The organism is Alterotamlana spongicola, assembly GCF_035818475.1.
Classification (GTDB): Bacteria; Bacteroidota; Bacteroidia; order Flavobacteriales; family Flavobacteriaceae; genus Cognatitamlana.
This window is the reverse complement of record NZ_JAYMGV010000003.1, coordinates 173014-230684: the sequence shown is the minus strand read 5'-3', so window position 1 is coordinate 230684 and position 57671 is coordinate 173014. Positions and strand designations below refer to the sequence as shown.

At 34.3% G+C, this 57671-nt stretch carries 50 protein-coding genes and 1 pseudogene (2 of these 51 only partly in view); 28 read left to right on the top strand and 23 right to left on the bottom strand.

The window, feature by feature from the left end; translation table 11 throughout:
* The 5 genes from VOI54_RS15175 to VOI54_RS15155 all read left to right on the top strand — a co-directional run.
* Window positions 1-71: the 3' end of an acyl-CoA thioesterase gene (locus VOI54_RS15175; RefSeq protein WP_326283882.1), read on the top strand. It extends 472 nt beyond the left edge of the window; only the last 71 of its 543 coding nucleotides appear in the window; its start codon lies off the left edge, out of view; the stop codon is at window positions 69-71.
* 192 nt (window positions 72-263) lie between these two features.
* Window positions 264-659: an OB-fold protein gene (locus VOI54_RS15170; RefSeq protein WP_326283880.1), complete on the top strand. Its 396-nt coding sequence runs from the start codon at window positions 264-266 to the stop codon at window positions 657-659.
* A 9-nt stretch (window positions 660-668) separates the two neighbouring features.
* Window positions 669-1517 (top strand): DUF5777 family beta-barrel protein, encoded by an 849-nt coding sequence (locus tag VOI54_RS15165; protein ID WP_326283878.1) that lies wholly within the window; start codon window positions 669-671, stop codon window positions 1515-1517.
* Between the two features lie 28 nt (window positions 1518-1545).
* Entirely contained in the window at window positions 1546-1905 is a 360-nt protein-coding gene (locus VOI54_RS15160) for a hypothetical protein (RefSeq protein WP_326283876.1), read from the top strand.
* Window positions 1883-2443 (top strand): YceI family protein, encoded by a 561-nt coding sequence (locus VOI54_RS15155; RefSeq protein ID WP_326283874.1) that lies wholly within the window; start codon window positions 1883-1885, stop codon window positions 2441-2443. Before VOI54_RS15160 ends, VOI54_RS15155 begins: the two co-directional genes overlap by 23 nt.
* 45 nt (window positions 2444-2488) lie before the next feature.
* Here VOI54_RS15155 and carB read toward each other — a convergent pair whose 3' ends face one another.
* Both carB and rpmH read right to left on the bottom strand, forming a co-directional pair.
* Window positions 2489-5344 carry a carbamoyl-phosphate synthase large subunit gene (carB, locus tag VOI54_RS15150; protein WP_326283872.1) on the bottom strand — a complete coding sequence of 952 codons (2856 nt, stop codon included), beginning with the start codon at window positions 5342-5344 and terminating at the stop codon, window positions 2489-2491.
* Window positions 5345-5458: 114 nt separating this feature from the next.
* Complete coding sequence (gene rpmH, locus VOI54_RS15145) at window positions 5459-5620, bottom strand: 50S ribosomal protein L34 (protein ID WP_027878648.1); 162 nt, start codon at window positions 5618-5620, stop codon at window positions 5459-5461.
* A 299-nt stretch (window positions 5621-5919) separates the two neighbouring features.
* On the opposite strand from rpmH, the gene VOI54_RS15140 reads away from it, so the two are divergent.
* The gene (locus tag VOI54_RS15140; protein ID WP_326283864.1) at window positions 5920-6495 is read left to right on the top strand and encodes a DUF2892 domain-containing protein; all 576 of its coding nucleotides are present in this window, start codon (window positions 5920-5922) and stop codon (window positions 6493-6495) included.
* A gap of 42 nt (window positions 6496-6537) precedes the next feature.
* On the opposite strand, the gene VOI54_RS15135 is transcribed toward VOI54_RS15140, so the two are convergent.
* Both VOI54_RS15135 and VOI54_RS15130 read right to left on the bottom strand, forming a co-directional pair.
* Entirely contained in the window at window positions 6538-7458 is a 921-nt protein-coding gene (locus VOI54_RS15135) for a lytic transglycosylase domain-containing protein (RefSeq protein ID WP_326283862.1), read from the bottom strand.
* 37 nt (window positions 7459-7495) lie between these two features.
* A complete protein-coding gene (locus VOI54_RS15130) occupies window positions 7496-8161 on the bottom strand; it encodes an alpha/beta hydrolase family protein (protein ID WP_326283860.1) in 666 nt (221 codons plus the stop codon).
* 113 nt (window positions 8162-8274) lie between these two features.
* Between VOI54_RS15130 and VOI54_RS15125 the strand changes: the two genes are divergently transcribed.
* Window positions 8275-8571: an N-acetyltransferase gene (locus VOI54_RS15125; protein WP_326283858.1), complete on the top strand. Its 297-nt coding sequence runs from the start codon at window positions 8275-8277 to the stop codon at window positions 8569-8571.
* Window positions 8572-8633: 62 nt separating this feature from the next.
* Here the strand turns inward: VOI54_RS15125 and VOI54_RS15120 are convergent, their stop codons facing one another.
* Window positions 8634-9152, bottom strand: coding sequence for a hypothetical protein (locus VOI54_RS15120; protein WP_326283856.1), 519 nt, complete (start codon window positions 9150-9152; stop codon window positions 8634-8636).
* A 108-nt stretch (window positions 9153-9260) separates the two neighbouring features.
* The gene (gene mtaB, locus VOI54_RS15115) at window positions 9261-10586 is read right to left on the bottom strand and encodes a tRNA (N(6)-L-threonylcarbamoyladenosine(37)-C(2))-methylthiotransferase MtaB (RefSeq protein ID WP_326283855.1); all 1326 of its coding nucleotides are present in this window, start codon (window positions 10584-10586) and stop codon (window positions 9261-9263) included.
* A gap of 85 nt (window positions 10587-10671) precedes the next feature.
* Here mtaB and VOI54_RS15110 point away from each other — a divergent pair, with 85 nt between their 5' ends.
* Window positions 10672-12291, top strand: coding sequence for an ABC transporter substrate-binding protein (locus tag VOI54_RS15110; RefSeq protein ID WP_326283853.1), 1620 nt, complete (start codon window positions 10672-10674; stop codon window positions 12289-12291).
* Here the strand turns inward: VOI54_RS15110 and VOI54_RS15105 are convergent.
* From VOI54_RS15105 to VOI54_RS15090, 4 genes are all read right to left on the bottom strand, one after another.
* Window positions 12278-12997: a lysoplasmalogenase family protein gene (locus tag VOI54_RS15105; protein WP_326283851.1), complete on the bottom strand. Its 720-nt coding sequence runs from the start codon at window positions 12995-12997 to the stop codon at window positions 12278-12280. The genes VOI54_RS15110 and VOI54_RS15105 overlap by 14 nt on opposite strands.
* 241 nt (window positions 12998-13238) lie before the next feature.
* Window positions 13239-14414 carry a GlmU family protein gene (locus tag VOI54_RS15100; RefSeq protein WP_326283850.1) on the bottom strand — a complete coding sequence of 392 codons (1176 nt, stop codon included), beginning with the start codon at window positions 14412-14414 and terminating at the stop codon, window positions 13239-13241.
* Between the two features lie 112 nt (window positions 14415-14526).
* On the bottom strand, window positions 14527-14778 hold the full coding sequence (locus tag VOI54_RS15095; protein WP_326283848.1) for a type B 50S ribosomal protein L31: 252 nt from the start codon (window positions 14776-14778) through the stop codon (window positions 14527-14529).
* A 227-nt stretch (window positions 14779-15005) separates the two neighbouring features.
* Window positions 15006-15167 carry a hypothetical protein gene (locus tag VOI54_RS15090; RefSeq protein WP_326283846.1) on the bottom strand — a complete coding sequence of 54 codons (162 nt, stop codon included), beginning with the start codon at window positions 15165-15167 and terminating at the stop codon, window positions 15006-15008.
* A 175-nt stretch (window positions 15168-15342) separates the two neighbouring features.
* Between VOI54_RS15090 and VOI54_RS15085 the strand changes: the two genes are divergently transcribed.
* The 7 genes from VOI54_RS15085 to VOI54_RS15055 all read left to right on the top strand — a co-directional run bounded on the left by VOI54_RS15085 (window position 15343) and on the right by VOI54_RS15055 (window position 22398).
* Entirely contained in the window at window positions 15343-15876 is a 534-nt protein-coding gene (locus tag VOI54_RS15085; RefSeq protein WP_326283844.1) for a DUF4199 domain-containing protein, read from the top strand.
* Window positions 15877-15914: 38 nt separating this feature from the next.
* The gene (locus tag VOI54_RS15080; protein ID WP_326283842.1) at window positions 15915-16865 is read left to right on the top strand and encodes a glycosyltransferase family 2 protein; all 951 of its coding nucleotides are present in this window, start codon (window positions 15915-15917) and stop codon (window positions 16863-16865) included.
* Between the two features lie 113 nt (window positions 16866-16978).
* Complete coding sequence (locus tag VOI54_RS15075; protein WP_326283840.1) at window positions 16979-18709, top strand: phospho-sugar mutase; 1731 nt, start codon at window positions 16979-16981, stop codon at window positions 18707-18709.
* Window positions 18709-20544 carry an ABC transporter ATP-binding protein gene (locus tag VOI54_RS15070; protein ID WP_326283838.1) on the top strand — a complete coding sequence of 612 codons (1836 nt, stop codon included), beginning with the start codon at window positions 18709-18711 and terminating at the stop codon, window positions 20542-20544. The genes VOI54_RS15075 and VOI54_RS15070 overlap by 1 nt, the downstream gene beginning before the upstream one ends.
* Before the next feature lie 292 nt (window positions 20545-20836).
* Entirely contained in the window at window positions 20837-21379 is a 543-nt protein-coding gene (locus tag VOI54_RS15065) for an RNA polymerase sigma factor (protein ID WP_326283836.1), read from the top strand.
* A 47-nt stretch (window positions 21380-21426) separates the two neighbouring features.
* Window positions 21427-21930 carry a hypothetical protein gene (locus VOI54_RS15060; protein ID WP_326283834.1) on the top strand — a complete coding sequence of 168 codons (504 nt, stop codon included), beginning with the start codon at window positions 21427-21429 and terminating at the stop codon, window positions 21928-21930.
* 12 nt (window positions 21931-21942) lie between these two features.
* Window positions 21943-22398, top strand: a complete 456-nt coding sequence (locus tag VOI54_RS15055; protein ID WP_326283832.1) for a hypothetical protein — start codon at window positions 21943-21945, stop codon at window positions 22396-22398.
* Window positions 22399-22409: 11 nt separating this feature from the next.
* Here VOI54_RS15055 and VOI54_RS15050 read toward each other — a convergent pair whose 3' ends face one another.
* From VOI54_RS15050 to VOI54_RS15015, 8 genes are all read right to left on the bottom strand, one after another.
* Window positions 22410-23453 (bottom strand): WD40/YVTN/BNR-like repeat-containing protein, encoded by a 1044-nt coding sequence (locus VOI54_RS15050; RefSeq protein ID WP_326283830.1) that lies wholly within the window; start codon window positions 23451-23453, stop codon window positions 22410-22412.
* 75 nt (window positions 23454-23528) lie between these two features.
* On the bottom strand, window positions 23529-24251 hold the full coding sequence (locus VOI54_RS15045; protein WP_326283828.1) for an SCO family protein: 723 nt from the start codon (window positions 24249-24251) through the stop codon (window positions 23529-23531).
* Window positions 24238-24804, bottom strand: coding sequence for a toxin-antitoxin system YwqK family antitoxin (locus VOI54_RS15040; RefSeq protein ID WP_326283826.1), 567 nt, complete (start codon window positions 24802-24804; stop codon window positions 24238-24240). The genes VOI54_RS15045 and VOI54_RS15040 overlap by 14 nt, the downstream gene beginning before the upstream one ends.
* Window positions 24804-25592 (bottom strand): YHYH protein, encoded by a 789-nt coding sequence (locus tag VOI54_RS15035; RefSeq protein ID WP_326283824.1) that lies wholly within the window; start codon window positions 25590-25592, stop codon window positions 24804-24806. Before VOI54_RS15035 ends, VOI54_RS15040 begins: the two co-directional genes overlap by 1 nt.
* Before the next feature lie 303 nt (window positions 25593-25895).
* Window positions 25896-26831, bottom strand: coding sequence for a YHYH protein (locus VOI54_RS15030; RefSeq protein ID WP_326283822.1), 936 nt, complete (start codon window positions 26829-26831; stop codon window positions 25896-25898).
* A gap of 146 nt (window positions 26832-26977) precedes the next feature.
* A complete protein-coding gene (locus VOI54_RS15025; protein WP_326283820.1) occupies window positions 26978-27508 on the bottom strand; it encodes a Spy/CpxP family protein refolding chaperone in 531 nt (176 codons plus the stop codon).
* 2 nt (window positions 27509-27510) lie between these two features.
* The gene (locus VOI54_RS15020; protein WP_326283818.1) at window positions 27511-27819 is read right to left on the bottom strand and encodes a hypothetical protein; all 309 of its coding nucleotides are present in this window, start codon (window positions 27817-27819) and stop codon (window positions 27511-27513) included.
* Window positions 27820-27942: 123 nt separating this feature from the next.
* Window positions 27943-28527 (bottom strand): RNA polymerase sigma factor, encoded by a 585-nt coding sequence (locus VOI54_RS15015; protein WP_326283816.1) that lies wholly within the window; start codon window positions 28525-28527, stop codon window positions 27943-27945.
* Window positions 28528-28850: 323 nt separating this feature from the next.
* Between VOI54_RS15015 and VOI54_RS15010 the strand changes: the two genes are divergently transcribed.
* From VOI54_RS15010 to VOI54_RS14995, 4 genes are all read left to right on the top strand, one after another.
* A complete protein-coding gene (locus VOI54_RS15010; protein ID WP_326283814.1) occupies window positions 28851-30065 on the top strand; it encodes an RsmB/NOP family class I SAM-dependent RNA methyltransferase in 1215 nt (404 codons plus the stop codon).
* Window positions 30066-30218: 153 nt separating this feature from the next.
* A complete protein-coding gene (locus VOI54_RS15005) occupies window positions 30219-30761 on the top strand; it encodes a dihydrofolate reductase family protein (protein WP_326283812.1) in 543 nt (180 codons plus the stop codon).
* Window positions 30762-30772: 11 nt separating this feature from the next.
* Window positions 30773-31633, top strand: a complete 861-nt coding sequence (locus tag VOI54_RS15000; protein WP_326283810.1) for a fructosamine kinase family protein — start codon at window positions 30773-30775, stop codon at window positions 31631-31633.
* Between the two features lie 95 nt (window positions 31634-31728).
* Complete coding sequence (locus VOI54_RS14995; protein WP_326283808.1) at window positions 31729-32568, top strand: alpha/beta fold hydrolase; 840 nt, start codon at window positions 31729-31731, stop codon at window positions 32566-32568.
* A 90-nt stretch (window positions 32569-32658) separates the two neighbouring features.
* On the opposite strand, the pseudogene VOI54_RS18010 reads toward VOI54_RS14995, so the two are convergent.
* Window positions 32659-32880 (bottom strand): annotated as a pseudogene (locus VOI54_RS18010) (hypothetical protein); the annotation flags it as partial.
* A 171-nt stretch (window positions 32881-33051) separates the two neighbouring features.
* Here VOI54_RS18010 and VOI54_RS14990 point away from each other — a divergent pair.
* The 3 genes from VOI54_RS14990 to purL all read left to right on the top strand — a co-directional run bounded on the left by VOI54_RS14990 (window position 33052) and on the right by purL (window position 40174).
* The gene (locus VOI54_RS14990; RefSeq protein WP_326283806.1) at window positions 33052-33765 is read left to right on the top strand and encodes a hypothetical protein; all 714 of its coding nucleotides are present in this window, start codon (window positions 33052-33054) and stop codon (window positions 33763-33765) included.
* Between the two features lie 502 nt (window positions 33766-34267).
* Entirely contained in the window at window positions 34268-36115 is a 1848-nt protein-coding gene (locus VOI54_RS14985) for a hypothetical protein (RefSeq protein ID WP_326283804.1), read from the top strand.
* Between the two features lie 252 nt (window positions 36116-36367).
* On the top strand, window positions 36368-40174 hold the full coding sequence (purL, locus tag VOI54_RS14980; RefSeq protein ID WP_326283802.1) for a phosphoribosylformylglycinamidine synthase: 3807 nt from the start codon (window positions 36368-36370) through the stop codon (window positions 40172-40174).
* Window positions 40175-40420: 246 nt separating this feature from the next.
* Here purL and VOI54_RS14975 read toward each other — a convergent pair whose 3' ends face one another.
* The 3 genes from VOI54_RS14975 to pflB all read right to left on the bottom strand — a co-directional run bounded on the left by VOI54_RS14975 (window position 40421) and on the right by pflB (window position 44802).
* Window positions 40421-41677 carry an L-lactate MFS transporter gene (locus VOI54_RS14975; protein WP_326283800.1) on the bottom strand — a complete coding sequence of 419 codons (1257 nt, stop codon included), beginning with the start codon at window positions 41675-41677 and terminating at the stop codon, window positions 40421-40423.
* 74 nt (window positions 41678-41751) lie between these two features.
* Window positions 41752-42480 (bottom strand): pyruvate formate-lyase-activating protein, encoded by a 729-nt coding sequence (gene pflA, locus VOI54_RS14970; protein WP_326283798.1) that lies wholly within the window; start codon window positions 42478-42480, stop codon window positions 41752-41754.
* A 96-nt stretch (window positions 42481-42576) separates the two neighbouring features.
* Complete coding sequence (gene pflB / locus VOI54_RS14965) at window positions 42577-44802, bottom strand: formate C-acetyltransferase (protein WP_326283796.1); 2226 nt, start codon at window positions 44800-44802, stop codon at window positions 42577-42579.
* Between the two features lie 555 nt (window positions 44803-45357).
* On the opposite strand from pflB, the gene VOI54_RS14960 reads away from it, so the two are divergent.
* The 6 genes from VOI54_RS14960 to VOI54_RS14935 all read left to right on the top strand — a co-directional run bounded on the left by VOI54_RS14960 (window position 45358) and on the right by VOI54_RS14935 (window position 54648).
* Entirely contained in the window at window positions 45358-47130 is a 1773-nt protein-coding gene (locus tag VOI54_RS14960) for an AMP-dependent synthetase/ligase (protein WP_326283794.1), read from the top strand.
* A gap of 118 nt (window positions 47131-47248) precedes the next feature.
* Complete coding sequence (locus VOI54_RS14955) at window positions 47249-47692, top strand: MarR family winged helix-turn-helix transcriptional regulator (RefSeq protein ID WP_326283792.1); 444 nt, start codon at window positions 47249-47251, stop codon at window positions 47690-47692.
* 11 nt (window positions 47693-47703) lie between these two features.
* Window positions 47704-50112 carry a 3-hydroxyacyl-CoA dehydrogenase/enoyl-CoA hydratase family protein gene (locus VOI54_RS14950; protein ID WP_326283790.1) on the top strand — a complete coding sequence of 803 codons (2409 nt, stop codon included), beginning with the start codon at window positions 47704-47706 and terminating at the stop codon, window positions 50110-50112.
* Between the two features lie 94 nt (window positions 50113-50206).
* The gene (locus tag VOI54_RS14945; protein ID WP_326283788.1) at window positions 50207-51397 is read left to right on the top strand and encodes an acetyl-CoA C-acyltransferase; all 1191 of its coding nucleotides are present in this window, start codon (window positions 50207-50209) and stop codon (window positions 51395-51397) included.
* 16 nt (window positions 51398-51413) lie between these two features.
* Window positions 51414-53216, top strand: coding sequence for an acyl-CoA dehydrogenase FadE (locus VOI54_RS14940; RefSeq protein WP_326283786.1), 1803 nt, complete (start codon window positions 51414-51416; stop codon window positions 53214-53216).
* 100 nt (window positions 53217-53316) lie between these two features.
* Window positions 53317-54648: a M28 family peptidase gene (locus VOI54_RS14935; protein ID WP_326283784.1), complete on the top strand. Its 1332-nt coding sequence runs from the start codon at window positions 53317-53319 to the stop codon at window positions 54646-54648.
* Window positions 54649-54772: 124 nt separating this feature from the next.
* On the opposite strand, the gene VOI54_RS14930 is transcribed toward VOI54_RS14935, so the two are convergent.
* Window positions 54773-57671 carry the 3' end of a PKD domain-containing protein gene (locus tag VOI54_RS14930; RefSeq protein ID WP_326283782.1) on the bottom strand. It continues 3818 nt past the right edge of the window, so the window shows 2899 of its 6717 coding nt (coding positions 3819-6717); the start codon falls outside the window, past its right edge; its stop codon occupies window positions 54773-54775.

Genomic DNA, 57671 nt, shown 5'->3' with positions numbered 1-57671 from the left:
CAGAATTTAAAATCGAAGAACATATGGAAATACTAAAAAAACAAAACGCAAAGATTGAACTTACAAAATAAAAGTAAGCGTCTTTTCACTTTAAAACGTAAAAGGCTTAAGTCAAAAATGACACTAAGTCTTTTTTTTATTTTAAAACTATCATGTTTACGTAATTCCGGTATATTAAATGTAAGATATTTTGTTTTATACTGTAAGGTTTAAAATATTAATACGACCATAAAGAACATATTTTATCAAGCACCCTATTACAAATGGCAAGAAATAAGAATAAATTATGGCTAATTATTCTTATCACCCTGATATTACTTACTATTGTTGGGATTATGTATATATATCAGGAGCACAGGGATATAAAAACAGAATCTCCCGTATTTGTTTTAACTTCAGGCGTTTTAATACAACAATTTTCAAGCAATACCTCAGAATCTGAAAAAAAATACTTAGATAAAGTTATAGAGGTTTCCGGTATAATATCCCACATTGACGGAAATAGTCTTACATTAAATGACAAATTATTTTGCTTACTTCAAAACCCTGTTCCTAATATAATCATTAACACTTCCACAAAGGTTAAAGGCAGATGCATTGGATATGATGATTTATTACAAGAGGTCAAACTAGATCAGTGTATAATCATAAATAATTAAACATATAATATGAAACCAACATATATTTTTATTTTTTTATTTCCATTATTTCTCTTTTCTCAAGAGGATTTATTAAATGAAATTAATTCTGACTCATTGCCTGACAGCAAGGTCGGTGCTGCTTTTAAGGGTTTAAAGATTGTAAATTTTGAATCTACTAAACTCGTTGCCAAAAAAGAATTCACGTTTATAGTCTCCCATAGGTTTGGTAGCTTAAAAAACGGAATTGATACCTTTTTTGGATTAGATGATGCCGTTACAAGATTAAACTTTGTTTATGGAATTGGAAATGGAATTAATATAGGTGTTTCCAGAAGCTCATTTCAAAAAATATACGAAGCCTCACTAAAATACCGTATAATAAATCAGGAAAAACATGTTTCTCCGTTTACAATTGTTGGTTTTAATTCCATTTTAATCAATACAGCACTGGATAAGGCAAGTTACCCACTTCTTGAATTTAAACATCGCTTGGGGTATACTGCTCAATTATTAGTATCCAGAAAAATAAGCACTAAGCTTTCCTTAGAACTTGCGCCAACATTATTTCATGACAATTTTGTAATTATAAACGAACAAGACAACACGCAATTTGCACTTGGTATTGGAGGACGCTATAAACTTACTAAACGTTGGTCTGTAAATGCTGATTACGGACTGCATGTTAATAGGGCAAGTAACTCGCCTTTTAAAAACCCGCTTTCAATAGGCATAGATTTGGAAACCGGCGGGCATGTATTTCAAATGCATTTTACCAATGCAGAAGGTATGAACACCAATTCCTTTTTAGGCCAGGCTTCAGGCAGTTGGGATAATGGAGATATTTTCTTCGGTTTTAATCTGAGCAGACGATTTTAAATGATTCAATTAAACTAAACATAAAGCTATGAAAACTAAACATTTATTTTACCTGATTGGAATTTCGATATTCCTTTTTAGCTGTTCGAGCAGTAGTCCTGATGATGTTACACCTCCTGACCCCGATCCGGATCCAACGGATAAAGTTACTTATGATGATGATATTAGTAGTATTATGAGTAACAATTGTACAAGATGCCATGGTAATCCCCCTTCACAAGGTGCTCCATTTTCATTAACAACGTTTACCGGAGTAAGTAGCAGAGTGGATAGAATTATTGCACGGGTAAATAGTTCTTCAAACCCTATGCCTCCGGACGGTCAAATTGAACTGGAATTGCGACAAAAAATCGAACAATGGAAAGATGATGGATTACTCGAAAATTAATGTGCTTTTTATAATCCTTTTATTTTGGGGCTTTAACCTTACATCCCAAAATAAATACTTAACAAAAACCGGTCATGTTTCATTTGAAGCATCAGTACCCTCATTTGAAGAGGTTAAGGCTGCAAATAAATCTGCAACTGCTATTATAAATACAGACAATGGTCAATTTGCAGCTTTAGTTTTTGTTAAAGGATTTCATTTTAAAAATGCACTGATGGAAGAACATTTTAATGAAAATTATGCCGAGTCTGATTCTTATCCCAAAGCAACATTTAAAGGTAATATCACTTCATTTTCTTTAAATAAGCTACATACAGTATCCGAATTTAAAATGGATGGTGAACTAAACTTTCATGGGAAAACAAAACCATTGAAAGATTTATTAATAAAAATAGAAAAAAGTAACGACACCATCTCTTTATCAGGAGAATTCAAAGTATTAGCATCTGATTTTGATATCAAAATACCAAAAATTGTAAGTAATAAAATTGCTCAGGATATTAACGTTTCATTTAACTTTACTTTGATAAAAAAATAAAAAAAGCCGCTTAAAAGCGGCTTTTAAAATCTCATTAAAATAATTTTATTTACTTAAATACATTTTTCGTCTGGAATATAAGTCATAAAAGGCATCATCCTTTAAACTATCTATAAACAAGATACTCTCTCCAGTACTTTTCATTTCCGGACCTAAACGCTTGTCTACATTAGGAAACTTATTAAAAGAGAATACAGGTTGTTTTATGGCATAACCATCTAATTGAGGTTTAAAATCAAAATCTGTTACCTTCTTTTCTCTCAACATGACTTTAGTTGCATAATTTACGTAAGGCTCTTTATATGCTTTAGCAATAAAAGGTACCGTTCTGGAAGCTCTTGGATTAGCTTCAATAATGTATACCGTATCATCTTTAATGGCAAACTGAATATTTATTAATCCCACAGTATTCAATGCTCTAGCTATGGTATGTGTATGATCTATAATTTGTTGCATCACCAAGTCTCCTAAATTAAAGGCCGGTAAAGTAGCATTGGAATCTCCGGAATGAACACCACATGGTTCTATATGTTCCATAATACCTATGATATACACATTTCCATCAGCATCACAAATAGCATCAGCTTCTGCTTCTATGGCGCCATCTAAATAATGGTCTAATAAGAGTTTATTATTAGGGATTTTTCTTAGCAGATCCACAACATGTTCCACTAATTCTTCTTTATTAATAACAATTTTCATTCCCTGCCCACCTAAAACATAAGATGGTCTAACCAATATTGGGAAGTTTAATTCATCTGCTAATTCCAAGGCTTCATCAGCATTTTCAGCAACTCCAAAGTCTGGATAAGGAATGTTATTTTCTTTTAATAACTTAGAAAAACTACCTCTATCTTCAGCTAAATCTAAAGACTCAAAGCTGGTTCCTATAATTTTAATTCCGTATTTAGTTAGCTTTTCTGCTAATTTCAATGCGGTCTGTCCACCTAATTGTACAATAACACCTTCAGGCTTTTCATGGCGGATAATGTCATAGATATGTTCCCAGAAAACAGGTTCAAAATATAATTTATCAGCAGTATCAAAATCTGTAGAAACTGTTTCAGGGTTACAGTTAATCATAATGGTCTCATAACCACATTCAGCAGCGGCTAAAACACCATGAACACAACAGTAATCAAACTCAATACCCTGCCCTATTCTATTTGGTCCGGAACCAAGTACAACTATTTTCTTTTTATCACTTACAATACTTTCATTATGGGTATATGTTTCACCATTAGCTTTCTCAACTACATTTTCAAAAGTAGAATAATAGTAAGGTGTTTTAGCTGTAAACTCTGCAGCACAGGTATCAACTAATTTAAATACACGTTGAATATTAAATTCATCCCTTTTATTATACACCTGACTCTCCAAACAACCCAACATATGGGCTATCTGACGATCTCCATACCCTTTTTGTTTTGCTTCAAGAAGTAAATCTTTATCTAAAGTTTCAATGGTATAGTTTGAGATTTCTTTTTCAAGGTGAAACAATTCTTCATATTGCTTTAAATACCACATATCAATTTTTGTGATATCATAAATCTGACTCAATGGAATACCCATGGCAATAGCGTCATAAATTACAAAGACTCTATCCCAACTTGCATGCGTCAATTTTTCAATAATCTGATTATAATCCCTATAACCTTTACCGTCAGCTCCTAAACCATTACGCTTAATTTCTAAAGATTGTGTTGCTTTATGCAAAGCTTCCTGGAAAGAACGTCCTATTCCCATAACCTCACCAACAGCTTTCATTTGTAACCCTAGCGTTCTGTCTGAGCCTTCAAACTTGTCAAAATTCCAACGTGGAATTTTAACAATAACATAATCTAAAGTTGGCTCAAATAAAGCTGAGGTAGATTTAGTTATCTGGTTATCTAGTTCATCAAGAGTATAGCCAATGGCAAGCTTAGTTGCTATTTTAGCAATTGGATACCCTGTTGCTTTACTTGCCAATGCCGAAGAGCGTGATACACGTGGGTTAATTTCTATAGCTATGATGTCTTCCTTTTCATCAGGGCTTACAGCAAACTGCACATTACAACCACCTTCAAAATCACCTATACTTCGCATCATTTTAATAGCCATATCACGCATCTTTTGATAGGTCCTATCACTTAATGTCATAGCAGGCGCAACAGTTATAGAGTCTCCTGTATGAATCCCCATAGGATCCATATTCTCTATAGAACAAATTATAACAACGTTATCATTTTTATCGCGAAGTAGTTCTAGCTCATACTCTTTCCACCCCATCATCGCCTTATCAATCATAACCTCATGAATAGGTGATATTTCTAATCCGCGACGTAGTAATTTATCAAAGTCCTCTTCTTCATAAACAATGGCTGCACCGGCTCCTCCTAAAGTAAAAGAAGAACGAATACATAATGGAAAACCAAACTCTTGAGCAATCTCTTTTCCTTTTAAAAACGATGTCGCTGTTGCCTGTGGAGCCATAGCTACTCCTATCTTCCCCATTAATTCTCTAAACTGTTCTCTATCTTCTGTTATATTGATTGCATTAATGTCAACGCCTATCAATTCAACCCCAAAATCCTTCCAAATACCTTTTTCATCAGCCTCAATACATAAATTTAAAGCTGTCTGCCCTCCCATTGTAGGTAATACGGCATCAATTTGAGGATGTTCTTTTAAAATTTCAATAATGGATTTTGTATTCAATGGTAACAAATAAACATGATCTGCCATAGAAGGATCTGTCATAATAGTTGCCGGATTAGAATTGATTAAAATAGTTTCAATTCCATCTTCCCTCAATGACCTTAGAGATTGAGAACCGGAATAATCAAATTCACATGCTTGCCCTATTATAATAGGACCTGATCCAATAATTAAAATAGACTTTAGTTTTTCGTTTTTCGGCATCTTCTTATTGTTATATATTGTATTTTTATTTGTTACAAAAATAGTAATCAGTAGATATAAAAAAAGGCGTTACACTTAAGTAACACCTTTATATTATCAACAAATTGTTAATCATTATTTTTTATGTCTAGTTTCAGATGATACAGACAATTTTTTTCTTCCTTTTGCTCTTCTACGAGCTAGTACCTTTCTACCATTAGCAGAAGCCATTCTTTCTCTGAAACCGTGCTTGTTTCTTCTCTTTCTTTTAGAAGGCTGAAATGTTCTTTTACTCATTGTCTTATATCTTTAAATCTGAAATTGTAATTTTTAATGCAATTGGCTTTCTTAAAAACCGAGGGCAAATATACGAAGCCTTTAGAACTTTGCAAATCATTTTTTAAAAAATATTTTAATTATTTTTTTTAGCCTACAAAAATACCTCAGACCTTTATTTATTTAGGGTAGCACTTTATTTTTGTTAAATCCACGTACACTTTTTTTCATAAAAATTTAGTTTCTTTGCAGTCTTAAAACAACTAAAGTGTTCATTCTGTACTGAAATAGCATCACTTTTTTATTCGAAATTAAGCATCATGTTCAACAAAACAATAAAACTAATCATCGCTGCAGGCATTATTGCTTATGCTGTTTATCAATTTATTGAAGGTTATATAGGTAATGGTATTATGTTTACTTTATTATCATTAATCTTTATATTCCTTTATTTTAAAAATGAATTTATCCTTTTAGCATTCTTAAGATTGCGTAAACAAGATTTTAATGGTGCTAAAAAATGGTTAGATAAGATTAAAAACCCCGAATCTGCACTAGTAAAAAAGCAGCAAGGGTATTACAACTATTTGCACGGTATTATGGTATCTCAAAGTAATATGAATGAAGCAGAGAAATATTTCAAGAAAGCTATTGCTTTAGGATTGTCTATGGACCATGATTTAGCCATGGCAAAACTGAACTTGGCGGGGATAGCTTTTTCTAAACGAAGAAAGCAAGAAGCTCAAAAACTACTTACAGAAGCCACTAAACTTGACAAGCAGGGCATGTTGACAGATCAAATAAAAATGATGAAACAAAACATGAAGCGCGCCCAAATGCCTAACCAACATTATGGAACTGGGGGATCAATAAGAGCTCAGAAAAGAAGAGGATAAACTGGCTGATTATTATATTACGATCTCCTTTGATTATTATTATTATCTATAATATCCTTCTTTAGGAATTTCAATGTGATATAACTTTCTGGATTTATTATTAAGATGTGGTTCGCGTAACCAAGGGTTATGTAATTTAAGTATTTTGTAATTAATACCGAATTTTTGCGCAAACTTTGAAAAGTCTGCTACCGCAGTATCTACCTCAACTTTAAATGTTGGAACCTTATTGTATAAATCTTTATCTCTAAAATTAAATCCATATTTATTGGGGTTTGAAAGAATCTCTTTTAGAGCAACAATTCTAAATACATATCTACCAGTTTCTTCACCTAGCAATAAATCATAATACCCTGAGACTTTTTGTTCTTTCAAACGTCTTGAAACACCTGCATTTCCTGCATTATATGCCGCTGCTGCAAGTGTCCATGAGCCTAATTGTTTTTTAGACTTTAAAAGATACTTACAGGCTACTTCTGTTGCTTTTTCAAGATTATAGCGCTCATCAACGTTTTTGTTAACTTCTAACCCGCTTTCTTTTCCGGTAGATGGCATAATTTGCCATACGCCTCTGGCTCCTGCCGGAGAAACTGCATTGGTTAACCCACTTTCAATTACCGCTAAATACTTAAAGTCATCAGGTATGCCATGCTTTGCTAATATCGGTTCTATTACCGGAAAGTACTTCTTTGCACGTTTAAACATTAACAACCCATTAGACTGCCAATAAGTATTAACCAACAATTCCCTGTCCATACGCTCATGAATGTCAGGATTCTTTAGAGGCATTGCTTCTCCTGCAAAATTTAAATTGTCTGGTATTTGAAGCGCATAAACATTATAATCATTTATAAGCTTAGTTTCAAAATTTTCATCGGTTGGAGCGTCTTGAAGGGCATAAATAAATAACGCGCATAAACTTAATAATCCCACAAACGCCAGTGATTTCTGTATTATCTTCATCTTTAATAAGTTTGATCTAAAGGTAAAAATTTTTCACTTAATCTGCTAAGATTATACCAGGTAAATTGGTATTAAACCATTTATATTTATTAATAATCATGATATGCGATCCATTTGGAATAATTATACAATTTGAGATATTCTTAATTGGAAAAACGGAATCATTATCTCCATGGATATGAACAATTTTTGGATGAGGTAATTTCTGGTTCCAACAAACCATCTCTTTAATTGCCCAGCTTAAATATTTACTATTATTTACGGACAGATATTTTTTATAGAGTTCAATGCGTTTAGTCATTTGTTTACCAAATGCATATTTTTCAAGAATATCAATTTTACTTGCCAGAGGTGTCGGTACTATTTTATATGCGCTTGTAGACTTAGCCAATAACATTCGTTTTGGCATTTCATGCATACTTTTTATGCTAGATACTATAATTAGCTTTCTAACCTTAATATACTTACTCATCTCCTGTACTAAAACCCCGCCAAAGGACACCCCTAACAATACAACATTTTCATATTTGACATGCTTTGACATTCTAATAGCATAAGCACTTAATGACTCATTTTCTAAAGGAACTATCCATTCTAAAAAATGGGCTTTAAATTGATCTTTAGGTAATTTGATATACTCAAATATTTTAGGGCTTGCAGCCATTCCGGGCATGAAATAAACATGTATTAATTCCTGATCCATAAGGCATTAACATTAAATTTACTTTTAGTTAACGATTATTTTTTGTACTTTTGCACAAAGTTAGAGAAATAGTGTTCACTATTTTATATTCCTAAGAAATAAAACAATACAAGATGGTTGAAGCTGCAGAATTAATTGACAATGATTTTTTACGTCAATATGAAATTAAGATTGACGATCAATTGGCAAAAATTGAATACTCACTACAAGAGCGAAAGATTTTTTTAACCAAATTAGTTATTCCGGAAAGCATCAATGATGAAGATTTTAAAAAAGATTTTTTATCTCTTGTTTTTGAACAAATTGAAGAACGTAATTTAAGTGTTGTACCTACCAGCCCCGAAATTGCTAAATTTGTTCGCAGCAATAGAAAATACAAACGTATGCTTCCTGTAGGTGTAAGAATTTAAATTAAATAAACAATAAAAAAACTGAAGCGAAAGCTTCAGTTTTTTTATTGTTTATTTTTTAGCTATTGTTTTACATAAACCAAAGTTAAATCCTTAGTCTCAATAATCTGGGTTAAATCTGAATTATATATTTCTAGGCTCTTTTCAAAAACAATAGAAATTTGGTTTCCTTCAATAAGCGCATCAATTTCTCCTATTTCAACATGATTTCCATTGACTTTATATGAAGTTGCCAAACTAATAATACCTTCTGTATCACAAGTTACATCAAAGCTATATGTATTTGTTTCTTCGTCTAATAAAGCTATTTCTATATCCGGACTAAAGGTCGTATTCAAAGATACAATTCCATTAGGTTCAAAAAGCAACGTTTCATTTTTAGTACAGTCAATTTCGTTTAAAAGGTTAGTATGCACTACCCCATCATTATTCATATCAAAACCGCCAACAATATTCCACGCACTTAACTTCCATACACCTTGTATATTAGAGTCGTTTTCATTTTGCACATCATCAGAAGAACAACTGGCTACACAAACCAGTATGAGCGCAATACCTAAGTTTAAGATTAATTTATTCATATTGGGGCATGACTATTAATACTCCAAATGTATAAAGGCCATTTACGTTCACATAAAAAAAAAGCCAAATGGGTAAAAATCAGGGTGTACTGTAGAAAAAAATTAAAACTAGCCTGAAAAAACCTCTAAAAATTCAAACCTTACTAAACCATCATCATCAATTTCTGTAAGCTCCACTTGATGCAGTGTGTTCACCAACTCAGGGTTCCAGGGGGTTTTTACTTTTACATAATTTTCAGTGAAACCATGGATATAACCTTCTTTATTTTCGCTTTCAAATAACACTGTTCTGGTCGTTTTTAGTTGACTTTCGTAAAACGCGCGACGCTTTTTAACAGACAAGCCCCTAAGCATTTTACTACGTTTGCTTCTTACATTATTTGGCACAACACCTTTCATTTGAACAGCTTCAGTATTATCTCGTTCAGAATAAGTAAATACGTGTAAATATGAAATATCTAAGTTTGTCAAAAAGTTATAGGTTTCTAAAAAATGTGCATCTGTCTCTCCTGGAAAGCCAACAATAACATCAACGCCAATACAAGCATGCGGCATCACTTCCTTTATTTTTGAAACCCTGTCAACATACAATTCCCGCATATAACGACGCTTCATTTTTTTAAGGATTTCATTACTCCCAGACTGTAGTGGTATATGAAAATGGGGGACAAATGCTCTTGAATTTGAAACTAAATCAATGGTTTCATTTTTTAATAAATTGGGTTCAATTGAAGAGATACGTAAACGTTCAATACCATCTACTTTATCTAATTGGGTAACTAAATCTAAAAAGGTATGCTCATGCTTTTTATTACCAAATTCCCCTTTTCCATAATCCCCAATATTAACTCCGGTCAATACAATTTCTTTAATATTTTGTTTTGAAATCTCTTGAGCATTTTTCAAAACATTGGCCATTGTATCACTACGAGAAATACCTCTGGCCAAAGGAATTGTACAATACGTACATTTATAATCACAGCCATCCTGTACTTTTAAAAAAGCACGTGTTCTATCACCAATGGAATAGGAACCTACATAAAAATCGGCATCTTCAATTTCACAAGAATGCACTTCACCAAAATCATTTTTTGTAAGGTCATTGAGATAGTCTGTAATCTTAAATTTTTCAGTAGCACCAAGTACTAAATCTACTCCGTTAATATCAGCCAGTTCCTGAGGTTTTAATTGCGCATAACAACCAACTGCCACAACAAAGGCTTGAGAGTTAGACTTTTGAGCTTGCTTAACAATTGTTTTAAACCGCTTATCTGCATTTTCAGTAACCGAGCAGGTATTGATAACATATATATCTGCCTTTTCTGAGAAATCTACCCTATCAAAACCTTCATTCTTAAAATTTCTGGCAATTGTAGACGTTTCTGAAAAATTCAATTTACAGCCTAAGGTATAAAAAGCAACTTTTTTATTCATTTATTACATTTGTTTCCATGACCATGGAAATCTCATTATATTTACTTCTGACTAAAAGTCTGCAAATTTACAACTAATAAATTATATGATAAAACCTAATTCAAGACAAATAATTTACTATTTATCAATCAGTTGTATAACATTTCTATTTTTTTCATGCGGAAATAATTCAGAACCAAATAAAGATCACCTTGTTTTCAGATATAATGAATATGCTAATATCAACACCTTAGATCCTGCTTTTTCAAGAACATTACAGGATAATAGTATTTGTAATCAATTATTTAACGGGTTGGTTCAATTAGATGAGCAATTAAATATTTTACCCTGTATTGCAAAAAATTGGACTATTTCAGATGATGGTATAACCTATCGATTTAATTTACGTAATGATGTCTATTTTCACAAACACCAATTGTTTGAGAAAGACTCTACAAGAACAGTAAGTGCTAAAGATTTTGAATACAGCTTAAACCGTTTAAGAAATAAAAAAATTGCTGCACCCGGAAGTTGGGTCTTAAATAAAGTAGACCGTTTTTACGCCATAAATGACACTATATTTGAATTAAAACTAAAACAAGCCTTCCCTGCCTTTATTGGGTTATTGACAATGAAATACTGCTCAGTTGTTCCTAAAGAAGTTGTGGATTTTTACGGTTCTGAATTTAGGTCGCACCCTGTTGGCACGGGGCCTTTTAAATTTAAACGTTGGGAGGAAAACATTAAACTGGTTTTAAGAAAGAACCATAATTATTTTGAGAAAGACGAACTAGGCACCCCCTTACCTTATCTGGAGGCAGTAGCACTTACGTTTTTGCCGGATAAACAAAGTGAGTTTTTACAATTCGTTCAGGGCAATCTTGATTTTCTTAACAGCTTAGATGCATCGTATAAAGATGAATTACTAACAGCTACTGGTGATCTTAGAAATAAATATACTTCACAAGTTAATATGATTAGAGGCCCATATTTAAACACTGAATACCTTGGGTTTTATCTTGATTCTGAAACACCGGAAATACAGTCACCTTATATTAGAAAGGCTATTAATTATGGGTTTGATCGAAAAAAAATGATCACTTACTTACGCAATGGTATTGGTAGCCCAGCCAACGGTGGTTTTATCCCTCTAGGCTTACCCGGGCACAATAAATCTATTGGTTTTACCTACCAACCTAAAAAAGCAAAGCAACTCGTTGAGCAGTTTAAAAAAGAAACTGGTATAACAACACCTGAGATCTCCTTAGTGACTACAAGTAATTATCTTAGTTTTTGCGAATTTATACAACGAGAACTTGAAAAAACCGGATTAACCATCAATATTGATGTAATGCCAGAAGCTTCTTTACGTTCAGCCCGTTCTAACGGGAAAGTAGATATGTTTAGAAGTTCATGGATTGCAGATTACTTAGATGCAGAAAACTACCTTTCTATATTTTATAGTAAAAACTTTGCTCCTAAAGGTTCTAATTATTTTCATTATAAAAATACTAAATTTGATAGCTTGTACAATAAAGCCTTTACGATAACCGATATTGAAAAACGAAAACATCTATATACTGCCATGGACGCTTTAGCCATGGAAAAAGCTTTAATGGTTCCTTTATATTATGATGAAGTTATACGTTTTACCAGAAAAAATGTAAAGGGATTAGGCATTAACCCCATTAACTTACTGGATTTAAGGCGGGTTAGAAAGGACTAACTACTTTTTTTATCTTTTTTTCTAATAATATCCCTGATACTATCAAATATAAGCCTGTGCCATAAAACAGCATAATTAATGTACCCTGTAAAGGCACATCTGTTTTAAAAGTCTTAATAACCATGATGCCCTCTGACATCATATAGATGATAACACCAAAAAACACATTTAAATAACTGGCTTTATCGACTACATCTTTCCTTAAAAACGTAAATTGAAATAAGAGTAGAGATATAAAATAACTTATAATCACAGGCACAAAAAAGTTTTTTAAACCATCATAAAGAAAGCTCACTAAACCAACTGTATAGATAAACATTATAATTGAGAACGGGATCAACCTGGTAACTTTAAAGTCAGATTTATGTGAAAATCTAAAACTTAAAAAAAGCTTACCAAAAGTAAATAACAATAAGCTGACACTTAAAAAAATAACATTCATGTGATTTATAATTAATATATCACCCATAAAAAAGCAAACTAAACTGATTACGGTCCATAAATAATCACTCCTTTTCACTTCTGATTGATTGGAATAATAGTACAATATTAAAAGTAATAATACCGGAGGCTTTGAAATATACCGATAAGGAAAAACTGGGCAGCATTCTTTAACCAGAATATCTATGGTAAGTATGGTAAAAAAAAGTATTCCGAACTGCTTTCTACTTTTAAGAATCTTTTGAATATAACTAGTTAGGGGCACGGTTAAGTTGGTTGATTGGTCGATGGTAATTTATAAAACTTAAAGGTAAAATACAAAAAATACCTTCTCTAAACATGACTCCATGTTTAATATCCTTTTAAGCTTTAAAACAACAAACCTTAATATACCAAACTAACAAACTGTATTACAAATGGTTAACATGATTCACATTCCCTACTAGTCTTAAATTGTAGAATTCAAAACAGTAAACAGAAATCTTATTCAAAATAGTTCTTAGAAACTACTCGCGTCTGTATTTTTTTGTTTCTTCAAAAACGTGTTCTAAAATAGCTTTATCCTGGCTTGTAAATTCCAGCTTTCGCCGCTCCATGACAATTGTGGCCACTTCAAACGCTTTTTTTGTTAAATACGTTGTAAATCCTCTATGACCTCCCCAACTAAAACTTGGTATAAAGTTTCTAGGAAAACCGCTACCAAAAATATTAGCACTTACACCAATAACAGTCCCTGTATTAAACATAGTATTGATACCACATTTGGAATGATCTCCCATCATTAGGCCACAAAATTGATGACCTGTTTTCGCAAACCCTTCAGTTAGATAATCCCATAAACGTATTTCTGCATAATTATTTTTTAAATTGGAGGTGTTAGTATCTGCCCCTAAATTACACCATTCGCCTATAACAGAATTCCCTAAGTAACCATCATGGCCTTTATTAGAATAACCAAACAATACGGCATTATTAACTTCTCCCCCTATTTTACTATAAGGCCCTACTGTTGTTGGCCCATAAACTTTGGCTCCTAATTTTATAACAGAATATTCACATAATGCTAAAGGACCACGAATAATAGCACCTTCCATGATCTCAGCATTTTTACCAATATAAATTGGGCCTTTTCCAGCATTTAATGTTGCAAATTCTAATGTAGCTCCTTCTTCAATAAATATATTTTCTGCCCCAATAATATTATTGCTTGCCGGAATAGGTTGCGAGGTTCTTCCTTTAGTTAAAAGTGCAAAGTCTTCTTGAATAGCTTCCCTATTTTTTGAAAAGATATCCCAGGTATTAGCAATTTCAATAATATCTTCATTAAATTCAATGGCTTCATAATTTTCAAAATCAATATCATCTTGTGCCTCTTTTGTAAAAAAGGCGATCACATTTTCTTCTTTAAAAATGGCTTGATTTTCTTTTAGATTTTTTATCATTTCCACCAACTCTAGATTTGGCAAATATGATGCATTTATCATAACATTTTCATCCATCTCTACCATAGGATATTTCTCAGATAAATATTCCTCAGTTATTGTAGTAGTGGTATATTCCAGATATGCCTCCCACTTCTCCCTAATGGTCAAGATCCCAACCCGTATATCTGCTACTGGTCTTGTAAAAGTAAATGGCAATAAGCTGTTTCTTGAAGGGCCATCAAAAAGGATATAATTCATTGTTCAATTAGAGGTTAGAAGTTAATTTTGGACTCAAAAGTAGCTTAAAAGCTTAAAATAAAAAAGCCTTTCTATATATAGAAAGGCTTTTTTATTTTTTATTAACGTTAAGTTATTTTTTAAACTTAGCGTATTTAGTTTTGAATTTATCAATACGACCAGCAGTATCTACCAATTTAGATTTACCGGTATAGTAAGGATGAGATGTTCTGGAGATCTCCATCTTAACTAATGGGTACTCAACACCATCAACTTCAATAGTTTCATTAGTATCAGCAGTAGACTTTGTTAAAAATACATCGTCATTTGACATATCTTTAAATGCTACTATTCTATAATTTTCTGGATGTATACCTTTTCTCATCGCTAAATGCTTTTTATTCTTTTCAATTTTGGAAGTGCAAATTTAAGTATTTTTTATAAATGCACAATACTTTTTATGTTTTTTTATTTACAATACAAATGTAACGTTTTGATACATTTTGGATACTAATGAATTCTATATAATTTATTGTAAAAATAAACAGATATTAATTAAATTGTCAACCCCTCTTTTCGATTAAAATATAGGGGATTGATAAAACTAAATTATTATCTACAACGCCATACATCGAAAACAACTATATTCCAATACACGCCATTCCATACAAAATCTACGTGAGTTGATTTTGTACAGTCTGGTGCTTCATTAACAGCATAAACTGAGATACTAAGAAATAATCCAAGAAAGAATGCAATAAGTAGTTTTTTCATAATTACAAAGTTTAAAATTATGACACTCATGTATGAAATAATTTATTTTAAAGAAGTTTTATACTACAATTAGTATTTATTTTATTTTTACATTTGACCCTACAAACCCAATTTATGTAACTTTTTAATAATTTAGTATACTAACAAGTCAACTAACAAAATAATCATAAATATTATGGAAAAATCTTTAAAGTCTATTGCTACTAATCATGGGCTGTATTTGGGAATTGCTTTATCCCTTTGGACAATTTTGGGATATGCTATTGATTTAAGCTTACTCGTAAACTTCTGGATTAATCTTTTAGTAATCCCTCTTGTTATAATTGCTACAGGCATTTTTGTTATTGGAAAATGTAAATCAGTATCTAAGGGGTTTATTAGTTTTAAAGGTGCTTTTACCTCGTTCTTTATAACCGTATTGGTTGGTATTGTAGTTAGTTCTTTGGTAAGTATTTTGTTATTCAATTTTATTGATCCTGATGCTGCTTTAGCAATCAAGGAGATGGCAATTGAAAAAACCGTTACAATGATGGAGGGCTTTGGTGCTCCTGCTGATAAGATAGACGAGCAAGTTGAAGCTATCGAAGCACAAAACCTATTTTCAATAAAAACTCAACTGTTTCAGTTAGGCCAAGGGCTGGTTTTCTTTATAATAATAGGTTTAATTGCAGCAGCAATTATGAAAAAAAGTGACCCTGACGCAGAATAAATTCAGTATTTTTGAATATTATTTTGAAACTATTCTAAATGGATATATCTGTAGTTATACCACTACTTAACGAACAAGAATCTTTAACCGAATTACATGATTGGATTGCTAAAGTTATGCAATCCAATCATTTTTCATATGAAATCCTTTTTATTGATGACGGTAGCACTGACCATTCCTGGGATGTTATATCTAAATTATCAACCAACAACAATAATGTAAAAGGCATCAGGTTTTTTAAAAACTTTGGAAAATCTCAGGCACTTCATGCTGGTTTTGCTCAGGCAAAAGGCGATGTTGTTATTACCATGGATGCTGATTTACAAGACAATCCGGACGAAATACCGGAACTTTATTCTATGATTAAATCTGATGGGTTTGATCTGGTTTCCGGGTGGAAAAAGAAACGCTATGATTCTGTTATCTCTAAAAATTTACCTTCAAAATTATTTAACTGGGCAGCAAGAAAAACTTCCGGTGTCAAATTGAATGATTTCAATTGCGGACTAAAAGCTTACAATCTTGAAGTTGTAAAGCATATAGATGTTAACGGAGAAATGCATCGCTATATTCCTGTATTATCCAAGAATGCCGGTTTTACAAAAATTGGCGAAAAAGTGGTACAACATCAAGCCAGGAAATATGGAGAAACTAAGTTTGGAATGGATCGGTTTATTCATGGGTTTCTGGACCTGATCACTATTTGGTTTTTATCTCGCTTTGGCAGGCGTCCAATGCATCTGTTTGGTGCTTTAGGATTCATCATGTTTACCATAGGTTTCTCTTTTGCAATTTATTTGGGAGCTGATAAACTTTTCTTAAATCCAGGAGGTCGGTTAATAACACAACGCCCTCAATTCTATATTGCACTTTCTACAATGATCATTGGCTCTCAGTTTTTTATTGCCGGATTTTTGGGAGAAATTATCCTGAGAAATAAACAGGACAAAAAACGATATCTGGTCAAAGATAAACTGAATTTAGATTAAAATTTAAATGCCCGACTAAAACGTTTGAGCTTATTTCATTCGTTTGCAGTATAAAAAAAAGTCCATATAATTAGCTAATTGCTTACTTTTGCATTGAAGATATTAATAAGATTATGATATACATTGAGCCAAAAATTTTAGATAGAATAAATTCGTGGTTAACACCTGTTTTTGATGAGGAAACTCAAGCTACCATTAAAGACAGTATAGCAAATAACCCAAAAGACATTCAAGAGAGCTTTTATAAAGATTTAGAATTTGGTACCGGAGGGATGCGTGGTATTATGGGAGTTGGTACCAATAGAATTAATAAATATACTCTTGGTAAAAGTACTCAGGGACTAAGTGATTATTTACACCAATCATTCCCGGATGAAACACCAAAAGCTGTTATTGCCTATGATTGCAGACATAATAGTAAAACCTTAGCAAAGGTTGTTGCTGATGTTTTTTCTGCTAATGGTATTGAAGTTTATCTATTTGAAGATTTGCGTCCTACTCCTGAATTATCTTTTGCCGTAAAGCATTTGAACTGTCATTGTGGAATTGTGTTAACAGCTTCACACAACCCTCCTGAATATAACGGCTATAAAGTATATTGGCAAGACGGTGGACAATTAGTTCCTCCACATGACAACGGTGTAATAAATGTTATTAATGCTGTTGATTATGCAAATATTAAATTTGAAGCTAATGAGGGTTTGATCCATTATATAGGAAAAGATATAGATGATGTATTCATTAATGCTTCAGTTACTAATGGGTGTGTAGGTGCTACACAAGAGGCAAAAGACAATCTAAACATCGTTTTTACATCACTTCACGGAACTTCAATTACTGCAGTTCCGGAAACCTTAAAACGTGCCGGATATAAAAATGTTCATATAGTAAAAGAACAGGAAGCTCCTGATGGTGATTTTCCTACTGTAGAATCACCAAACCCGGAAGAACCTGCTGCGCTTAAAATGGCTTTGGAACTAGCTGACAAAGTTAATGCTGATATTGTTATAGGTACTGATCCGGATTGTGATAGATTAGGAGTTGCGGTTAGAAATTCTGAAAATAAGCTACAATTACTTAACGGAAACCAGACCATGGTTATGATGACTGATTTCTTGTTAAAAAAGTGGAAGTCCGAAGGTAAAATAAAAGGTAGCGAATTTATTGCCACAACCATAGTTTCTACTCCTATGCTTAACAAACTTGCTGCATCATATAATGTAGACAACAAAGTTGTTTTAACAGGGTTTAAATGGATTGCTAAACTTATCAAAGACTATAACGAATTAGATTTTATTGGAGGAGGTGAAGAGAGCTTTGGGTATATGGTAGGCGATTTTGTAAGAGACAAAGATGCGGTAACCTCAACTTTATTGGCTTGTGAAATTGCTGCAATTGCAAAATCTGAAGGCAGCTCATTTTATGAAGAGCTTATAAAACTTTATGCTGAGCACGGCTGCTATAAGGAAAAATTGATTTCTTTGACCAAAAAAGGTATTGAAGGGGCTCAAGAAATAAAGCAAATGATGATTGACGCTCGTGAAAATCCGCTTAAAACCGTAAACGGTTCCAAAGTAGTAAAGATTGAAGATTATGATTTATCGGTAGCAAAAAACATGGTTACCGGAGAAGAAATACCCATTGATATTCCAAAGTCTAACGTTATTATTTATTATATTGAAGATGGAAGCAAGGTAGCATTAAGACCCAGCGGTACAGAACCAAAGATAAAATTCTATGTAACTGTAAATACACCCTTAAATTCAATAAGTGACTTTAAAAACACCGAAGCACAACTTGATGAAAAGGCTGAAGCTATTTTAAAAGATATGAACCTGGTTTAATGAATAATCACTTTTTTAACATTTTAAGGTACGCCAAACCTTATAAAAGATACGCTATAGGACACATTATTTCTAATGTGTTCTTTGCTTTATTTGGGGCTTTGTCTTTTGTAGCATTAATTCCTATGTTGGATATATTATTCAAACCAAAAGCAGCTAGTGCAGCGCCCATAACTAAACCCATTTATGAGGGCATTTCAAATTTAAAGGATTACGGAAAAGACTATTTGGAATACCAGGTTAGCCTCTATGCTGAAAATGATCCGCAAAAAGCCCTATTACTTGTTGTAGGCTTAATTATTTCCCTGTTTTTATTAAAAAACATATTTGGATATTTAGCTAATTATTTTATGGTTTTCTTAAGAAATGGAGTGGTTAAAGATTTGAGAAATGCTGTTTATAAAAAAACCATTGAACTCCCGTTATCCTTTTTTTCCGAACAAAAAAAGGGCGATATTATTTCAAGGGTTACCAATGATGTTAGCACGTTACAATACTCTATGTTACCTGTTCTGGAATTGATTGCCAGAGAACCCTTAATGATTATTTTTACCATTGTGATGATGCTTATTATTAGTACTAAGCTCACACTTTTTGTTTTTGTTTTTATTCCGCTATCCGGAATTATCATCTCCAAAATTGGTAAAAGTTTAAAAAGAAAATCTGAAAGAGTTCAACAAGAACAAGGCACTATACTTTCTATTTTAGAAGAAACACTAACCGGATTAAGGATTATAAAAGGTTTTAATGCTGAAGAAAAATTTAAAGATAAGTTTAAAGAATCCGCTAATCGCTCTTACCATTTTTCTAATAAACTGCTAAACCGCCAAAACCTGGCTTCGCCAACCAGTGAGTTTATGGGAATTTTAGTGATTTCAATTTTGCTTTGGTATGGTGGGCAATTAGTATTAGTTGACCAGTCTCTTGACGGTGCTTCTTTTATTGCCTATATGGGGCTGGCTTATAACATCATGGTTCCTGCAAAAGCTATATCCAGAGGGCTTTATAACATTAAACAAGGTAATGCTGCAGCAGAGCGTATTCAAGAAATAGTTGATGCCGAAAATTTATTAAAAGATAAAGACAATGCTATTTCAAAAGAAGGTTTTGATTCTAAAATAGAATTCAAAAATATTTATTTTAAATATGAAAATGATTATGTCCTAAAAGATTTTTCTCTTACCATTCCAAAAGGAAAAACAGTGGCCCTTGTAGGGCAGTCAGGTAGTGGAAAATCTACTATAGCAAACCTAATCACTCGTTTTTATGATGTTAATGAAGGCGAAATACTTATTGATGGCATTAATATTAAAGAGCTTTCTACCAGTTCCCTTAGAAAGCAACTTGGTATAGTAACACAAGACGCCATTCTGTTTAATGACAGTATAAAGAACAACCTGAAATTAGGTAATGATAAGGCCGGAGATGAAGAAATAATTGAAGCATTGAAAATAGCCAATGCCTGGGAGTTTGTAAAAGAGCTTCCAAAAGGTATAGAAACCAATATAGGTGATTCCGGAAATAAACTTTCCGGTGGTCAAAAACAACGTTTAAGCATTGCACGCGCTGTACTTAAAAGCCCCCCAATCATGGTTTTAGATGAAGCGACCTCTGCATTAGATACTGAAAGTGAACGTCTTGTTCAGATCGCTTTAGAAAACATGATGAAAAACAGAACGTCTATAGTCATTGCCCATAGACTTTCAACTATTCAAAATGCTGATGAAATTGTAGTATTGAACCATGGAGAAATAGTTGAACGAGGTAAGCATAAAGAACTTCTGACAAAAAAAGGAGTTTATCAAAAACTTGTGGAAATGCAGAGTTTTGAATAAAATCAAAAGCTTATACATATAAAAAAGGATAGAGATTTGGGTTTCTATCCTTTTTTTAGTTGATGTTAGACTTGGGGACGACTAACATTTTAAGTAGGTTTCTGATACAAACATATAACATAAAAATCGTTTTGACAAGAAAAAAATGCATTTTATCGTATTTATTTACCTTTAGTCGATTTTAATTATTTTAAAACACTAGATGTCAGCTTTTTACAAAAACTCTAATTCACTCTAAACTATTCGCTTAAACTTTTACTATATTTATTAGTCTAAATCTAAATTATTGTTTGTGATAGACGAAGCGCAACTATTAGAACAATTAAAATCCAAAGATCAAAGAGAACATGCTTTTAAGGTGCTATTAACACTTTATAAGGAGCGCTTGTATTGGCATATTCGTAATATAGTTAAATCTCATGACGATACTGATGATGTGTTACAAAACACCTTTATCAAAATTCATAAAAACATTAATAACTTTAAAGGAGACAGTAAGTTATTTTCTTGGATGTATAGAATAGCGACTAATGAATCTATTACATTTATTAATAAAAAAGCAAAAAGGTTACAGGTTACAAACGAAGAAGTTCAACAATTAGCAATAAATAATTTAACTTCTGATGTCTATTTTGAAGGCAATGCTATTCAATTAAAATTACAACAGGCTATAGCAACATTACCGGAAAAACAACAATTGGTTTTTAATATGAAATATTTTGAAGATATTAAGTATAAAGATATGTCTGAAATATTAAATACCTCAGAAGGTGCTTTAAAAGCCTCATACCATATTGCAATAAAAAAAATAGAAGCCTATTTAACTAATAATTAAACCTTTGAAAATTATTTTAGTCAAATAAGTATTAAAAAAGGATGAAGATGAAAAATATAAAATTAAATGATATAAAGTCCACAGGTTTTAATTTACCTGATGGTTATCTTGAATCTTTTGATGACAAATTACTAAATAAATTAGAGGGCAAAACTCAACTTGAAAGTATAAATTCAGGATTTAAAACCCCGGAGGGTTATTTTAAAACTGTTGAAGAAACTATTATAAATAAAGTATCGATAAACCAGAAAACCAAGGTAATATCATTAGTTAACAAAAAAACTGTGATTTATATTTCAAGCATTGCTGCAGCTGTTTTATTATTATTTAACCTTTCTATTTTTGAAAAACAACCTTCTTTTAATAACTTAGATACAGAATCGGTTGAAAACTATTTAATAGATGAAAACATGAGTTCTTATGAAATTGCATCATTATTAACTGATGAGCAACTTAATGACGAAGATTTTATAGAGCATAGTTTAGAAGAAGAGAACATTGAAGAATATTTAATAGAACATGCAGATATTGAAACGCTGATGCTTGAATAAAAAAATTTGAAAATGAAAAAACTACTCCCCTTAATGCTATTATTATTTTTCACATTGAATAGTATTGCCCAAAAAAACAGGGAACGAATAAAAGCCCTGAAAATATCATTTATAACTGAAGCATTAGATTTATCTGAAAAAGAGGCTCAGCAATTTTGGCCTATTTATAATGAATATGAAAAGGAAGTTTCAAAGATCAGATACAAAGAAATAAGGGCTATTCGCAAAGAAACCAGAGACAATATGAATACGCTAAGTGATGCTAAAGCCAAAGAATTGATGGATAGGCTTAATAGCGCTGAAAACAGATTGCATCAATTAAAAATGGATTTTCACAACAAACTTCCACAAGTTATTTCAACAAAAAAAACAGTACTCTTAAAGGTTGTAGAAGAAGATTTTAAAAAGAAAATGTTTGAAGAGTACAAAAGAAAAAACCATAGAAGTGGAGGCCATAAAGGGGGCTAATATCTTTCTCTTTATTCTTCTCTAAATGTTAGCTTAGCTATTCTACCTTTGCCTGCCGCATAAGCCACAGAATCATTTAAAAACCGAATGGTATAAAACCCTTCATCACTTAAAGGCTTCCAAGAACTCCCTGAATTATTACTATAATCTATACCTTTAAACCCAACAGCTATTAATTTTTCCCCTTCACTATTGGGAATAAACTGTATACAGCTCCTGTACCCTGGAGATTCGTTTTGAGCAACTAACTCCCAGGTTTTCCCGCCATCAGTTGTTCTCATTTTATTTGCAGCATTATCATCTGGCCTGGTATAATCACCACCAATAGCAAATCCGTTATATTCATCATAAAAATCAATGGAGTATATGCCTGTGGTTGCTTTACCCTGAACTATTGGAGTGTCAAAAACCTCCCAGGTTTTACCTTTGTCCGGAGAATATAGAACTCTACTGGCCTTCCCCCCTGTTGCTACCCATGTATGGTGTCCAACAATAGCAATATTAGTATCACTGGCGGCAAATGCCGCTTCTCCTTCTAAAGCCTTTGGCAATACATCACATGATAGTTTATTCCAGGTATTCCCGCCATCCCTGGTAATAATAATACTCATACAATCATCAGTTGGGTCACCAATAGCTATTCCTTCCTGGTCATTCCAAAAATCCATAGAATCATAAAATACTTTGGAATGGTTTTCCTGATAAACCAATGCTTTATGATTATTAAAAATTAATGCCGGGTTACTAACACTTAAAGCATAGAAATTAGAAGAAGAAAATGCTATTGACCTAAATTGGATGTCTAATGAATCATATTTTTGCTGCCCTATTACCCGTTCACCAGACCTTAAATCCACTTTACCAATGGTGTTATTATTGGCTGCAAAGCATAACACCTCGTTATTATATAATGCTATAGCTCTGATACTAAGGAAAGAGTCTTCCAAAATATTTTCAATTTCCACGGTATGTATCTCCTTTGATCTAACCCTTTTCCCTTTTCCGCATGAAAAGAAAAAGGGGATAAAAAGTAACAAAAGCCAAAATGTCTTCATAAACTTAAATTTTCATAAAAATAAAAAAGCCTCGTGAAACAATCACGAAGCTTTAATAAAAAAACATCAATCAAATTAGGTCTCTTTTCTTAAAATACCTATATGCCTTTTTAATCGTTCTATATCAATTTCCAAGGTACCGTTATAAACGCCTCGTATATATCCTTTTTTATCAACTAGCACCAGATTTTCAGTATGTATAAAGTCACTTTCATCCTGTGTCTTTGTAAAATCTTCATCTGCAAAATATCCATGACGTGCTATATGATAGAGTTGGTCCTTATCTCCAGTAACCAAGTTCCATTTTTCATCTAAAACACGATGCTTTACAGCATATTCTTTTAATAGCGGAACTGAATCTTTCCAGGGCATTACCGTATGTGATAGCAGTAAAATATCGTTGTCGTTCTTATAGGCTTCTTGAATAACCCCCATATTCTTAGTAAGTTTTGGGCAAATACCAGGGCAACTGGTAAAAAAGAAATCGGCTACATAAATTTTACCTTCATAAGTTTTAGTATTAGTCTCCATTCCATTTTGATTGGTAAAAGAAAACTCGGGAATTTTATGCCTGGGAGTATTCCATTCCGGAGTAAAATCAGCAGAATTAAAATAAGGTAATTTTGTAACCTCTGAGGGTTTATCTGCCTTAGATTTGCAAGACATCAGAGCAAACACCAAAAGAAGTAAAAAACTCACCCCTAATTTTAACAGATCTCTCAGGGAAGCTTTGAGAAAACCCCAAATTCCTTGATAAAATTCAAGTTTCGAATAATACTGTTTTTTAGTTAACTTCATCAGAATTCACAGTTACGGTATAACATTTCTTTAATCCAATCAAACCAAAACGCTCCTGGTTTACAACTTCATAATTGGCCTTTATAGTTCCATCAACCTTCCATAGGCGTTGACGCCCAACTTCTTTTCCTGAAACATAATTAAAATCTCTAAACAATTGCCCGGTTTTATACCATTCTCTTACCCTTCCCTCATATTCGCCTTTTTCATTAAAATGATATTCAAATTTAAGTGTTTTATCCCTCCACCATCCTTTATGAATACCGGATTTAAAACCATTTTTATAATATCGTTCTTCTCTTAATGACGCATCAGTATGCCATTGCTTTTCATAACCATGCTTCCTCCCGTCTATATATTGAACATCAGACTTTAAAACTCCATTTTTATAATAAGACAAAATATTCCCGTTAAAAATAGCTTCATTAAAAAACATAACGCCGTTGACTAGCTTTAATCGCTCATCAGTATTAACCAGTTCATGCTCTATCACAGGTTTACAGGCATAACAAAAACCAACTAAAAGGATTATATATTTAAAGTTTTTAGTCATCAGTTACTTATATTTCCGGGCGTCCCAAAATAGCCGTTCCCATTTATATAAGGATCATCAGCAGTAATGTGATAATGATATATGCCTTCAGGAAAATCAGGGGTAACTGTAGTGTGCCCATGATAGGCATCCAAATCTGATGAGGTAATAATTTCGCCGTCTTCCAATGGACCATAAACCGGAAAACCATCAGCCAATAAGCCCAAAAAAGCATCTTCACCAAATTGCTGTGTTAAATATGTGGGTTCAATATGATAATGATATTGTCCGATACGCTGAGGGTGCCCCAACCATTGATCAAAGGAATCAATTTCATTGGTTAATGGCTGGTCAGGGCCTGCATATTGATTATAAAATACAACACCATTTCTAGAAATTCCAATAGGCCCTAATCCGGTAGCTTGCTTATTAGCTGCTTCAGACGGGTTTAAACTAATAGTAAATACAATATTTTGCTCACTGATCTCATTAGGGTTTTGATTCCAATTTGGATTGGTCCCATTATATGCCTCATAAAGCGGGTTACTTACCGGCCAATACGGACTGGAATGATCAGGTAGATCTTTAGTTGTAAAAGTTACAGTATTCGCATTAACGGCATAAGACAAGCCGGTTCCTTCAAATTTTGATAAAATACTGCTAATATCATAATCAGTGACCTCGGGAACTGTAGTTTCCTCGTCTTCAATAACTGAGTTGTCATCACTATTTTCACATCCAATACCTGTAAATACTACCATTGGTAAAAGGCCAAATATAAGTAGTACTTTTTTTAAAAACTTTTTCATACAATTTCTTTTTTTTTACTTTTTCACACCAACTGTTACCTGCTCCTTAAGCACATCATTGTTCCCGCAACAGAACACACATACAATAAAAATATTCAAAATAATTATCGCAACTATAGCAACAGTTAGGATAACCATTAATTTCTTTCGTTTAACTTCCATAGGTGTTTGATTTTAATATTTAGATGACTCTCAAACAAAAAACTTGTGCTCTGGAATAAAATTTTATTCATTTTTAAGAACACCCGCATTCCACTCAGGTGTTTTTTGCTAAACGCTTCATCATTCTTTCGTATCCATTCATTAAAACCGTTCACCCATCCTGGGTGGTCTTTTCTTTCCTCTTCTTTGTTGTGCACCTCTATGAGAACCACGTTGTTCATCATGTAATACCTCTCCCATTAAACAACGACTTACATATGGAAATTCATAAGTAACCAGGTACATGTACTTCCCATTAATAGTAATTCCATTACATTCATCTAAATCTCCAGCCCCTTCAATATATTCAAAGTCTGAAGTATAAGTGCCATCATGATGTCCGCCTACTGAAATATCACGAACCCGCCTTCTGGTCTCATAAATACAATCTTCCCCTTCCCTGGTACCATCTATTAATTTATAACTAGACTTATAAGCACCGCTTTTTGAATAATACATTGGAAATCCATCATGAGCAAACCCAATATGTACTAAATCCGCTCCGGTATCAAAATTTTCAATAACCGATGTAGGTGAACCGTGATAATGATATGCTCCTGTAGGCTGCACATGGGCGTTATTAAAATCTAACCCCAAATTAATTTCATCCGGAAATGCTTCAACACGATAATTTTCACCGGTGTCACATTCAACAACCTCAGCTGTTCCCGGTTCAAACTTCACACCATTTAAAGCCACCCCCGGTTCTCTAACCCATTTAGGTTTACCGGTATACTTTGGATTTACCGGAAATGAATAGGTTCTGTTTTGAGCTGAAATGGTATTGGGATTCCCTTTACCCGGAAATTGGCCCGTCTTGTGGTTTGGCAATGCGTTAGTGATCATAGTACGTATGTCTCCCTCTATAATAACGACTGTATTGGTACCAAAATTAGTGTCTTTTAAGGCATAGGCACCAAAATAGTTGTTATGGCTATGCAAACTATCATTAGCATGACTATGGCTATGCTGTACAATAGTTTTGTTAGTATTGCAGCTCATACACATTATAATTATTGTAACTACTAAATATTTCATATGGTCTAATTTTAAGCGTATATGATTTTATCATATTGTTATGTGTTTTTAGATGCACTTGTCGCCCAAAACTTGTGATACTTTTTGTTAAAAAAGTAAAAAAAAGAGGCGCTCTAAAATTGAGCGCCTCAAAAACATTATCCCTTTTAATGTTTTGGTTGGGGCCTATGGCCTTCTCTGTTTTTTAGTGGTGGCGGTGGCCTGTGTCCGTCATGTCTTTCGTGCGGAGGCCTTTGTTCTCTTATTCCTTTACGAAGCGCATCTTTAACTATGTCATTAAACTTTTCCTTTTGCTTCTCATTACACAACTCCTGAATGTGCCTAAAATGATTAAAGGTTTCTAAATCTTTTTCTTTTTCCTTTTTTCCAATTAAAGTAGTGATAGAATCAATTACAAATTCGTTATCCGTAACATCAGACAATCCATTAAACAAAGCATCTTTCAGTTCTCTAATATCCTCAGATATACTTCTCATTCTATGATGATGTTTTTGGTTTATACCTCTAAACTCCTCTAACTGCGATGCACTAAACCCAAGTTCTTTAACCAGGAAATCTCCGGGTGGCTGAGGGCCTTTTGACCTATTGTTACCATTCCCTAAATAGTTGTACAGAAAAAAAACATTAACTATCACCAGAAAAATGAGCAGAATATATAAGAGTGAATGCTTTTTCATAACTATTTTAATAAAGAAGTTTCGCTGCCTGACAAACCATAGGACTGCGCAAACTCGCTTACATTATCATCATAAGTGGAGTTTTGTAGCCTGGTAAATGCAATGATATTTAAAATTACAACACATACCAGTGTGGCCAATTGCAATTTAGGTGTAAACCAAGACCAGGCTGTTTGTTGTTCTTCCCGCTCAGAGAATAAGCGTTGCATAGTTTTATCCTTAAAAAAAGGCGATACATTAACCTGTTCAATACGTTCCAAAGCTTTGAACGTATCATCAATTCTATCGTATACATTACTATTTGATTCCATACTAGATATTTTAGATGCAATATGTTTTAAAAACTTGCGTTATTTCTCGTTTTTTTATTTTTATTTTCTTAGCGTTAAAATATAATACACTTTTTATGTGCGTTTTCCCCATTACTATCATACTCAACTGTTTATTTCATTTTTATAAAAATGCTCCAAAAGCTTTTGTAAATTTTTCTTAGCCCTGAACATTAAAGATTCTACAGAAGACACGCTCTTTTCAGTAATCTCACTGATATCCTGATAGCTTTTACCATCCACTTTATGTAGTGTGAAAACTACTCTTTGAGATTCTGGTAATTGATTAATCGCATAAAACAGTGTTTCACTTTGCTCTTTGTTCTCAAGAATAATTCCCGGGTGATTAACCTCCGTGAAATAACTGGTTTTATCAACCGGAATGTCATGTCCCATAATAGATTGTAAAAAAGCAAATCGTTTTTTGGTGTTACGCTTTCTAATAAATTCCAAACATTTATTAGTCGTAATTCTGTAAATCCAGGTAGACAGTTTAGAGTTTCCTTTAAACTTATTAATAGAATTAAACACCTCCACAAATACTTCCTGAGCAATATCCTCGGCGTCTTCCTTATTGGGCACAAATGAGATACAGGTAGCAAACACTTTCTGCTGAAAATCGTCCAGAAGCTTTCCATACGCATTGGCGTTATGGGTCCTCAATCCTGCTATAAATTCATTTTCCGTCAAATACGTAAATTAAACTTGTACAAGTTTAGATGATTAAAAAAACAAAAACTTGTGCTTTAAAAAATATTTTTTATTTGGGCGTTCCCTATCGGTCAGGCTTTCCGCTTTAAATCCTCGCTCCTACCTCGCTGTGGGTTTTCCGCTGCAATCCTTAACGCAACCATCAGCTTGGGCCGGAGCTCAACTTCAAAATAAATCCATACTGGTAAATGCACGGTAATTTAAAGAATAAAAAACAACAATAGCAAAAAATAGTTCTAACACCATAAACTAAATCACAATTAAACAATTTAAACGTACCTTTGCACCCTCAATAAATCATCATGCGATTACACCGAAACCTTTGCTTTGCCGTAATAGACGGATTAACACAAGTCTTCAACGAAGAACAATACGCCGATAAAGTCATTCAACAATTATTAAAGCGCGATAAACGTTGGGGAGCTCGTGACCGTGGCTTCGTAGCTGAAACCACATACGATATTGTACGTTGGAAACGCCTGTATGCAGAAATTGCAGAAGTAAAAGCGCCCTACAATCGTGATAACTTATGGCGTATGTTTGCGGTTTGGGCAACGCTCAAAGGTATAAAGCTACCCGACTGGAAATATTTTGAAGGTACACCTACCCGAAAAATAAAAGGCCGGTTTGATGAACTCTCAAAAATCAGAACCTTTAGAGAATCTATTCCGGATTGGATTGATGAAATTGGTTTAAAAGAATTGGGAGAAAGCAAATGGACTAAAGAAATAGCCATGCAAAACCAGCAGGCAGATGTGATTTTAAGAGTCAACACCCTAAAAACAACCAAAGAGAAATTGCAAAACATTCTTTTTGACTTAGACATAGAAACCGAATTCATCAAAGGCTATCCATCTGCATTAAAACTTACAAAACGGGCCAATGTATTTGTCACAGAGGCCTTTAAAAATGGATTATTTGAAGTACAGGATGCCTCCTCACAATTAGTTGCTGATTTTCTGGATGTAAAACCGGGTATGAAAGTTGTAGATACCTGTGCCGGTGCTGGTGGAAAAACATTGCATATCGCATCTCTGATGCAAAATAAAGGGCAAATAGTTGCCATGGACATCTACGAAAGCAAGCTTAAAAAACTTAAGATTAGAGCCAGGCGTAACGGTGTTCATAATGTAGATTTAAAAGTTATTGATTCTACCAAACCTATTAAAAAATTACACAATAAAGCAGACCGTGTCTTAATTGATGCACCCTGTTCCGGTTTAGGTGTGTTACGTAGAAACCCGGATGCCAAATGGAAACTAGAGCCGGAATTTATAGACCGTATAAGAGTCACCCAGCAAGAGGTATTACAACAATACTCTAAAATGGTAAAATCTGGCGGCAAATTGGTGTATGCCACTTGTTCTGTGTTGCCGTCTGAAAATCAAAACCAAGTACAGGCTTTTTTAAAGTCAGAATCAGGAGCAGAGTTTACGTTTGTAAAAGACAAAAAAGTATTGGCTCACGAGTCTGGTTATGATGGGTTTTATATGGCGCTTTTAGAACGCAAAGCTTAAACCCTATTACTATGTCATTCTGAGTAGACTCTCGAAAACTTTCGAGATTACGTAAGAATCTCACAATTAATTTTTACTTTTATAAGAGCACCTGAAACGGCATTCAGACCGTGCTCAATATAACAATTCAGGTTGGCAAAAGCATGCCTATATATGAAACCAAAAAACATTGTATTCCTAGGAAAAAGTATTGACAACTATATAGCCGGAAAAAATGGTGAACTGGATTGGTTAGACATGATTCCAAATCCGGACCAGCTAGACATGGGGTATAATAACCTTATGAATGAGGTTGAGGCTATTGTGATGGGGCGAACTTCGTTTGAAACTGTTTTGGGTTTTGATATGGAGTGGCCGTATAAAAAACAGGTGTTTGTTTTAAGTAGGTCTTTAAAAACCGTTCCAAAAAATCTTGAAGATAAGGTTACTTTAATTCAAGGTGATGAAAACAAGGTTTTAGACACCATTCACAAAAAAGGATTTAACAACCTATATATTGATGGCGGTAAAGTGGTCCAGAATTTTTTAAAACAAGATTTAATTGATGAATTATGCTTAACCACCATTCCTATTGTTTTAGGTGATGGTATTCCGCTATTTGATGTGTTACCTAAGTCATTAGAGTTTGAGCATATTAAAACAGAGGTGTTTTATAATCAGATCGTGCAGAGTTGTTATAAACGAAAGAGATTATAAACTGTGAAGTTATGACTAACAATCTAAAATCACACCTCTCAAATCTCTTAAACAAAACCATTACCAACGTATCACCGGTTAGTGGTGGAGATATCTCACAAGCCTTTAAAATTGACACTTCAAACAACGCCTATTTTTTAAAACTGAATAGTGCCAGTGCATTAAACATGTTTCAAACCGAAGCTTATGGTTTGGACCTCATTGCTAAAACCAACACCATAAAAACACCCAAAGTCATAGCTTTTGATAGTTTTGAAAACTCCGCTTTTTTGTTGATGGAATTTATAGAATCTAAACAAGCTACAGCAGAAGATTTTAAAGTTTTGGGCAAACAATTGGCGGCTTTACATCAATGTATTTCGGAGAACTTTGGATTAGATACAGACAATTATATTGGCAGTTTACCACAAAGTAATACTGTACATAAAACTTGGGGTGATTTTTATACAGATGAGCGTTTATTACCTCAACTGAAACTGGCAAAACAAAAAGATTTGCTATCTGATGCTGAATGCCCATCAGAGCAACAGATTAAAAATTACTTAGAATCTCTATTTCAAAACATAAAACCATCCTTACTTCATGGCGACTTATGGAGCGGTAATTATTTGATTTCAAAAGATGGAACGCCATACCTCATTGACCCATCCGTGTATTACGGACACAGTGAAGTAGATATTGCTATGACCAAATTGTTTGGCGGTTTTGGCCATGCGTTTTATAAGGCTTATGAATCTTATTCCCCTTTTGATGTTAATACCTCTGCCCGGATAGATATTTATCAACTGTATTATTTGTTGGTGCATTTGAATTTGTTTGGGCGTTCTTATTATGGTTCGGTGGTTTCTATTTTAAGAAATATAAAATCTTGAATTTGTCAGAAAAATAAACTAACTTCGTTTAACGTTGGATATAAATCATTTAAACGATTTCATGTCCCAAAAGTTGGGCGTAATTAAAACCTAAAATGAAAAATTCTTTCAAAAATCAAATAATTGTTTTCACCTTATTACTTCAATTTTGTTTTATAAATTCTCAAAACGAATTAAAACCATACGGTGACAATGATACAGTTGGAAAATATGTAGAATTAAATGGTGCAAAAATATATTACGAGGAATATGGACATGGGGAACCATTACTACTTATTCATGGAAATGGAGCAGACATTAAATTAATGGAAAATCAAATTGACTTTTTTAAATCTAAATATCGAGTAATTATTGCGGACAATCGAGGTCATGGGAAATCTGAACTAAAAACAGATTCATTGACATATACACAAATCACAAAAGATTGGGATGAATTAGTCAGCTACTTAAAATTAGATTCCATTAATGTTTTAGGTTGGAGTGATGGAGGAATAATAGCTCTAAAAATGGGAATTAGTAAACAATCTAAAATCAAGAAAATCATTGCTATGGCTGCAAATTTGCGACCAGACACCACTGCAGTACATAGTTGGGCTCCTAATCGTGTAATGGAATCGCAAAGGCATGCAACAGAAATGCTTGTCAAAGGCGACACTTCTAGAAATTGGAAATTAAAATTACAACACTATGGCTTGTTGCTCAATCAACCCAATATAAGTCACAATGACCTTAAAAAAATTGATGCTTCTGTTCTAATTATAGCGGGTGATAGAGATATTATCAAAAACGAGCATTCTGTCGAAATATTTGAAAAGCTTTCTAAAGGTCAACTTTGTATTATGCCTGGAGCAACTCATATAGCACCAAAAACAAAGCCTAAAATATTTAACGAAATAGTGAATAGGTTCTTAAATGAATCTTTTGACTATAAATAAAATAACAGTTCCAACACCGGTAATCGTTGCACAAGGCTCTAAAAACAATAAATCTTAACTCAAGGCTCCTTTCTAAGGGGGCTTTTGTTTTCAAAGAGACCTATTTCTTTTTAAATATTGAAGCGTGTTAAAAATCTTATTTGAGGTATAAATAGCCCTTTTAGTTGCAAAATAAAATGCCCTACTGTGGGCATCACTTTTCACTGTTTTTGCAATGAATTTCAAGTATTTTTTAAGGTTATAAGCCATAGCAGATAGATGCATCACCTTGTTTGCCTGAGCTATACCAATGGTATTTATCTTTCTCAGCCCCTATAACCTGTATTTGGGCGTTCTTATTATGGTTCAGTGGTTTCAATTTTAAGAAACATAAAATCTTGAATTTGTTAGAAAAACAAACTAACTTCGTTTAACGTCGGATATAAATCATTAATAACGATTTCATGTTCCAAAAGTTAGCAACAAACTAAGACAAAAAACATAATGAAACACACATTTTACCTTATCATTCTAATTGTTCTTTCTTCTTGTGCGAGTGGACAAATTGGACAATCAACTCAAGGAATTTCAGCACACGGTTATTATGAACCTGAAAAACCTATAACACAATCATTGTTTAATGATAAAACTTCTACAATATCAGAAGAAAACATCCAAAAAATACTTGATGGAAGTTATTCTCTACCAAAAAATTTAAGAGTTTCACTCGTAAAACTTGAAAGCACCCATAATCGAAGAATTTATTATTGGAACGATGAAGAGTATTTAAAATCACAACAAGAATACTTGGACTTGTTTACCACAAAATTTAAGCAATCGGAAAGAGTCCAAAAAATTTCAAAAATCCCTGATTTACTAATATCAACAAATCCGACTTTTACAAGTATTAGAGAAGCGGCAGTTAGAACACAATCTGATATTGTTGTAATATACTCTATCAATAGTGATTTGTACTCAAAATATAAACTGTTCGCAAAATCTGACATCAAAGCTTTCGCTACAACTCAATTAATAATTTTAGATGTTAGAACTGGACTTATTCCGTTCTCAATAATTGTCACTAAAGAATATCAATCAAAAAGGCAAGAAAACGAATTGAACGACAATGAAGCAGCAAATCGAATAAAAAACGAAGCCGTCCTCATAACAATTCAAGAAATCGGTGAACGAATAAATAAGTTTTTGAAAAATGAATAAAAAGTCTATTGCTAACATTGGTAATCGTTGCACAAAGCACTAATAAAATCAGATTTTAGTTCAAAAGCGCCTTTTTAAGGGGTCTTGATCTTTAAAGAAGTCTAGTTTATTTAACATATTCAAGGTCGTCAATGGTCTTATTTTAATTGATATTAGAGCTTTTAGTTGAAAAATAAAATGATGCATACCTTTGGCATCGCTTTTCACGGTTTTTGCAGTGAATTTTAGGTACTTCTTCAGGTTATAAGCCATAGCAGATAGATGCATCACCTTATTAGCCTGTGCTATACCAATGGTATTTATCTTTCTCAGCCCCTATAACCTGTATTTGGGCGTTCTTATTATGGTTCAGTGGTTTCAATTTTAAGAAACATAAAATCTTGAATTTGTCAGAAAAATAAACTAACTTCGTTTAACGTCGGATATAAATCATTAAAACGATTTCATGTTCCAAAAGTTGCCCACAAGCTATCAGAAACAACAGAACTAAAAATTAAATTTCATGAAATTAGAAAAGATATTAGATAAACTTGGCTCAATCGAAAAAAACTCGTTTATAAAAATAATCGACAATATCATATCTAGAAACCCAAAGAACGACAAAGAAATCCAAAAGATTTTAAGTTCCTCAGACAAAGGGTTAAAATCGGTTGACAATCAAAATATCTCAAAAGTTTTTTCACTAACTGTAAACGAATTTCAAGAACATATAAAATGTGAATTTCAAGAAATAACATCACAACTAGACATTCTAATCGATATTATCATTCGTGATGGAAATTGCATAATGAAACAAGATTGGTTTTCAAGATTATACGAAAACGAAATCAAACACATAAAAGGAAAAATGAAGTCTCTAAATGCAGATTTTGAAAACGATAAATCTGAATTAAGTGCTTCACGAAAAAGAGATTACAAAATATACAAAGCGTGTCTGCATACAGCTTATCATAATGATATTAACAACAACAGAGAAGCAAAAATAACATCAGACGAACTATCAATAATATTAACACTTTCAAAGCAACTTGGCCTTTCACAAGAAGAAGTAAAATTGATAAACTATTCAATTTTACCAATCATAAAAACGGACATTCAAGATGTTATAAAAGGACTAAAAAACATTGGTGTAATTTTCTATTCCAATAAAGAAAATACAATTTACGTTGCTGATGAAATGGTTAGAATGTTACGTAAACTACGAGAAAAAGAAGTTGGAGAAAAATTTTACAGAAGAACTCTAAAACTTTTAAGAGAGCCAATAATAAATCAAATCGCAAGAGAACATAACATTGACAGGAAATTATCATATTCTCAAAAAATTGAGGAAATTATAAAAGAAGGTGTATCTTTTACAAACTTACTTTTAGACAATATTTACAAATCGGGAAGTACATTGACCGAAAAGAAAAAGACTTTAAACGAACTTTGTGAAAAAGGTTTAAGTCTCAAAAATTTAAAAGGAAGTACATTAGACGACAAAATTAGTAGCTTAATTCAACACTTTGAAAATGTTGAACGAGACGAAAAAGTTGGAATTTCTTTAGATGGTTTTGATAAATTATTAACCGAATTAAATTTGTCTTTACCAAAACTAAATGTACAGATGAAAAACCAATTTGAGTTACAAGACGAGTTTGTGCTCAAAGCTAACTTTTTACTTGATTATAATATCAAACCAAGGGACATTTTAGATTTAATTGAAAAAAAGGATTTGACTAAATTCATCAAAGAAAATGGAATTAAACAACGTGGAGATGATATTTTAAACACTCTTGAACACTACAAAGATGTTGAGAATTTGTATTTAGAAAATTATGCGAATGTTGCTTACCGAAATCTGAATTTATTGAAAGAAAATGGAATTACTGTTAAGGAAAGTGAACTTGGAATCAAATTTGAGGGTTTGACCAAAGTAATTTTTAAAGATTTAGGATTTAATGTAGATGACACTTTTAAAAAGAAATTGAATACCAAAAAGGATATGATGGATATTCTTTTAAATTTAGGAAATAACGAAATTATTATTGTTGAATGTAAAACAAGTAAAGAAAGAGGTTACAATAAATTCAGTTCAGTTTCAAGACAATTAAAATCATATCAAAATTTAGCTCTCAAAAACGATTTACGAATTGTAAAAATTCTTTTAGTTGCGCCAGAGTTCAGTGATGATTTTGTAACAGATTGCGAAATGGACACAGAAATGAATTTATCGCTTATAACAGCTTCTACTCTATCTAATATTTCAGAAGCATTCAAGACATCTAAATACTCGGAATTTCCACACGTTTTATTCCGAGACATTGTAATTAATGAAGACAGAATACTAAAAGCCTTGAGAAAAAAATAGAACGCTTTACATTTCGTTTTAAACTAAGTATTGGCAGATTGCCACAGTCGTTCCTCCTTCGCAATGACGTTTTGAAAGTCCGACATCGTTTGGAGGCTTCAAGAGCCAAGGTTACCAAACGGGGTAACGCTTAAAATAGTCTTGTTGAAAATACTGTTAATAAGAGCTAGTGCTTTGATAAAAAAAGCCCTTCTGAATGGTTAAAAATGTGTATTTTTGCACTTTCTTTAAACACACACAAATAGATACATAATGATTCATTTCTTTGGAAACACAAATAGCAAAGTTTTTGCTGTTCAAACAACAAAAGAATTATCAACAGAAACCATTTCAAAATTAACATGGTTATTTGGCAACCAGCCTAAAATAGAACAAGCATCATTGGATGCTTTTTTTGTTGGCCCACGTGCCGCCATGATTACACCCTGGAGTACCAATGCCGTTGAGATTACCCAAAACATGGGTATTCCAGACATTATTAGAATTGAGGAATTCGATGCGGTTACTGAAGATTTTGCAGCTTTTGACCCGATGATTTCTGAGAAGTTTAACGGATTGAATCAGGAATCGTTTACCATTGATATAGAACCGGAACCTATTTTAGATATTGAAGATATTGCCGCTTACAATGTGCAGGAAGGTTTGTCTTTAAGCGATGAAGAGGTGGCATATTTGGAAGGTGTTTCTAAGAAGATTGGTCGCCCGTTGACCGACTCTGAAGTGTTTGGGTTTTCGCAAGTGAATAGTGAACACTGTAGACATAAAATTTTTAACGGCACTTTTGTGATTGATGGTGAGGAAAAACCCACCTCATTATTTAAGTTGATTAAAGAAACATCGAAGCAAAATCCCAACGATATTGTTTCGGCTTATAAAGATAATGTAGCCTTTATAAAAGGCCCCAAAGTGGAACAATTTGCACCAAAACGTGCTGATATTCCTGATTATTACACAACTGAAGATTTTGAATCTGTAATTTCGCTTAAAGCGGAAACACACAACTTCCCAACAACCGTTGAGCCTTTTAATGGTGCGGCTACCGGTTCAGGAGGTGAGATTAGAGATAGGTTAGCAGGTGGAAAGGGTTCGCTTCCTTTAGCGGGAACCGCGGTTTATATGACCTCGTATTCTAGATTGGAAGAAAACCGCCCCTGGGAAAACGGGGTAGCAGCACGCGATTGGTTATACCAAACTCCAATGGATATTTTGATCAAAGCCTCTAACGGAGCTTCGGATTTTGGAAATAAATTTGGGCAACCACTTATCTGTGGTTCCGTATTAACCTTCGAGCATGATGAAAACAATGATGTCATTCAGAACGCAAGCGAAGAATCTCATAATGAAAAAGAGATTACTTCGTCAAAATCTCCTCGTAATGACGTTAATTTAGTTCGTAAACTAGGTTTTGATAAAGTCATTATGCAAGCAGGGGGTATTGGTTATGGTAAAAACGACCAGGCCTTAAAAGACACACCAAAAACTGGTGATAAAATAGTGATTCTTGGTGGTGAAAATTACCGTATTGGAATGGGAGGTGCTGCGGTATCTTCGGCTGATACAGGTGAGTTTGCTTCGGGTATCGAGTTAAATGCGGTACAGCGTTCTAACCCGGAAATGCAAAAACGCGCTGCTAATGCGGTTCGTGGTATGGTGGAAAGTGAAGAGAATTTTATTGTTTCTATTCATGACCATGGCGCTGGGGGACACTTAAACTGTCTGTCTGAACTGGTTGAAGACACTGGCGGAAAAATAGATTTGGATGCTTTACCGGTTGGTGACCCTACCCTATCTGACAAAGAAATTATTGGTAACGAATCTCAGGAACGTATGGGATTGGTTATTGGCGAAGACCATATAGAAACGTTACATAAAATTGCTGACCGTGAGCGTTCTCCAATGTATACCGTTGGTGATGTTACTGGCGATGATAGATTTACATTCCAATCTAAAACTAAGGGCAATAAGCCTATGGATTTAGCTATGGAAGATATGTTTGGCGGTTCGCCAAAAACCATCATGACAGATCATACGGTTGAAAGAAATTATGCCGATGTTTCATATAACGCTGATGATTTTTACAAGTATCTGGACCAGGTATTACAGCTTGAAGCTGTTGCCTGTAAAGATTGGTTAACAAACAAGGTAGACCGTTGTGTAGGTGGTAAAGTGGCTAAACAACAATGTGCCGGTCCTTTACAATTGCCATTAAACAACGTTGGTGTGATGGCTCTTGATTATAAAGGAAAAGAAGGTATTGCCACTTCTATTGGACACTCGCCTATTTCTGGATTGATTAATCCTGTGGCCGGAAGTAGAAACTCAATCACCGAAGCTTTAACGAATATAGTTTGGGCGCCTTTAAAAGACGGATTGAAAAATGTATCCCTATCAGCCAACTGGATGTGGCCTTGTAAAAATGAAGGTGAAGATGCCCGTTTATATGAAGCTGTTGAAGCCATTTCAGAATTTGCCATTGATTTAGGAATCAATGTACCAACAGGGAAAGATTCCCTTTCAATGAAACAGAAATATCCTAATGAGGATGTGATTTCTCCGGGTACAGTTATTATTTCGGCAGCAGCCAATTGTAACGATATTTCTAAAGTTGTTGAGCCGGTTTTTAATAACAATGGTGGTGACATTTATTACATCAACTTATCTCAAGATGATTTTAAATTAGGCGGAAGCTCATTCGCCCAAGTCTTAAACAAAATAGGAAATGATACCCCTAATGTTAAAGATGCAGGGTATGTTAAAACAGTTTTCAATACCATTCAGGATTTAATCAGAAATGAACAAATTGTTGCGGGACATGATGTCGCTTCCGGTGGATTAATTACGACGCTTTTAGAATTGTGTTTTGCGGACAACAATGTTGGAGCTGAATTAGACCTATCGGCTTTAAATGAAAAAGATACACTTAAAATATTATTTGCTGAAAATGCAGGTATAGTGATTCAAGCAAAAGACGCTTCTATTGAAACCGTATTATCTGATGCTAAAGTTGATTTCGTCAATATTGGAAAAGTTACTGAAAGCGACAATTTAAGCGTGATTAATCAAGCAGAAGTATTTACCATGACGGTTTCACGTTTACGTGACGTTTGGTACAAAACATCGTATTTATTGGATCAAAAACAAACGGCTAATGGTTTGGCTGAAGACCGATTCAATAATTATAAAAATCAACCTTTACAATATAACTTCCCAGAACATTTTACCGGTAAACTAGCTGATGTCATTGCGAGTGGAACGAAGCAATCTTATTTAAGTGATGAGATTACTTCGTCGCAAGCGCCTCGTAATGACGGTAAGCGACCTAAAGCGGCTATTCTACGTGAAAAAGGAAGCAACTCTGAACGCGAAATGGCAAATGCTATGTACTTAGCCGGTTTTGATGTTAAAGATGTGCATATGACCGATTTAATTTCGGGTCGTGAAACCTTAGAGGATATTCAGTTCTTAGGGGCCGTTGGTGGTTTTAGTAACTCTGATGTTTTAGGCTCTGCCAAAGGTTGGGCAGGTGCGATTAAATACAACGAAAAAGCGAATAAAGCCATTCAGAATTTCTTTAACAGGGCAGACACATTATCTGTTGGTATCTGCAACGGATGCCAGTTATTTATGGAATTAGAGGAAATTAACCCGGATCATGAAATTCATGGTAAAATGCTCCATAATGATTCCCATAAGCATGAGAGTTCGTTTACCTCTGTTAAAATTCAGGAAAATAATTCAGTAATGCTTTCTACACTTGCCGGTGCTACTTTAGGGGTTTGGATTTCTCATGGAGAAGGTAAATTCAATTTACCATATACCGAAGATCAATATCATATTGTTGCTAAGTATGGTTATGAAGCTTATCCTCATAATCCAAATGGGTCAGATTTTAATATGGCTATGATGTGTGATAAAACAGGTAGGCATTTAGTGACCATGCCGCATATTGAGCGCTCTACATTCCAATGGAATTGGGCCAATTATCCGGAAGGACGTAACGATGAAGTTTCCCCCTGGCTGGAAGCTTTTGTGAATGCCAGACTTTGGTTAGAAAAATAGATAAACATTTAAATGATATATTTTTAAAAAGGCTGTCTAAAATGTGATTTATTTTGTCATTCAGAGCGAAGCGAAGAATCTTATTATACTTAAAATCAGCACACTATTACCTTAGAAGATTCTTCATTATCATTCAGAATGACACTTTTTAGACAGTCTCTTTTTTTAGAACCTGCCCATAAAAAAAAGACACCTTACATCGCTCTTCTATGTAAAGTGCCTTTTCTGACTAATCAACTCCAAAGTTTAGGCAAACTTTAACTCTTTATTTATTTCTCGATAAGCTTTAGTTACTGAACGTTTCATCAACAACGAAACCATTAATGCTACAACAAATAATCCGGCAAAAACCTTCAAGGTTATATCTAAAGAACCTGTTGCATTTTTTACTACATCATAAATTGTTGGCCCCACAACACCTGCCAATCCCCAAGCTGCAAGCACCATACCGTGTATAGCGCCTAATTGCTTGGTTCCAAACAGATCTCCTAAAAACGCCGGTAGGGTGGCAAATCCACCGCCATACATGGTTATAACTGTAAATAGAACAATTAAAAACACCAGCTCCATGGTAATTTGTGGCAGAAAGAAAAATGCCAGTATTTGGAAACCAAAAAAGATAATATAGGTATTAGCTCTACCCAGATAATCCGAAAGACTGGACCATATTATCCTACCTAAACCATTAAAAACCCCAATTAAACCAACTATAGTGGCCGCTTGCATTGGTGTGTAGTTTAGTTTTTCCTGCATCATTGGACTCGCTGCAGAAATAATAGCGATTCCACAAGCTATATTGATAAACATCATCACCCAGATATAATAAAAACGCGTTGTTTTTAAGGCTGCATTAGCATCAATATTAGCCATATCAGCTTTAATTGTTTTTCCTTCTCCGGGCTTAAACCCCTCAGGCATATACCCTTCTGGTGGTCTTTCTATATACCTGGCTGAAGATAAAATTAAGATCATATAAATAACACCTAAAATGTAAAAGGCATTGGACACCCCTACAGTTTCAAACAACGATTGCATAACCGGTCCAAAAATCAAAGCAGCAAAACCAAACCCCATAATGGCCATTCCTGTGGCTAATCCACGTCTGTCCGGAAACCATTTTACCAACGTACTTACCGGTGTTATATAACCAAGTCCCAAACCAATACCGCCAATAACTCCATAACATAAGTAAAATAAGGTCAACGATTCTAATTGTACCGCTAACCCGGATCCTAAAATACCTATGCCATAAAATATCCCTGCCGTTGTTCCGCTGACTTTTGGGCCTACCCTTTCAACCCAGCGGCCTAAAAATGCTGCTGAGAGCCCTAATAACAAAATAGCAATTTTAAATGCCCATTTAATAACACTTCCATCTACATCAAATACATCTTTAACCGGATTTGTCATTACCGAATAGGCATAAACAGACCCTATTGAAATATGTATTCCTACTGCCGATGCCGCTATAAGCCATCGGTTTTTAAGCTTTTGTGTGTTCATCTGTTTGGTTTTTATAGTTTTTTAATTGTCAGTTGTAATTTGTTCATTTAAATGCCCTTTTTTAGTGGCTCGTCCTAGTTTACTTTCACCTCTTTGAAATAATTTTTAAGGATCTCAACCGCCGCATTTATGTCTTCTTTTGTATTCTCCCGGGCATCTTTTAATTGGTATTCCCAACCTAAAGCATCCCACTTATGAACACCTAGCTTGTGATATGGTTGAAGTTCAATTTTTTCAATGGTTTTGTAATCTTTAAAGTACCTTCCCATGTCATGCAATAACTCTGGTGTATTGGTGATTTCAGGTATCAGTACATAACGTAACCACATTTTTTTACCTGAGGCCTCTCTGTGTTTTGCAAATTTGAATGTGGTCTCTTTATTTTTTCGGCCAGTGATATAGTTATATCCGGCCTCAGTCATATGCTTAATGTCCAGCATAACCAAATCAGCATATTCATCCAGTAACTCTTCGGTAAAATGATTGAGAACCCTGCCATTGGTGTCAATATTGGTATGTATATCTGCTTCTTTAAGTTTTTTAAAAAATGGCACTAATGACCTTGATTGTAATAAGGGCTCGCCTCCAGATACCGTTACTCCTCCTTTTTTTCCAAAGTAGGGCTTCATTTTTACCGCCATATTTACAAGCTCATCAATACGATAGGCCTTTCCTCCCGCTGTATCAATAGTATCCGGGTTATGGCAATACAAGCATTTTAATTTACAGCCCTGTAAAAAAACAACCATTCTTACGCCCGGGCCGTCATGCGTTCCAAACGACTCGATAGAATGTACATTCAATATGTTGTCCTGAGTTTTAATAATTCAAATGTTTTAAATAAGCACCCGAAAAAGAAGTTTTAAACTCCTTTTTCAGATGCATCAAAATATTAATAATTACATGGATTCATGAAAAGAACGCGTAATCACTTCCAGTTGCTGTTCTTTTGTTAATCTTACAAAATTAACTGCGTAACCAGAAACACGTATGGTTAATTGAGGGTACTCTTCCGGGTGCTCCATAGCATCCAATAAAGTTTCCTTATCAAGCACATTTACATTTAAGTGTTGTGCCTTTTTAATAAAGTATCCATCAATTATAGTTGCTAAATTCTCAATTCTATCAGAGTCATCTGCACCTAATGATTTAGGCACTATTGAAAATGTATTTGAAATCCCGTCTAAAGAATCTTTATAATCAATTTTAGCAACCGAGTTTAATGATGCTATAGCTCCATTACAATCACGCCCATGCATTGGGTTTGCACCGGGCGCAAATGGAATGCCACTTGCTCTGCCATCAGGCGTAGCTCCGGTTTTCTTTCCATAAGACACATTAGATGTAATGGTTAATACAGACATGGTTGGTTCAGCATCCTTATAAACCGACAATTTTTTCAATTCGTCATTAAAGTCAGCTACGGCATTAGCAGCTAAAAGATCTACGCTATCATCGTCATTACCATATTTAGGGAACTCCCCTTCTATTATAAAATCTACAGTCAATCCTTCTTCATTTCTAATTGGTTTAACTTTAGCATACTTAATTGCAGAAAGAGAATCTGCAACAATAGATAAACCAGCAATACCATAGGCAATATTGATATCCGGATTTGTATCTATTAAAGCCATTTGCGCTTTTTCATAATAATACCTGTCATGCATGTAATGAATAATGTTCATAGAGTCATTATATACTCTGGCCACTTCTTTCATGGCAATTTTAAAGTTAGCCATGACCTTATCAAAATCTAAAACATCACATGTGCAAGCCTCAATACCCTCAACCATTTGCTTCCCTGTATTTTCACAACGTCCGCCATTAATAGCCAATAACAAGGTTTTAGCTAAGTTAGTACGGGCACCAAAGAACTGAATAGATTTCCCTAAACTTTGATAAGACACACAGCAAGCTATACCATAATCATCAGAACCACGCTGTGCTCTCATAAGGTTATCATTTTCAAACTGAATTGAAGACGTATCAATAGCTACTTTAGAACAGAATTTTTTGAAATTCTCAGGTAAATCTTTAGACCACAATACCGTCATATTGGGTTCAGGTGAAGGCCCAAGGTTATATAAGGTATTTAAGAAACGGAAAGACGTTTTGGTTACCTTTGTTCTTCCATCTTCAAACATGCCACCAATAGCTTCAGTAACCCATGTAGGGTCTCCGGCAAATATTTCGTCATAAGCCCCCATTCTTAAGTGACGTACCATTCTTAATTTCATCACAAACTGGTCAATATATTCTTGAGCATCCTCTTCAGTGATAAGGCCTTCTTGCAAGTCATTTTCAATATAAATATCCAGAAAAGTTGAAGTATTTCCTAAGGACATAGCTGCACCGTCTTGTTCTTTAACAGCAGCTAAATATGCCATATAGGTCCATTGCACCGCTTCATGAGCTGTTTCTGCAGGACGACCAAGCTCTAAGCCATACGTTGCTCCCAATTCAAGCATTTCTTTTAATGCTTTAATTTGCTCGGACACTTCTTCTCTCAATCTAATTACAGACTCTGTCATCGGCCCCGTAATATTAGCTAAGTCCTTTTGTTTAGATTCTATTAGAAAATCTATACCATAAAGTGCTACACGACGATAATCTCCTATAATCCTTCCTCTTGCATAATTATCCGGTAAACCGGTTAAAAAGCCCAGAGAACGAAACTTTCTAATCTCTGCCGTATAAGCATCAAAAACACCATCGTTATGTGTCTTTACATATTTAGAAAACAATTCGGTTAAAGCATCATTAGGTTTTACACCTTGTTCTGCTAATGCTTTCTGAACCACTTTAAACCCTCCAAAAGGTTTCATGGCCCGTTTTAATAATTCATCGGTTTGTAAACCAACAATAACTTCGTTTTCTCTATCAATATACCCGGCAGCAAAAGCACTGACTGTTGAAATGGTTTCTGTATCTACAGAACGTACACCATTATTTTGTCGCTCTTCTTTGGTAGCAACTTTACAAACGTCCCACAATTTTTGGGTTCTCTTACTTGGCCCAACTAAAAAATCATGTGCTCCGTGGTAAGGCGTAATATTATTAATTACAAAATCCCTAACATTGACCTGTTCTGTCCAAATTCCGTTTTTAAATTGTTTTACTTCCATTGTTTTATGTATTAATATTTTGAAAAAATCGTGTCTGTTTACACTATCAAAGGTAAATACAAGAACAAAATATAAAGATGACAAAAGTCAGTAAACCCACGTGTAAAAAAGGTTTTCAAGGAATTGGTTTTACGAAAACGTTTGAATTAATCGCTTATAAAAATGAATTCTTTACACTTTTAATTTATTTATATTAAAAAAAGTAAAGAACATTAACATTTATTAAAATAAGTCATGCTCTTGAATATAAAATGATGCAGTTTTCATAAAAACTCTTAAAATCATACAAAAATTCTTCAAGGTTACTCTAACCCAATATTTAAATCCATAGCAAACTAAGCAGATTTGACTTTTAAAAAGATCTCCTTAATTTCATACAAAAATAACAGCGCTATAAATCGTTTAATTTGTTTTGATTTTCATCTTACTTTCTAACAGGAAATTAAATAAATTGTTATTGCAGAATAGCATTTTAGGTATTTCTTCTTGTTAAGTGTATTTGAAAAGACTATTTATTTTCATACTTTGCAATAGTAGACTTTATAAAAACAACAGATGACAGAGATAACACGACTTTTTGACTTTCCATATTACCAGCTTGAAAACAAACCTAATGACGCAGCATTAGTTACCAAATATGATGGTAAATGGGTTAAAACCTCTACTCAGGATTATATTGATAAAGCTAATGCTATAAGTAGAGCTTTATTAAGATTAGGCGTTAAAAAGGATGATAAAATTGCTGTTATTTCATCTACCAATAGAACAGAATGGAACATTATGGATATTGGAGTACTACAAGTAGGTGCACAAAATATTCCTATATACCCTACCATTTCTGCTAAAGACTATGAATATATACTTAATCATAGTGAATCTATGTATTGTTTTGTGTCTGATGAAGAGGTTTTGGAAAAAATAAATAATGTTAAAGCTAATACCAAGTTAAAAGAGGTCTATTCATTTGATCATATAGATGGGTGTAAACATTATTCTGAACTATTAGATTTAGGCAAAGATACCTCTAACCAAAATGAAGTAGAAAACAGAAAAAATGACGTTCAACCAAATGATTTAGCAACCATAATATATACTTCGGGAACTACGGGTAAACCCAAAGGTGTTATGCTTTCCCATTGGAATATTACCAGCAATGCATTAGACAGTGTTCCAAGAGTTCCCCTGAAAGACGGAGAAACAAGAGTTTTAAGCTTTTTACCTATCTGCCATATATTTGAACGTTTATTGATATATGTCTATCAACATTCCGGTACTTCAATTTATTTTGCAGAAGGTCTTGATAAAATTGGTGATAATGCAAAAGAGATCAAACCTAATCTTATGAGTGTTGTCCCCCGGCTTCTTGAAAAAGTGTATGACAAAATTATGACCAAAGCTGAAGAATTATCCGGGATAAAGAAAGCGTTATTCTATTGGGCTGTAAGCTTAGGTGAACAATGGGAGCCTTACAAGCAAAATGGAGCTTGGTACGAATTTAAATTAAGTATTGCCAGCAAACTTATTTTTAGCAAATGGAGAGCTGCATTAGGTGGGGAACTATTTACAATGGTATCTGGAAGCGCAGCTTTACAACCAAGATTATCACGAATCTTTTGTGCTGCCGGTATGCATATCATGGAAGGATATGGCCTAACCGAAACGTCTCCGGTAGTATCAGTTGGAGAGTATAGCAACAACATGTTCAAAGTAGGTACCGTAGGTAAACCTATAGATAATGTTGAGGTTAAAATTGCCGATGACGGTGAAATTTTAATCAAGGGCCCCAATGTCATGCTTGGTTATTATAAAGACCCTGAGAAAACTGCCAGTGTTATGACTGGAGAATATTTTCATACCGGAGATAAAGGCGAAGTAGATGCTGACGGATTTTTAAAAATTACCGGACGTAAAAAGGAAATGTTCAAAACCTCCGGAGGAAAATATATTATCCCTACCCTGCTTGAAAACGAATTAAAACAATCCAGATTTATAGAACAAATCATGGTTATTGGAGAAGGAGAAAAAATGCCTGCTGCTTTAATTCAACCAAACTTTGAATTTATTAATGAATGGATTGAACGCAAGCATCACCCTATTGAAAACTCTCATGAGGCTATTGTGAACTCTGAAATTGTTCTAAACAGAATTCAGAAAGAAGTAGACAAATGCAATAATAAATTTGGTAAATGGGAGCAAATTAAATTGTTTAAATTAACCCCTGAAATCTGGTCCATAGACTCAGGCCACCTCACACCTACTATGAAAATGAGGCGTAGTATAATAAAAGAAAAATACCATACTTTAATAGAAAATATATACAGGCCATGATTTTTTGTAAGACAATTTTTCATATGTCGCATTAATATTAAAGTTTAGTAATTTTTCAATATATTTATTATGCACGCATAATAAAATTTCATATCTTTGGTAAGACCAACCTTAAGATATGAAAGACAAAACCATTGATTACATCCTTCGAACAACATGGCTCTCAGTTCAAAAGATGTATAATGAAGAGGCAGCAAAATTTGAGAGCACTATGGCAACGGGTTTTACTTTACTAAGTATTGATCCTGAAAAAGGCACACCGTCTACTGCTTTAGGCCCTAAGATGGGAATGGAAGCTACCAGCCTATCAAGAATATTAAAAACCATGGAAGAAAGAGGCTTAATAGAACGGAAGCCTAATCCAGATGACGGAAGAGGTGTTATCATTTCTTTAACGGAATTTGGCCGTGGAAAAAGAGACCTTTCCAGAGAACGGGTTTTAACATTTAATGAGGCCATTAGGAAAAATGTAACGGAAGAGCAATTAAATCATTTCTATGACGTAGCTGAAGTTATTAATGATATGATTTCTAATAAAAAAATATACAATCAAAACGATTAGTAATATTAAAGATGAGCAAAAGAAGAATTAAAAAAGTAGCTATTATAGGCTCTGGAATAATGGGAAGTGGTATTGCATGCCATTTTGCTAATATTGGTGTTGATGTATTACTATTAGACATCATTCCAAGAGAACTTAACGATAAAGAAAAAGCTAAAGGCTTGACTTTAAAAGATAAGGTGGTACGCAACAGACTGGTAAATGATGCCTTGGCAACATCCTTAAAATCAAAACCGTCTCCTATTTATCATCAAAAATTTGCCCATAGGATCACAACAGGAAATCTGGAAGATGATATTTCAAAAGTGGCCAATGCTGACTGGATCATGGAAGTTGTTGTTGAAAGGCTGGATATAAAGAAGCAAGTTTTTGAGACGCTTGAAAAATATAGGACTCCCGGAACACTAATTACCAGTAACACTTCAGGTATTCCCATAAAATTTATGAGTGAGGGACGCAGTGAAGATTTTCAGAAACATTTCTGCGGCACACATTTTTTCAATCCGGCACGTTACTTAAACCTGTTTGAAATTATTCCCGGACCAAAGACTGATGCTTCTATTCTGGAGTTTTTAAATGGCTATGGTGAACAATTTCTTGGAAAAACATCTGTGATTGCCAAAGACACACCTGCTTTTATTGGAAACAGAATTGGAATTTTCAGTATTATGAGTTTATTCCATACTGTAAAAACTATGGGATTAACTGTTGAAGAAGTTGATAAATTAACAGGTCCGGTTATTGGAAGACCTAAATCTGCAACCTTTAGAACTGTAGATGTAGTTGGTTTAGATACACTTGTACATGTGGCCAATGGCATTGCTGATAACTGCAAAAATGATGAACGTTTAGAATTGTTCAAACTCCCCGATTTCATCAATACCATGGTTGAAAAGAAATGGTTTGGCAGCAAAACAAGACAGGGCTTTTATAAAAAACAGATCTCTAATGAGGGTAAAAAAGAAATTCTGGCCTTGAACTTAAATACTTTAGAATACAGCCCTTCTAAAAAAGCAAAATTTGCAACTTTAGAGTTGACTAAATCTATCGATAAGGTTATTGACCGTTTTAAAGTATTAATTTCAGGAAAAGATAAAGCCGGTGAATTCTACAGAAAATCTTTCGCGGCATTATTTGCATATGTGTCCCATAGAATCCCTGAAATTTCAGATGAACTATATAAAATTGATGATGCCATGAAGGCGGGTTTTGGTTGGGAACATGGTCCGTTTCAGATCTGGGATGCCATTGGTGTTGAAAAAGGTTTAGAGCTAATAAAAGCTGAAGGTATAAAAGAGGCATCATGGGTTAAGGATATGATTACATCAGGCAACGCTTCTTTTTATACTGTTCATGAAGGTGCAACTTATTTTTATAATATTTCGTCAAAATCCCAAGAAAAAATTCCAGGTCAGGATGCCTTCATTATTTTAGATAATATCAGAACGTCTAATGCCGTGTTTAAAAATTCCGGAGTGGTTATAGAAGACCTCGGAGATGGCATTTTAAATTGTGAATTCCAATCTAAAATGAATACCATTGGAGGAGATGTGTTGGCTGGGCTAAATAAAGCAGTAGATATTGCTGAAAAAGATTTTGAGGGATTAGTCATTGGTAATCAGGGGCCCAATTTTTCTGTTGGTGCAAATATCGGTATGATCTTTATGATGGCTGTGGAGCAGGAATATGATGAACTCAATGCTGCTATAAAATATTTTCAGGATACCATGATGCGTATGCGGTATTCATCCATTCCAACAGTTTCAGCTCCGCATGGCATGGCCTTGGGTGGTGCTTGTGAGCTTTCTATGCACGCAGACAAAGTTGTAGCTGCCGCAGAAACATATATAGGTTTAGTAGAATTTGGTGTAGGTGTCATTCCCGGGGGTGCCGGTTCAAAAGAAATGGCCCTGAGAGCATCAGATACATTTAGAAAAGGAGATGTAGAACTTAACATATTACAGGAATACTTCTTAACTATTGGCATGGCTAAAGTAGCAACCTCAGCTTATGAAGCATTTGATATGGGGGTACTTCAAAAAGGAAAAGATACTGTAGTTGTTAATAAAGACAGACAGATAGCAACCGCAAAAACCTATGCAAAACTGATGGCTGATACCGGTTATACCATGCCTGTAAAACGCAAAGATGTAAAAGTACTTGGCAAACAAGCCTTAGGTATGTTCTTAGTAGGTACAGATTCTATGGAAGCCGCTAATTATATAAGTGAACATGATCAAAAAATAGCAAACAAACTGGCCTATGTGATGGCCGGTGGTGATTTGTCTGAACCAACTCTGGTAACAGAACAATATTTGTTAGACTTAGAGCGTGAAGCTTTTTTAAGTTTATGTACCGAACGTAAAACCTTAGAACGTATCCAACATATGTTGAAAACCGGAAAACCATTGCGTAATTAAAATGACTAAACTGCCAGATATTTACTATCGGTAGTTAAAATTAAAGTATTTAGATGCTAGAAGCCAAAAGCTAATAGCCCAAAAGCATATAAAGATGAAACAAGCATATATAGTAAAAGCATACAGAACTGCTGTAGGTAAAGCTCCAAAAGGCGTTTTTCGTTTTAAGAGAACCGATGAGTTAGCAGCTGAAACTATTCAGCATATGATGAAAGAACTGCCCGGTTTGGATAAAGCGCGTATTGACGATGTTATAGTTGGTAATGCTATGCCGGAAGGATCTCAGGGCTTAAACATGGCCCGCTTAATTTCCTTAATGGGATTAAACTCGGTGGAAGTTCCTGGTGTTACAGTAAATAGGTTCTGTTCTTCCGGGATTGAAACTATAGGTATTGCCACTGCAAAAATTCAATCGGGTATGGCAGACTGTATCATAGCCGGCGGTGCCGAAAGTATGAGCGCTGTACCAATGACCGGATTTAAACCAGAACTAAATTATGATATTGTAAAAGCCGGACATGAAGACTATTATTGGGGCATGGGTAATACAGCCGAAGCTGTAGCCAATCAATTTAAAGTATCTCGTGAAGATCAGGATGAATTTGCATATAATTCGCATATGAAAGCTTTAAAAGCCCAGGCCGAGAATCGTTTTCAGGATCAAATTGTTCCTATTGAAATAGAACAAATTTACGTAGATCATAATGGTAAAAAGGCAACAAAATCTTATACCGTAACAAAGGATGAAGGCCCAAGAGCAGGAACAAGCTTAGAGGTTTTAGCAAAACTTAGGCCGGTATTTGCTCAAGGCGGAAGCGTAACAGCAGGTAATTCATCGCAAATGAGTGATGGTGCTGCTTTTGTAATGGTAATGAGTGAAGATATGGTTAAAGAGTTAAATCTTGAACCTATAGCCAGATTAGTGAATTATGCCGCTGCCGGCGTTGAACCCAGAATTATGGGGATTGGCCCGGTAAAAGCCATTCCTAAAGCATTAAAATTAGCTGGATTAAAACAGGATGATTTGGAATTGATCGAACTTAACGAAGCCTTTGCATCGCAATCAATCGCCGTAATCAGGGAATTAGGCCTAAACCCCGATTTCGTAAATGTTAACGGCGGAGCCATTGCACTGGGTCATCCGCTAGGATGTACCGGAGCCAAACTTTCTGTTCAGCTATTTGACGAAATGCGAAAAAGAGATATGAAAGGAAAATATGGAGCCGTTACTATGTGCGTTGGAACAGGGCAGGGCGCCTGTGGAGTCTTTGAATTTTTAAATTAAAAAATAACATAAAGCAATGGAAAAAGATATTTTACGCGGAGGTCAGTTCTTGGTAAAAGAGGTCAATTGTGAAGACATTTTTACTCCTGAAGATTTCAATGAAGATCAGCTTATGATGAAAGAAGCTGTAAGTGAATTTGTAGACAGGGAGCTTTGGGCAAATAAAGCAAGATTTGAAAAAAAGGACTTTGCTTTTACTGAAGCTTGTATGCAAAAGGCAGCAGAACTGGGGTTTCTTAGTGTCTCTGTCCCTGAAGAATATGGAGGCATGGGAATGGGTTTTGTTGACACCATGCTAGTGTGTGATTTTATCTCAGGAGCTACAGGTTCGTTTAGTACAGCTTTTGGCGCTCATACAGGTATTGGTACAATGCCAATTACGCTATACGGTACAGAAGCGCAAAAACAAAAATATGTCCCCAAATTAGCTTCAGGAGAATGGTTTGGCTCATATTGTTTAACAGAACCTAGTGCCGGTAGTGATGCAAACTCGGGAAAAACAAAAGCGGTTTTATCTGAAGATGGGAAAACTTACAGTATTACGGGACAAAAGATGTGGATCTCAAATGCCGGTTTTTGCCATGTCATGATCGTTTTTGCACGTATTGAAGATGACAAAAATATTACAGGATTTATCGTAGAGTATGATCCCGAAAACCCTAATGGTATTACCATGGGTGAAGAAGAACACAAATTGGGTATCCGCTCATCATCAACAAGGCAAGTCTTTTTTAACGACACTGTTGTTCCCGTTGAAAATATGTTATCTACAAGAGGGAATGGATTTAAAATTGCTATGAATGCTCTCAATGTAGGCAGAATAAAATTAGCCGCTGCCTGTCTTGATGCTCAAAGACGTACAATATCTGAGTCTGTGAAATATGCCAATGAACGTATTCAATTTAAAACTCCCATTTCCAGTTTTGGTGCTATTCGTCAAAAAATAGCAGAAATGACAACCAATTGTTGGGTAGGTGAAGCCGCCTGTTATAGAGCAGCCAAAAATATTGAGGACCGTATCGAGCTTAGGCGACACAACGGAAAAGACACCCATCAGGAAGCCGAATTAAAAGGTGTTGAAGAATATGCTATTGAATGTTCTATTCTTAAAGTGGCAGTTTCTGAATTTATTCAAAAGTGTACAGATGAAGGTATTCAAATTTATGGAGGAATGGGCTTCTCTGAAGAGACTCCTATAGAGTCAGCCTGGAGAGACGCAAGGATTTCCAGAATATATGAAGGTACCAACGAAATAAACAGAATGCTTTCAATAGGCATGCTTATCAAAAAAGCTATGAAAGGACATGTAGATGTACTAACACCTGCTATGGCTGTTAAAGATGAGTTAGTTGGTATTCCATCATTTGACGTACCAGATTACTCCGAGTTGTTTTCAGAAGAAAAGAATATTGTAAAAAATCTAAAAAAATTATTTTTAATGGTGGCAGGAGCTGCACTTCAAAAATATGGTGAAAAAATTGAAGAGCAACAGCAACTCATGTTAGCGGCATCCGATATTTTAATACAAATTTACCTGGCTGAATCAGCCATACTTCGTGCAGAAAAAATGGCTAAAAGAGAAGGGGAAGATAAGGTAAAAGAACAAATAGCTATGGCCAAATTAAACCTATTTCATGCTATTGATGTTATTGAAACCGCAGGAAAGCATTCTATAATTTCTTTCTCTACAGGAGATGAGCAACGTATGATGCTTATGGGTTTAAAACGTTATATAAAATATGTGAATATGCCTAATATTATAGAATTAAGGAATATTATAGCAGAAGAAGTCATCAAAGAAAATAAGTATTGTTTTTAATACGGTTTAACCCAATACATAGAGTGACTAACTCAATTTTTATAAGCGCCTCGAAATAAATTTCGAGGCGTTTTTATTTTCACTATTTTTAAGGAAAAAAATGAAATTACTTTTAACTTTTGCTGCACTTTGTTTTTTAAATTCTGCATTTACACAAACTTCAGAAAAAATCTATGATATTATTGATAATGTATCTACTGAACGCATACACTCGGATATCCAGACACTTGTTAATTTTGGTACCAGAAATACATTTAGCGATACCATTTCCAAGACCAGAGGTATAGGAGCTGCAAGACGCTGGATTAAATCTGAATTCGAAAATATATCAAAGGCCTGCAATAACTGCTTAGAAGTATTTTACCAAAAAGATTTTGTAACCAAAGAAGGTAATAGTCGGGTTCCTCATGATGCCTGGGTTGTAAATGTTGTGGCCATTCAAAAAGGTACAGAATACCCTAATAGGTATATTATCATGAGTGGAGACATTGATTCTCGCGCCAGTGATACTATGGATTATACAACCGATGCTCCCGGTGCAAATGATAATGCATCCGGAATGGCAGGTACCATTGAAGCTGCTCGGGTTTTAAGTAAATATCAATTTAAAAGTAGTATTATTTATGTTGGGCTATCTGGTGAAGAACAAGGCCTATTTGGTGGTGCCGGTTTGGCAAAATACGCCCAAGACAAAGGCTGGGATATTATAGGTGTATTAAACAATGACATGATTGGAAATATAAAAGGAGTTGACGGTGTTATTGATAACAGAAGCTTTAGAATTTTCTCTGAGCCTACCCCTCCTACCGAATCTGAAAAGCAAAGAGAGCGTAGACGGTTTTATGGTGGTGAAGTAGATGGTATTTCCCGACAATTGGCCCGATACATTCATAAAACAACCAAAACTTATATGCCTGAAATGAACCCAATGATGATTTACAGATTAGACCGGTTTGGTCGTGGTGGTCATCATCGCCCTTTCAATGATTTAGGTTTTGCTGGTATCAGAATCATGGAAGCTCATGAAAATTACACACAACAGCATCAAGATATTCGTGAAGAAAATGGTATTAAATATGGAGATGTGATTGAACATGTTAATTTTGAGTACGCAAAAAAACTAACAGCAGTTAATGCCATTAATTTAGCCAGTTTAGCTTCTGCCCCACCCAAGCCAAAAAACGTTGCTATTGGAGGCATTGTAGAACCATCAGTAAGATTTAAATGGGACAAGGTAAAAGGTGCTAAAGGCTATAAAATCTATTGGAGAGATACCACTTCTCCCACGTGGGATCATAGTCGTTATGTTGGAGATGTTTCAGAGTATTTACTGGAAGGTATTGTTATTGATAATTACTTCTTTGGAATAGCATCTGTCGGAGAAAATGGTTTTGAAAGTATTGTCACATTTCCTAATGCTATTATGAGATAATTCCACTTCTATTAAATCTAATTGAAGAAATAGTTTATCATAAAAAAGCCTTCAAAATTAAGTTGAAGGCTTTTTACAAAACACTTGAAAATCTAATTTTCAACAATAAACAAACTATTAATTACTATTCTTTTATAAATCTTTTAATGACCGTGTTATTTCCGTTATTTATCTTTAAGACATAAACTCCAGAATTCAAATTAGACACATTTACACTTTCACCATCACTTATTTTAGTGTTCATAATTAATTCTCCCAATATACTATAGATAGTTATCTCCTTTTCTTCTTTTAAATGTCTTATAAACACCTTTTCATTTGCTGGATTTGGGTACAACATATAATCCTTAGAACTGTCATCAACCTCATTGACACCTAAGGTACTTTCAACTATTATATTGAACTGGGATGAGCTTGTTAATCCCAGGTTATCAGTCACTGTTATTGTGGCATTATAACTCCCTTTAGGCAAAGTAACAGTTGGTGTTATACCTGTAAAAGGTGATCCGGGTACCCCTGGAATATCCCAACTATATGACATAATTGTTCCGTCAACATCATAACTTGCCGAACCATCAAGAGCTACCTCTTCAAAACCTGAACCATCAGTATCCTCCCTTATAATATGTCCACCGGCATTAGCAATTGGGTGTATATTAGTGGCTGGCAAATTATTTTCATCAAGAACGGTAATAACAACCGAATCTGTATGCCTGGCCCCTTTATCATCAATTACTGTTAAATCTACTGTAGTAGCTCCTAATGGAAGATCAGCATTTACATACACTCCGTTTAAGATTCCTACATTTGGAATATCCCAGATATACCCAACTACTACGCCATCCGGGTCTGTACTTAATGCCCCATCTAAACTAATATTTGCTATACCAGTGGCTGTAGCTATATATTGGTCTACACCTGCATTTGCAATCGGGTTTACATTATTGGGATCAGGATTTACTGTAATTGTAAATGTTGTGGTTCCTTCTGCTCCATTAATATCAGTAACAACCAATGTTCCGTTATATACCCCTACTGAAATATCTACATCAAATACCGGGGCTGCTGAACTATATTGACCAAGCCCGGAAATCAACCATTTATACCCAAGAATTGTACTATCTGAATCGGTACTTGATGACCCATCTAAACTTAATGTTTCCATACCATTGCCATCATTATCTGTAGCTATATAGTCTGAGGTCATGGCAATAGGTGCTATATTAGTCACGCCATTGTACGGGCTTGGGTCATTTGACAGATAAATATCATCTAAATATACGATTTCTGCGTCCCAGGGCGCCGACACTTCTTCTAAACGCAATATCAATTTCTGGGCATCCCAGGTATCAGACTTTAAATCAAACACAACATCTTCCCAGGTATCTGCTGCTGCATTAGTTTCTAAATCTGAATTATAATTTGCCTGACTTCCATTAGAAACCCTTACACTATTAGGCGCCACATAACTAGCTCGCATTTTTACATGCAGATACCGAAGATTTGGTTTAAACAGCCCTCCATTAAAAGACATTTCAATACCAACCCATTTAAGTTCTCTATTTCCTCCGTTATCGGCATCTCCCTCTAAATCAACTTTTAACACTTTAGTACTTGGGTTAATCAAATCAACATCAGGATTATCTACAATAGCAAAAGTTGTGGTCCGTAAATTATTAATGCTGTCATCTAAAACCCCTGATTCAAAATCATACAACAGCATATTCTTAATTGCAATATTAACATTATCATCAACTACCGTTACATCAATACTGTCTGTTGCTGTGTTTCCATCATTATCAGTAACCGTTAATGTTATTGTTGTTGTTCCCAAAGGCACATTTAAAGTGGTTTCTATACCTTCCTGGGTTGCATATCCCGGTATGCTCCATGCATATTTCATTATGGTTCCATCATTATCTGAACTTAATGAACCATTTAAAGTTATAGTTTCAAATCCATTCTTGTTTAAATCAGAAACCGTAAAATCTAATCCGGCTTTAGCAATTGGTATTTGACTTGTAGTTAATACTTTATAAACTTCAAATTCTTTTATTCCAAAAGATGCTCCTATACTATTTGTTACAGATACTCTTACATAACGTGCCAACATACCGGAAAGATCAATGGTATTTGATACTTCAGAATTAGAAGTTATTGTTTTTACATTTGTCCAGTTAATACCATCATTAGATTTTTGTATAGAATAATCTACTCCATAATCAGTATCCCACTCTATTTCTACACGATCTAAAGCAAACACCTGACCAAGATCTACACCTACAAATTGTGGCAAGGTTCCGGCATTATTATAAATAGTCGAATCTATTCCATCATTAAAGTTTGTATCAGATGAACCGGGAGTTCCACCAGATGTAATAACGTCCTTATAAAGAGCTATATTTTTCTCACCAGAAACAACTTCAACTTTAAGATTATCAGTTGCTGTTGCTCCATCTAAATCTGTGACTGTCAACACGAAATTATGAGTTCCCAACGGAAGGGTTATTTCCGGATTTATACCATAGTATGTATTACCCATTGTGTCTTCCCAAACATAAGTCAATTCCCTTAAATCCGGGTCTTCACTTTGACTGCCATCTAAATTAAGTGTAGCCATACCATCTTCTATTCCTGAATCATCCTGATCATATACTATTAAGTCAATGCCTGCATTTGCCACAGGCAATTCATTAGCTAATTGCACCCCTGAACCAGTAACCTCAAATATTCTAAAATCGTCTGTCTCTGCCCAACCTATTCCTTCAAAGCGTACAAAAAGTACTTTTTCCGGTGTACTAAAATTAACGGTTTGAAATTGGCTTAATGCTGAAATGCCATCTCCAAAATGCGCGACTTCTTTCCATATGTTTTTATCTAAATCAACAGAGGTATGCACCTTAAATTCCCTAATCCTTCCTTTGGCATAAGTTCCCAGGTTAAAAGTTATACTTTCAATATTGTAAAAACGTTCCATGTTAATAACAATATTTTGAGTATCCTCTACCAAATCCACACTTTTC

Coding starts and splice junctions, on each gene's coding strand:
- VOI54_RS15170 (WP_326283880.1), top strand. CDS start 264: ATGGCAAGAAATAAGAATAAATTATGGCTAATTATTCTTATCACCCTG.
- VOI54_RS15165 (WP_326283878.1), top strand. CDS start 669: ATGAAACCAACATATATTTTTATTTTTTTATTTCCATTATTTCTCTTT.
- VOI54_RS15160 (WP_326283876.1), top strand. CDS start 1,546: ATGAAAACTAAACATTTATTTTACCTGATTGGAATTTCGATATTCCTT.
- VOI54_RS15155 (WP_326283874.1), top strand. CDS start 1,883: ATGATGGATTACTCGAAAATTAATGTGCTTTTTATAATCCTTTTATTT.
- carB (WP_326283872.1), bottom strand. CDS start 5,344: ATGCCGAAAAACGAAAAACTAAAGTCTATTTTAATTATTGGATCAGGT.
- rpmH (WP_027878648.1), bottom strand. CDS start 5,620: ATGAGTAAAAGAACATTTCAGCCTTCTAAAAGAAAGAGAAGAAACAAG.
- VOI54_RS15140 (WP_326283864.1), top strand. CDS start 5,920: ATGTTCAACAAAACAATAAAACTAATCATCGCTGCAGGCATTATTGCT.
- VOI54_RS15135 (WP_326283862.1), bottom strand. CDS start 7,458: ATGAAGATAATACAGAAATCACTGGCGTTTGTGGGATTATTAAGTTTA.
- VOI54_RS15130 (WP_326283860.1), bottom strand. CDS start 8,161: ATGGATCAGGAATTAATACATGTTTATTTCATGCCCGGAATGGCTGCA.
- VOI54_RS15125 (WP_326283858.1), top strand. CDS start 8,275: ATGGTTGAAGCTGCAGAATTAATTGACAATGATTTTTTACGTCAATAT.
- VOI54_RS15120 (WP_326283856.1), bottom strand. CDS start 9,152: ATGAATAAATTAATCTTAAACTTAGGTATTGCGCTCATACTGGTTTGT.
- mtaB (WP_326283855.1), bottom strand. CDS start 10,586: ATGAATAAAAAAGTTGCTTTTTATACCTTAGGCTGTAAATTGAATTTT.
- VOI54_RS15110 (WP_326283853.1), top strand. CDS start 10,672: ATGATAAAACCTAATTCAAGACAAATAATTTACTATTTATCAATCAGT.
- VOI54_RS15100 (WP_326283850.1), bottom strand. CDS start 14,414: ATGAATTATATCCTTTTTGATGGCCCTTCAAGAAACAGCTTATTGCCA.
- VOI54_RS15095 (WP_326283848.1), bottom strand. CDS start 14,778: ATGAGAAAAGGTATACATCCAGAAAATTATAGAATAGTAGCATTTAAA.
- VOI54_RS15090 (WP_326283846.1), bottom strand. CDS start 15,167: ATGAAAAAACTACTTATTGCATTCTTTCTTGGATTATTTCTTAGTATC.
- VOI54_RS15085 (WP_326283844.1), top strand. CDS start 15,343: ATGGAAAAATCTTTAAAGTCTATTGCTACTAATCATGGGCTGTATTTG.
- VOI54_RS15080 (WP_326283842.1), top strand. CDS start 15,915: ATGGATATATCTGTAGTTATACCACTACTTAACGAACAAGAATCTTTA.
- VOI54_RS15075 (WP_326283840.1), top strand. CDS start 16,979: ATGATATACATTGAGCCAAAAATTTTAGATAGAATAAATTCGTGGTTA.
- VOI54_RS15070 (WP_326283838.1), top strand. CDS start 18,709: ATGAATAATCACTTTTTTAACATTTTAAGGTACGCCAAACCTTATAAA.
- VOI54_RS15060 (WP_326283834.1), top strand. CDS start 21,427: ATGAAAAATATAAAATTAAATGATATAAAGTCCACAGGTTTTAATTTA.
- VOI54_RS15055 (WP_326283832.1), top strand. CDS start 21,943: ATGAAAAAACTACTCCCCTTAATGCTATTATTATTTTTCACATTGAAT.
- VOI54_RS15050 (WP_326283830.1), bottom strand. CDS start 23,453: ATGAAGACATTTTGGCTTTTGTTACTTTTTATCCCCTTTTTCTTTTCA.
- VOI54_RS15045 (WP_326283828.1), bottom strand. CDS start 24,251: ATGAAGTTAACTAAAAAACAGTATTATTCGAAACTTGAATTTTATCAA.
- VOI54_RS15040 (WP_326283826.1), bottom strand. CDS start 24,804: ATGACTAAAAACTTTAAATATATAATCCTTTTAGTTGGTTTTTGTTAT.
- VOI54_RS15035 (WP_326283824.1), bottom strand. CDS start 25,592: ATGAAAAAGTTTTTAAAAAAAGTACTACTTATATTTGGCCTTTTACCA.
- VOI54_RS15030 (WP_326283822.1), bottom strand. CDS start 26,831: ATGAAATATTTAGTAGTTACAATAATTATAATGTGTATGAGCTGCAAT.
- VOI54_RS15025 (WP_326283820.1), bottom strand. CDS start 27,508: ATGAAAAAGCATTCACTCTTATATATTCTGCTCATTTTTCTGGTGATA.
- VOI54_RS15020 (WP_326283818.1), bottom strand. CDS start 27,819: ATGGAATCAAATAGTAATGTATACGATAGAATTGATGATACGTTCAAA.
- VOI54_RS15010 (WP_326283814.1), top strand. CDS start 28,851: ATGCGATTACACCGAAACCTTTGCTTTGCCGTAATAGACGGATTAACA.
- VOI54_RS15005 (WP_326283812.1), top strand. CDS start 30,219: ATGAAACCAAAAAACATTGTATTCCTAGGAAAAAGTATTGACAACTAT.
- VOI54_RS15000 (WP_326283810.1), top strand. CDS start 30,773: ATGACTAACAATCTAAAATCACACCTCTCAAATCTCTTAAACAAAACC.
- VOI54_RS14995 (WP_326283808.1), top strand. CDS start 31,729: ATGAAAAATTCTTTCAAAAATCAAATAATTGTTTTCACCTTATTACTT.
- VOI54_RS14990 (WP_326283806.1), top strand. CDS start 33,052: ATGAAACACACATTTTACCTTATCATTCTAATTGTTCTTTCTTCTTGT.
- VOI54_RS14985 (WP_326283804.1), top strand. CDS start 34,268: ATGAAATTAGAAAAGATATTAGATAAACTTGGCTCAATCGAAAAAAAC.
- purL (WP_326283802.1), top strand. CDS start 36,368: ATGATTCATTTCTTTGGAAACACAAATAGCAAAGTTTTTGCTGTTCAA.
- VOI54_RS14975 (WP_326283800.1), bottom strand. CDS start 41,677: ATGAACACACAAAAGCTTAAAAACCGATGGCTTATAGCGGCATCGGCA.
- pflB (WP_326283796.1), bottom strand. CDS start 44,802: ATGGAAGTAAAACAATTTAAAAACGGAATTTGGACAGAACAGGTCAAT.
- VOI54_RS14960 (WP_326283794.1), top strand. CDS start 45,358: ATGACAGAGATAACACGACTTTTTGACTTTCCATATTACCAGCTTGAA.
- VOI54_RS14955 (WP_326283792.1), top strand. CDS start 47,249: ATGAAAGACAAAACCATTGATTACATCCTTCGAACAACATGGCTCTCA.
- VOI54_RS14950 (WP_326283790.1), top strand. CDS start 47,704: ATGAGCAAAAGAAGAATTAAAAAAGTAGCTATTATAGGCTCTGGAATA.
- VOI54_RS14945 (WP_326283788.1), top strand. CDS start 50,207: ATGAAACAAGCATATATAGTAAAAGCATACAGAACTGCTGTAGGTAAA.
- VOI54_RS14940 (WP_326283786.1), top strand. CDS start 51,414: ATGGAAAAAGATATTTTACGCGGAGGTCAGTTCTTGGTAAAAGAGGTC.
- VOI54_RS14935 (WP_326283784.1), top strand. CDS start 53,317: ATGAAATTACTTTTAACTTTTGCTGCACTTTGTTTTTTAAATTCTGCA.